The sequence below is a fragment of the Pseudomonas sp. MF09156 genome, assembly GCF_059862305.1.
On record NZ_JCBCUR010000027.1, the window covers coordinates 1 to 40,580 of the forward strand.

Here is a 40,580-nt window from a genome sequence, read left to right on the forward strand (position 1 = left end):
TGCTTTTCGGTCACTTGCTTGACCGCCTGGATTTTGAATTCTTCGGGATAACGCTGGTTGCTCATGGCACCTCCTAATGGGCCTCATTTTAAGGCTTGGAGGTGTCTACGAAACTAGGGGCGATTCAGTTTTATTATTTATAGAACTAAACCAATAAAACTTAATCTTAGAGTCATCTTGTAGAGATCTTTAAGTTAAAAGGCCCCTTTATACTGTGCGATCAGAGATAGGAGGCCCAAACCTATCAAGGGTCTATTCACACGAAGCGCGCAGACAGAATCGCTACAGCGGACCTGATGCTGGTCCCGCAGATCCCGTTAGGGCTGCGCTTGGTGGTCATGACGTCTTGGATATTGGGCTACCTGAAAGAGGTAGCGGTGGTCACTGGACGTACACGCCTTGCCCGCAGAGGGCCACCTTGAGGTGACCTTGCGGCATCTTGAAAGGAAAGCAACGCTGATTTAGCCTGTCCCTCTTTGGGTGAGGGTTTTTAAATCTTCGTCGAACGTGCTGCCAACTTGTTAGTTAAGCCACACGCTACAACTGGCTACGCTGTCTCCGACCACTCCGCCCTGTAAGACGCAGTTCGCTGATCGACGGACTCACCTGCTGCTTCACCCAGCTCCAAATCGCTTCGGACCGTGGTACCGATAAGGAATAGCGCTCAGAGCACAAACTAAATCTAAGCCATCCCGCTATACCGTTTGTAAACTTTTAGCGGACACTGAATTTTTTTGCTCAGCCACTCGAATAGCTCGTTACCTCCAGAAAGCATACCTTCCTCGAACTCATCAAAGCCGAAGAGCTTCGCCGCTTCCGAATCTGACTTAAGTGCCATGCGCACTACGTGATATTGCGCCACCGCCGCGCTTGCATCTTCTTCACCATAGAACACGCAAAAAATAAGCTCCAGCGCATTAAGCTCGAATGGACAGCCTCGACTTTGACTGGCTGCATCATAAAAACCACTTATATAGCCCATCAGCCAAAGATCAATAATCGGTTTTCCGTCGTTGGTCCAGTGAACTAATGGAGGATTTCCTCTATCTTCACCACCGCAGAGTAACTGGTACTGCGCCTTGAGCGCCGAGCACACATCAGCTACAAGGTCTGTCACCGCTGGACTACTCACAGGGTAAACCTTCGGCGCTGGCTCGCTCCGCCTCTTAAAAAAACTCATTAGGCCCATTTGCAATGGATTCCTTTCAACCCGTAATGGCTGAAGGCTACCACATACCCAGCGAATCTCCTGAAGCCCGCACACCATAAGCACCATTGAGGCGCTCGCATTGCCTCCGTACAGATCGAACGCCAGCGACCCTCGAATCAGCCTTCTGATAATGCCTCAATCAGAGCTTCGGCCATTCGTTTTACCTCAACCGCACTCCCAGCCCCGTACAGGTCATAACTGATCGACCCCGAGGCGTGCCCCAAGATGGACTCAGCGGTCCCCACAGGCACCTCAGCGGCCTTCAGGGCACCGGCCAGAGAGTGACGCAACGAGTGGAAGGTCTGGGTCCGATCAGCTTTCAAGCTCAAGACATCCCGTAGCGCCCCATTAAGCACGTTCGAGAACTGACCAGCTCCCAAGGTGAACAGCCGAGAGTCGGCCTTCCTGACAAACTCAAGGAACGCCTGAAGATCAAAACCATAAGCGCCATCAGTCAGAGGCACAACACGGAGAGCATTCTTGGTCTTGACCGTCTTGCCATCGTTCCTATTAATGTCGATGACCCACACGCCGCTGACCTGTTTAACGTCAGCCTTGGTCAACTGCCTAAGCTCCTCAATACGGGTCCCAGTGATCACCCCAAGGGACAACGCCCAGCGCTGCCATGCGTCCACAGGAAGGGACTTAGCGTGAGCCATTAGGGCCTTTACCTGATCCTGAGAGAACGCCTCACGGGAACTGTCAGCGCCTTTCGTTGGCTTCAGACCCTTATCAAAACTCTTGTCGAGGTAGCCGTTATTCACAGCCCAATCCATGACCGTCGATAGCCGGGTCAGCAGCTTCTTAACCGTCGAAGGCTTACGGTCCTCAAGGAGCTTGTTCCGAAGGTTCTTCATGTCCTCCCGTGTGTGGGTCTTCATGTCCAAGTCGCCAAGGATCGTGCCGATAGCCTCACACGATGACTTCACGTCCCGCATGGTGCTGACCTGAATGCTGTCTTTGCGTTCCGCCATGTAGAGCGCGGAGAGGTCCTTGAATGTCAGACCTGAAAGAGCACTTACAGATAAGGGCAGGGAGAGGGCCACAGACGTGCCACAAGATTCGCCATTGAGGTCCTTCACGATCTCGACCAGTTTCCCCGACCGGCCCCGCATACGCTCCTGCGAAGCCTCAAGGATCTCAAGGGCCTTACTCACTGCCCGTTGCTGATTGATGCTCAGGGGCAACTTTGCGGATGCCTTACGCAACGCCAAGTGATGCTCATCGTTGATCATCTCGTAAGCGACCAGTGAGCTGTCACCGTGTGCCATCGTCAGGTTGTACTCAGCGAACTCAATCAAGCGCTCACGGAGTTCGTCCCATGACGCCTCAGGGTTGTCCAAGTGGTAAGCCTTGAGAGTCGAAAGAATGTCGTCGGAGATGGTCATTGCGGTGGCCTTGTCGGTAGTCCTAAGTGACAGCGTGAAGAAGCCCTTAACGGTTCCTTGAGGGCGAAGGCGAAGGTAATAGCGACCAGACCGGCGATAGTGGTACGGCTTGGCGAGCGCAGTTTGTAACAGGTTTGTCCCACTTGGGGAGTGGTGGTTGACGGTCATCGGCTGAAACCCCTGTATCCATTGGGTTTAGCCTCACAGGGTCGAGTTCTACAGCAACTCGATGATGGCTTTGCCGATGGAACCCGCCTGGCTGTAAATGATGTGGTGGATGATCTGCGGATCGAGCTCGAAGGGCAAACGCATGGGGCCTCCTCATGACTTCAGGTCAGAACTGGGATAAATGCGCCGTCCCTGGGGGAGGGTGGACACGCGATCATTGATGCCTGCGATCACCATGCATGTCGAAAGCCAAACCGAACCCCTGTTGCGCCGTATTCAGCGGGAGTGGGCGTGACCGGTCGACGTTTGCGCTATGAAAGGGTGTTTTCAGAAGAGTCGAGCAGGTCGTACGTCAGAGCCGCGACCGTATTGTCACGCATCGCTGACAGCGACCACGGTGGACGTCAGTGGAACAACTTGACATGATTCCGAGATAGGTAGGACGCTATGCAACCGGATGAGCGTCAGTTCAAAAATGACCTGCAATGAGATTGTGATGGCGAAGACGCTGACCGATGCATACCTGGTGCTGCTGTTGGCGGCGACTATTCACGGCACCGATGCAGCCGTGCGTGATACGGCGAAGCGTTGTGCGAAAACGTTGCCCAGAAGCAAACGGGATGTGATGTACCAGATCGTCGACAGTAAGGAACCGCTCAAGCTTGTATTCCATATCGCGGCGAATCTGGACTGATGTGGCAAGCGAGGAGAGTCAGCAAGAGTCGGAAGCCATGGGGCCGTGAATGGAGGCCGTAGATTGGTTTTCCGGGAGCTTCTCCATGTGCCGCGAACTGTGTGTGGATCTCAGTGGAACTCCATGGACGCTGGCTGTTGCCCGGTGAGCGACTGGTGGTTGGCGCAATCGCTCAGCAGGAAAGGTGCACGCAGGGCGGGAATGATCACTCGTTCTCGGCTGGCTCCGCTGCAGCGGGCTTGGCCCCGAGCACGACAGACTCAAGGCGATACGGCAGGATCCCGGCGCGGCGCGCTTCGATCTTGAAGGTCACACGCTCGTTTTCGTCCGCATCCTCCCAATCGTCTTTCACCGCCCGACCTTCGACCAATACGCGCATGCCCTTCTGGTACAGTGTTGCCCAGCGTTCGGCGTCGCGATGCCAGATTTCGACCGGCGCCCAGAATCCCCCACGGTCCTCAAAACCGTCCTTTGTCGGAATAGGGTTGTCAAAGTAGACATTCAGGCGCAGCAGCCTGCGCGGCTCATTGTTGCCGTTCGGAAACTCGCGGAACTCTGGCGCCGAACCGATGTTGCCCTCGCCGTAGAAATGCGTGCTCATGAGTGTGACTCCTTGGGGTTGGTGGCGTGGACACGCCGCTGGTAAGCCTCCTCGGCATGGACCAACTTGCTGGCGCACTCCGAGGTTTGGCGGACGATGCTGTGAGTGAGGCTGATCTGCATGTTCAGCACGATGCGCTGCACCTCGATGGCGTAGAGGTCGTCGATCAGCGATGTCGGTATGCCGGGGCTGGCAAGCAGCTCCTCCCACAGCGCAGTACCCATGCGCGAGCGATCAAGGTTGCGCCAGCGCAGAAAGGTCGTGCCTGCGCCAGTGGTTTGCTGGGCCAGTTGCACGGCAAGCAGGTTGAAGGGGTGGCTGCGGGCCTGCGACAGCACCTTGCGCTGCGCCAGTCCGATTAGATCGTCCCGCAGCGCTTGGCACTGGCTGGCCCAGGTCGCAAGCTCCCCATTACCTTTAAAAGGCTTTAAAAGGCCTTTTAGGTAGGCAGCCTGTTCCAGCCTCTGGAAGTCCGCCTGTTCCAGTGCCAAGAAGCGGTTGGGTGAGGTCATGCTGGGTGGTCCTCGCCGTCCAACGACAGGGAAGAGTCGTCGTCCAGAGGCCCTCCGGCAGATACGGCTGGCTCAGCCGCTTCGGGTTCACCGGCTGGCGCAACGTCGGAGGTTGTTGACCGGGTTGGCGCCGATGCCAAAGGGGCGCGACGGATGAGCGGTGGCGCAAAGCGTGAGCGGCGTGTGCCTTCGAGCACGTCCTGCGGCAGTTCGCCGTATTTCTCCAGGGCGGCACGCGCCGCGGCATTGTTGGCAGCGAAGTCGTCGCGCTGGGTGCCGGAGTAGCGGTACTGCTGCGCCAGGCTGAAAAGGCTGCGCAGCGCATGTGCGCCTTCATTGAGCCAGCGTTCCAGGGTGCTGCGGTCGATCAGGGCGATGTGATGCGCCAGGATCAGACGCCGGGCCAGGTCGTCGTAGTCGGCCAGCAGATAGACCGCCATGAAGCCGAGTTGCGAGGCCACGAACAGCGGCAGCTTCACCGGCTGGACGTTGAGGTTCTCGCCCAGACTGAGTGCCGTCGGTACATCGGCCAGTGCCTGGTCGACTTGTTCGCGTAAGGCCTGAAGCTGTTCTTTTGTGGTGCTGAGCTTGTCCTCAATGCGCAGCATCCACCAGTCGGAGTAGGGATCATCCTGCTCGGCGCCGCGCTTGAGCTTGGTCATGATGGCGACAAAGCCGTTGAGCCCGACAATGCCCGACTTGTCCTCGGAGGGGGCGCGTCCATGCCAGATGCGAGATGCATGATGGGTATGCAGCGTCAGCGACATGGCGCTGCGCAGTGACCCAAGGTTCAACTGCAGGGAAGATTCGGGTTCGGTGGCCATCGTGACGACTCTCGGTGAGGAAACGAGTCGCCAGCATCGGCATTGACCGGAAGGGTGTCAGTCATCAAACCGCACCGCATGAATGCCTGTTTGTGAATTCGCACTGCCGCAGTGGAATCTTGCACCTCCCCGCGGATGAGATGGGGGCGTGAGGCATTCTGCGTCCGTTACCCGCCACCGTTGCCGGAAGGCAGTGTGTTCATCTATACCAGTGGTATAGGCGACCATGGCCTTCGGTGGACTCCTCCATGCCGATGACCCGGAGCAGGAGGTGATGCGTTGCAGGGAAGGCAGTCTGTTCAACTATACCAGTGGTATAGGCGACGGTGGCCTTCGGTGGACTCCTCCATGCCGATGACCCGGAGCAGGAGATGATGCGTTACAGGGAAGGCAGTGTGTTCATCTATACCAGTGGTATAGGCGACAGTGGCTTTCGGTGGACTCTTCCTGCGAACGACGGCGGGACTGGAGGTAATGCGTTGCAGGGAAGGCAGTGTGTTCAGCTATACCAGTGGTATAGGCGACCCTGGCACTCGGTGGACGCACGCGCAGGCCGCCGCAGTGCATGGACAGATCGAGCCATGGCATGCTCGTCATCTAGAAAATTTGCGACGGCTGCGTTCAAGGCAGGCGCATCAGTGCCCGCAGACGGGCGATATGTTCCTGTGCCACGGCGGGGTCCGCAGGTGGCGGTGATTTCGGGGGGGGCGACTCTGGTGCTGTCGTGACGCTGGGTGTCTTCTGTCCAGCCCAGGCGCGGAACTCGCCACGCATGGCTTTCTGGATGATGCCGAACAAGTACCCCGCGGGATTGCGTACCGTGCTGGCTTGGCAGCGGACATTCCATTCGTCGAGGATGGCCTGGTGCAACTGCGTATCCACGGGCTGTAGGGCGGCGAGCGCGCCTGATTGCTGCTCTGCTTTGAGTGCCAGGAAGCGCTCGGGGAGTCGAAGCATTCCCAACTCGTGCGTGCGCGGTACAGTACGTACTTCTTTTATTTGTTTTTCTTTACGTACAGTACTATCGGTCTTCGGATTCCGAAGTGAGCCGGATTTACTGGGCTTTTCGCCTGCTTCGGATTCCGAAGTCGGACGCGGCTGATTCCGAAGAAGGCTGTCTGGCCCTTCTTCGGAGTTGTGGGCATCCTCAGGCTGTGGATAAGTCGCCGTCTGAACCCAGCCCTGCGTGGCCAAGCGCTGCGACAATACCTGCAACCGGGTGGGAAGCAGTTGGCCCTTGAGCAACGGATCTTCAGTCATCTCTTTCGGCACATTCACACCGACGCGCTGGATGGACTTGCTAGCGTGGGCCAAGGACTGGCTGACCAACCTCAGGTAATCGGCGTCAAGCTGGATGGCTTCATAGGGCGTCAGGGGCTCATCGTGCAACACATAGAGGTTACCCAATATCCGTCCGGTCTTCGGGTCACGCCTGCGACGCACCAGGCTGATCCAGCGCGTCAGCCTTAGCAGCGTCAGCGCGCGAGCGACAGTTTCATGGGATGCGCGCGCCGTACACGGCATTGAGGCCAGCCAGGGAGCGAGCTGGTCATAAGTGGGAAAGGCCGTGACCCCGTCATCATTGAGCAGCAGACGGAAGACTTGCCAGGCGTTTCGTTCAAGCGGGGTCAGTCGATTGTCCAGCAACAACGCACGTGGCACGCTGTCATGACGATTGCCACTGAAGATGAATCCATCAGACGGAACTGGTGGTGCCGGTGCCATGGTCGGGGGAGGCTGCATGTGCTGCAGCGCCTCGTCAAACAACTCCCCCAGCGATACGGGACCGCGTGAATGGCGTGGACTGCCCATCAGGTCAGCCCTTCATCAATCCACCCTCGGATAGCGCTCCAAATGACTGAGATGGGCAGGCCCGTAGACTCCGCAAGATCGGCTGTAATTGCAAGCATTGCCATGTCGTCGGTCAGCGCAGTGCCACGCTCTTTTACGGTTCCAGACCAGCGATGCCAGAGATCGGAATCCTGATCCTCTGTCAGAACCGGATGCCGGCCCTTGCGTTTCGGTAGCCCGATGACGTCGCGCCTGAGGGCGATTTCCTGATGGTTCAGGCCATAAAATTTGCTGATGAGTTCTGTGCTCGCGCCCAGTCGCAGGAACCGGTCGATCTCCTCGATTTCCCGTGAGAGATTGTCTACCTGGCTCAGAAGGCGTCGCAGCACTTCCGGGTTCACGCTCACGGAACACCAAGAGACGGTGGCGTTGGCCAAGAGGCTGGCCATGGCCGGATGCTTGAGTGCATCCAGCGCCGCATCGTCAAATCCCATGGACTTGGCCCGGCGCAACTGGCCATTGCGTAAATCATGGAGCGCTTGCGCGATGACGGCCTGATTGAGCGGATGCGGTTCGGGCATGGTCGGCGCCCTCATGATCCGTTCAGGGCGGCATCGCCATCAGTGATGGCCGCCTCGATGTCCAGCAGTCGCCGAGCGAGTCGCACCAAGCGGAAAAGCTTCACCAGGCTCGTATCGCTCAATCTAGCGGTATGTTGTGATGAAGGGATGTGTTCCAGCCCCAGCAGAAGAGCGCCAAAATCCCCGGGCATCCGTAAAGGCGGAGTCCGATCCGGCTGATAGGGAATGCTCAGGCTATGCAGCAGCAGTAATGCACCACGGAGATTTAAGTGCGTGTTCGCATCGGCAGATATTCCCGCGCATGTGAAGCCGATGCCCTCGTCGCAGGCGACAATGGTCTCTTCCAGACCCGCATCGTTGGCGATCTCACGCGCGAACTGAGCGATGTGGACGCGCAGCCGATCCGGCGTATCGAGGCCGGGATCGATGTACCAGACATCCGAGATGGGGTAGAGACCGCCTGCCTGAACAGGGATGGCCTGCAGCACGCTGGTTTCGAAATCAGGTGGCGTCTCGCCGACATGGTCGGTCACCAATCGTTGGATCGACTGTAGGCGCTCGGTGGTCGCGGCAGGTGAGACGATATGCTCCTGAAGTAAAGCCGAGTGATCGTCCTTAGCATATTGATCGTCATTCACGTCGGCCGGAGGATGTGTCGCAGGCCCCTCTTGAATCGAAAGGGTATCGCTTGCCGGTATCCTGGGTGCCTCTGTTACCCGCGGTGTGGATGATGACGTGGGCGGTGCGACTACGGATGGAGATGTTGGCTTGGTCGTGGAGACCGACCCTGTGGTCTCCGGACCTGGCGGTGTGTTCGGTTCACTAGTAAGCAACTGCCAGCGCTTTTCGGAATCGGTGATTTCGAACATCAGCGTGTCATAGTCCACTCCGAGTAAGTCGGACATCTGGCCGATCAGCTCATCCTGCACCCGCTGCGCCGCAAAGCTCCCTGGTGTGTCGAGCACCATCAGAACCTCCTGGAACAGCGTTGCAAAATCAATGCTTAGACTGTTCGTGGTCACGCGCGCATCCCAGATCCTAGAACCGGCTCTACGCAGGCTGGTCAGTTGCTCGACCTGGGGGCGTCCCAGACCGGCATAGAGCACGTTCGGTATCGCTGGCAGCAGGAACTGGATGGCCTCCTGCATGCGGCTGATGTGGGGCTGAGGCACGGGGTAGCCGTCAGCCCTGAGACGTCGGGCAAGCTCTGACTGTGACAGCGATTTACCATCCTCTTGCTCATAGAGCTCACGGACTTTTTCGACACCCAGAGCTCGTTCGATAAACGACAGGCCACCGTGAAGTTCGTTTTCTGCCAGATGTCCCGTCAGGGCGACGATCTCACCGCGCTCCGGCCATGGCCGAAACAGGCAGCCGATACGGAAGAATCGCTCGTCCTTGCTCTCACTCCACAGATCGCGCAGTATCGCCAGGCGGGTGTTCCCACCGTTACGAATGATGTAGTGATCGGCACCGGGGCGCCGGGTGATAGGCGGCGGGGCATCCAGCCCACGCTGGCGGATGGACGCTTTGATTTCCTCGTACAGCGGGTTTCGCGTCAGCCGCGGGTCGAGCTCGTAGGGGCGCAACTGATCCAGCGTCACCACCATTGAAGTATCAGCGATCGGATCTGTCAGGGCATTTGCAACAGGGCCAGAGCGTCCAAAACCGTCGCTCATCAGCTTGTTGGCCATCTCTTGCGGGGAGACATCAGTCATAGTCGGCTCCCTCTTGATCGGGGTGCTCGACCACCGCGGCGTGTCGTTGTGCGCGACGCAGCATGGCGCGTGCATTGCGTTCTGCCCGGTGATCGCTGGCTGTCGCGCTGGTATAAATCGGTGGTAAGCCCGGCTTGACGAATTTGAGGTGCCCGCCAGGTGTCCGGGAGACATTCCAACCCTCGCTCAGGGCATGTTCAATCAGCGGAAGCAGTCGCTTGTGGCCACGGACCAGTTCATGGGCGTTTGACATGAGAGTGTCTCCCCTCAAACTTCCCGGTGACCCGGGTGAACTGTTCCTGCCATTGCGGACACAGTTCGTTGGCCAACCCGCGCACAATGTCTAGTGCGGCTGCAGCGACTCGGCCAGTGGGCCGTCGGTGCTCAACCCGATGGACCGGCAAACCACGCGTTGCCGCTCGAGGAAATGCCTCTATTGCGGGGATTTCGGTACGCAGGACGTGAACCCCTTCCTGCTCTCGGAAGATCAAACGCAGTGTCTGCTGGATCAGCTTTGCATTGGCTGACACTGCGGGTACGCGGTTGAGCAGGAGATGAAGGTGTGGCGGGTTAATGCCCAGATGCTTATAGGGAGCGATGTCTTCGATCAGTTGTAAAGTCCCCCGGCGCATTTCACGCGCAGCGAGGATCTCGGGTGTTACCGGCGAGACCGCCTGCTCGGAGGCAAGCACGGCCATCTCCAGCAGCACACTGCGAGCGCCTTGAGTATCGAGTAGCACCAGATCGTAATGGGGTTGGAACACTGGCAGTAGATGACGCAGTCGAAGGCGTCCGTCCGGTGCGTGCAGCAACAGGGTATTCAGTTGCCGATGCTGGTCATTGGACAAAATGACATCCAGGCCGCCAATGACCGTGCGTGAGACCAGTCGCGCAATGTCGCGTTCGTTGCATGCCAGCAGCTCATAGATCCCGCACGGCGCGCGATGGGTAAGCTCGTAGTACGAGGACAATGTGGGCTGCATGTCCAGGTCGAGCAGCAGGACCCTCAGGCCGGCATCAGCAATGAAACCGCCAAGGTTGGCGGCGACCGTGGTTTTGCCTACGCCGCCTTTGGTCGAGATAACAGAAATTACCTGCATGGCTTGCTCCTCTTCGGCAAGGAATGGGGAGCTAAGTCAGACGCGTTCTTTAAGACGGTCAGTGATCCACTGGTCGATCTCTGCGGAGTCCCAGCCAACGGCGCGGATGCCAAGTTTTATGGCTTTGGGGAATTGGCCCGCCTTCATGAGGCTGTAAAGATAGGCGCGCTTGAAGCCTGTCTTGGCCTCAACTTCCGGGCGGCGAAGGATGCGTCGCTCCGGGGCCGGAGCAGGGTTCTGTTCAGACATAGCGGTCACTCCTTAATGCTCAGTGGCACTTCTCGGGTTGACCCGTATTGAATCGCTGCCACCCCTGAAGCACTTCAAACAATAGGACGGTACTGACCACCGTATTGATGTTCCGTCATTCGGCTGCGAGGCAAAGCATTGCGGCCAACTCTATCCGTGGAACTGACACTGTTAAAAGGTTCGGCGTCTTGATAAATAGTCCGTCTGGCGGACGCTCGCTGTTTAATCTATGCGCGAGTGAGCGCGGCATTTTTTGTCATGCGGGCGACAAAAAATGTCCGTCAGTAACGGTAGGTTGCGATTGACAAGCGCTACAAGCTAGCGCGCTTGTGCATGAGCCGGTGCACACCAACTGAATTCAAAGGCTATCCCCTTTATCTCGCGACGATGAAGGGGATATTTGGGTCGTGCTCCAGACAAAAATGTATGGAACTTAATGTGAGAGTCCAGAACTGAGGATGGGGTGATCATTCTTGCTCACGCATCGGTCATGCTTCCCCGATTTGTTGCGCTCTTTTAATGAAGCGCTCCAGTTCTGCTGAAATTGGCCTCTCCGGTACAACGATGAATGTTGCCGTGTCGGGGATATCGTCGATAACCGGCCGAACAATTACGTCAGGGTGGTTGTAAATGGAAAGCTGCGATTCCAACCCTATTCCAATGCCATAGCCAGCGGCCACCAGCATCATCATGGGCTCATGACCAGAAACATGTTCAGCAATGTTGGGAGAGGGCAGAGAGTTGTCCTCAAACCAATGATTAATGACATTGCGTCCTCCGGCGCAACGTTCAGGATGGCAAAGAATCAGGGGGTACCGGAGTGCTTCCCCAAGAGGCACTTTATCCAGGGAAAGCAGCGGATGGTGAGTAGGAATGGCAATAGCAGGGCGTTCGGCCCAAACCCTTAACTTTGTGAAGCCATTGGTGGCTACTGTGCTGTCTACAGTGAAACCCGCATCTATCTCGTCGTGTAGGAGAGCTTTGTGCATCTCGTTGACGGTCATTTCAACGATCCGAATCTCGGTGGCAGGTTCCTCCTCACGGCATCGAGCCAGTAGCTGTGTCAGCCGAGGCTGAGCCAGGCTATCGGCGATGGCGATACGTACCCTGCCGCGATAGCCCTGGGAGGCCGATTGCACTCGTGTCTGGGCTATATCCATGAATGCAAGTACGCGGCGAGCCTCTTCACGGAAAATCTCCCCTGGCCAAGTCAGCTGTATACGCCCCTTGGTGCGATGGAGCAGTCGGACACCGAGATAGGACTCAAGATCTCTTATGGCTCTGGACAACGGGGAAGGTTCGATGTGAACTCTGGCCGCCGCACGAGCAAAGCTTTGTTCTTCAGCGACGATAAGGAAATAGCGCAGGTGACGTATCCTCATGGTGTATCTTCCTTTTTGGTTGTTGACATGCTCTTTGACAGCGGGCAGTGCACTGTTATTAGCGCAGGTATTGGTTTCGGTGAACCGCTGTGTGATGCAATCCACAAGTTTTGACGCAGCCGAAGTTGACATGCACAGGTCGTAATCCTGTGACTGCTTCCTGAAGTGTTGATCTACCGGCGCCGCGTGACCTGCAGTTGCCACAGGTGCTCGATCGGTGGGGCGGGCCGCAGCCCTTGCGTTGGTACAATGCCGTGCGCAGATCGCTGCTGGCAATCGCCGTGATGTTGCATTACGAGCAGCGGAGCTGAGAGGTCTGAAGGTGAGGGCCCTTCCATGTCATGGGGCGCAGCACATGCACTGCCGAGAGACCGTTTTGTTGAAGTAACGAGCGGTCTGTTGTATTCACCACCCTTCCTGATGACTCGCCCGAGCGATGATTTATGCGAGGGCTTTGGAGCGCCAGACCATCATTTTTCCCACCTACATTTCTTTCATTGTGTGCGAAATCCCGCCCGCTCATACAGTGGTCAGCACTCAAAAGCGGTAGTTTGTGCTTAGTTCCAGCGTCCGTGGTGCGCCGGGCGTGATCAGATCCACCGAGCCATGCGCTGATGCGTAATAGTCCTTGTCGAAGACATTGCGCAGACGCAGGGCCATGTCCAACATCGGCCTGGCGGCGATCACCTTGGTGCTGGTGTTGCTGCTGAGCAAAATCGGCAGCTCCACTATCTCGCGCCTGTCGATTTTGCTGGCGATGGTCATCGGTACGCTGATTGCGGTGTTCCTCGGCATGGCGGATTTTTCCACCGTCACCCAGGGGCCGATGTTTGGCTTCCCGACGCCGTTCCATTTCGGCATGCCGACCTTTCACATCGCCGCGATCATTTCCATGTGCATAGTGGTCATGGTGACCCTGGTGGAAACCTCGGCCGACATCCTTGCCGAGGGTGAAATCATCAACACCAAGGTGGATTCCAAGCGCCTGGGCAACGGCTTGCGGGCCGACATGCTGTCGAGCATGTTTGCGTCGATCTTCGGTTCGTTCACCCAGAGCGCCTTCGCCCAAAACGTGGGCCTGGTGGCGGTCACCGGAGTTAAGAGTCGTTTTGTGGTGGCCACGAGTGGGCTGTTCCTGGTGATTCTCGGGCAGCTGCCGTTCATGGGCCGGGTGATTGCCGCAGTGCCGACCTCGGCGCTCGGCGGGGCGGGTATCGTGTTGTTTGGCACGGTGGCGGCGAGTGGTATTCGCACCCTGTCCAAGGTGGATTACCGCAACAACATCAACCTGATCTTCGTCGCCACCTCCATTGGTTTCGGCATGATTCCCATCGCTGCGCCGAGTCTTTACGATCACTGAAGTCGCTTACAGAAGTTGTTCCCACTTGGAGGGAACCACCCGTGTCACCGGGTGAATCTAGAAGGCTGAATCAAGAGCGCCTTTGACAATGTAACGAGGCACCGCAAGGTGCGGGGTACCAATCGCGAGAGGCGTAATGACCCAGGCATGCGGAATACATGGTTTGCAACAGCTGGTCATCAATTGAGCAAGCGTTGTGTGCAGCTGACGTCGCGAGCAGGCCTAGGGGCGCAAAGTCGCAGCCGATGCAGCCGATGCAGCTGATCCAGCAGGCTGGCATGGCCATGTACAAAGCCAAGCAAGCAGGGCGCAACAATTTTCAGTGGTGCACCAGCGATCTTAACCAGCGCGTTTGCGAGCGGATGAGCCTGCGCAACGACCTGCAGAAGGCCATCGAACGCCAGTCGTTCAACCTGCACTATCAGCCGCAGATAGAAGCGCGTACTGGCCGGGTGATCGGGATCGAGGCGCTGCTGCGCTGGGAGCATCCGGAAAAAGGCTATATCTCGCCAGCCGTGTTTGTACCGGTGGCCGAAGACAGCGGCCAGATCATCCCGCTGAGCCTTTGGGTACTCGACACCGCGTGCGCACAACTGCGTCAGCTCGGTGAGCAAGGCATTACGGGCCTGTCGATGGCCGTGAACATTTCACCGATGCATTTCCAGCGTCGCCAGTTCGTTGAGTATATCCAGACAGTGCTGAGCAAGCACGGGCTCAGTGCCGGGCAGTTGGAGCTGGAGATTACCGAGTCGCTCTTGCTGCATAACGTTGAACAGGCGATCGACACGTTGCACCGACTCAAGGCCTTGGGTGTACGCATTGCGCTCGATGATTTCGGCACTGGTTTCTCCAGCTCAGCTACCTCAAGCGGTTGCCCATCCACAAGATCAAGATTGACCGCTTGTTAATACAGGAAATCACCACCGATCATCACGATGCCGCGATCACCCAAGGCATCATTTCCATGGCCCATCCCTGACCGGCAATTCTGTCTGGTCCCAGTCCTGAAAATCAGACGCTAAGGCAAATTTTCAGACCCCAGCGCAGAACTCCCTCTCCCCAGGCAAGGCGCTCCCTGCGCCTTTCTCGCACACTCGGCTCTAACGCTATCGCGCTGCATAACAACAAGAGCCGCGAAAAAAATGACTAGTTTCCAACCTGCTACCGAAAGCCAGACCGGCTACATCGGCGCCCGTCAGACCCGTGTCGAGGACGCCGCATTGTTGCGCGGCCTCGGCTGCTATGCCGATGACGCTGCAATTCCTCCGGGTACGCTGCATGCGGCGATCATCCGTTCACCCCACGCTCATGCGCGGATCACCTCGGTGGACTTTTCCAGAGCGCTGCTGATGAAAGGCGTGCACGGCGTGCTGGTCGGGGAAGACGTCAAACGCTGGGCGCTGCCGTTCCCCGTGGGTGTGCGTCAGCCGATGGAGCACTGGTGCGTCGCCGTGGACAAGGTGCGCTACGTCGGAGAGCCGGTGGCCGTGGTGATCGCTGAGAGCCGCTATCTGGCCGAGGACGCCATCGAAGGCGTGCGCGTTGAATACGAGCCGCTGCCACCGATCATCGATCCCGAACTGGCCACCGCCGAACAGGCGCCGATCCTGCACGAAGCTGTCGGTAGCAACGTGGTCAACGAACGGCATTTTCGTTATGGCGAGCCGGAGCAGGTGTTCGAGCAGGCGCCGCACAAGGTCTCGCTCAAAGTGAAGTTTCCGCGCAGTTCCTGCACACCCATTGAATGCTATGTAGTGCTGGCTCAGTACGAGCGCGCCACCGGCATTTATGATGTGCTTGCCAATTTCCAGGGCCCATATGCGTTGCACACGGTCATGGCCCGTGCACTGAATGTGCCCGGCAACCGCTTGCGTTTGCGCACACCGAAAGATTCCGGCGGCAGCTTTGGCATCAAGCAAGGGGTTTTCCCTTACGTGGTGATGATGGGCCTGGCGTCACGCAAGGTCGGCGCACCGGTGAAGTGGGTCGAGGACCGTTTGGAACATTTGCAGGGGGCTTCTTCGGCGACCAATCGGGTGACCGAAATCGAAGCGGCGGTAGAAACAGACGGCCGCATCACCGCTTTGCGCTATGACCAGATCGACGATTGTGGCGCGTACCTGAGAGCGCCCGAACCTGCGACTTTCTACCGCATGCACGGCAACCTGACGGGTGCCTACGCGATCCGCAATTTGCAAGTGCGCAACCGAGTGGTGCTGACCAACAAAACCCCTTCCGGCCTGAACCGTGGTTTTGGTGGCCCGCAGGTGTATTTCGCCCTGGAGCGGCTGCTGCAACACATCGCCGTGCAGTTGAAGCTTGATCCGTTGGACGTGATCCGCCGCAACCTGGTGCCGGCCGATGCCTTCCCTTATCGCGCGGCCGCCGGTGCGTTGCTCGATTCCGGTAATTACCAGGCCGGCATTGCCTTGGCGGCGGCTGACGGCGGTCTCGACGAGTTGCTCAAACGTCGTGATCAGGCGCGTGCCGAAGGCCGAATCTACGGCATCGGTTATGCCGCAGTCATCGAACCATCGATTTCCAACATGGGTTACATCACCACCGCGATGACGCCCGAAGAGCGGCGCAAGGCCGGGCCGAAAAACGGCGCGGTTGCCACCGCGACTATCAATGTCGGCCCACTGGGTGACGTCAGTGTGCACGTGTCCTCGGCACCGCAAGGGCAGGGCCACCAAACCACCGTCGCTCAGGTCGTCGCCGAAGTGCTTGGGGTCGCGCTGGAATCCATCGTGGTTAACGTCGAACTGGACACTCAGAAAGACGCCTGGTCGATTGCCTCGGGCAACTATTCCAGCCGCTTCGCCGGCGCTGTGGCCGGTGCCGTCTACAAGGCGGCGCTGAAGATCCGAGATCGCCTCGCCGCGATTGCCGCCGAGCAATTGCAGGCCAGTCCCGAAGATATTCGTTTCGCCGGCGGCAAGATTTTTGTGGTCAATGGCGGGGCGGTGGCGCCATTCCATCGGATTGCCGGTGCGACCCACTGGTCGCCGGGCCTGCTACCGGAAGGTGAAAGTGGCGGTCTGCGCGAAACCGCGTTCTGGAGCCCGCCGCAATTGGTGGCCCCGGACGACCAGGACCAGGTCAATAGCTCGCTGTGCTACGGCTTTGTCTTCGACATCTGTGGTCTGGAAATCGACCGCATGACCGGCGAGATCCACATCGATCGCTACGTCACCTGCCATGACGCCGGCCGCCTGCTCAACCCCGCGCTGGTCGACGGCCAGATTCGTGGTGGCTTCACCCAAGGCCTCGGCGCGGCGCTGATGGAAGAATTCGCCTACGGTGAGGACGGCAGCTTCCTCTCCGGGACCTTCGCCGATTATCTGGTGCCAACCGCACCGGAAGTGATCGAACCGGTGATCCTGCACATGGAAACGCCATCGCCCTTCACCCCGCTGGGCGCCAAGGGTGTGGGCGAGGGCAACAACATGAGCACGCCGGTGTGCATCGCCAACGCGGTGGCCGACGCCCTCGGTCGCTCGGACATCCGTCTGCCACTGACACCATCGAAAGTACGCACGCTCATCGGGATCGACGAGCCCCCTCGGCCCGCCGGTATGGAGCCCGACGAAGACCTGGACGCAGCACCTGCCGGTGGACCCGCGTTGCGGGCCAACGACTCGGTGGTGATTCCTGCTTCGCCGCAACAGGTCTTCGATACCTTGCTCGACCCGCAGACGCTGGCGGCGATCATTCCCGGTTGCCACGACCTCGTGCTTGAAGGCGAAAACCGATACCGCGCGGACGTCACCGTCGGCGTCGGCATGATCCGTGCGCGCTTCGAGGCCAAGGTGGCCCTGAGTGATCTGGACCCACCGCATTCGTTGCGTCTGTCCGGTTCCGGCAGCAGCTCGATGGGTTCGGCCCAGGGCCAGGCCAAAGTGCGTTTCGTCGAACTGGAAAATGGCCACACGCGTCTGGAATACCAATACCAGGTGGCGGTCAGCGGCAAAGTCGCCGCGGTCGGCGGCCGAATGTTGCAAGGGGCCTCGAAAGTGATCATCGGACAAATCTTTACTCGCCTGTCGCAACGGGTCAGCGGCCAAGCCATCTCCACCGGCTGGTGGGCGCGACTGCGCGCCTCGCTTGGCGCGCTGTTTGGCAAGGGGGGTGCGCAATGAAACCGGCTGCTTTCGATTACGTTCGGGCTGAAACCCGTCGTCAGGTGGTTGAGTTGCTCGCCGAGTATGGCCAGGAGGCTCGCATCATCGCCGGTGGCCAATCGCTGATGGCGGTGCTGAACATGCGCCTGGCTCAACCCAAGTTGCTGATCGATATCAATCATGTGGCCGAGCTGGCCTATATCGAGCTGCGCAAGGATTGCCTGGCGGTAGGTGCCGGGGTGCGACAGGCGCAGTTGCTGGCGCGTTCGACCCTGATGGACGAGGTGCCTTTATTGGCACTGGCGATGCCCTGGATCGGCCACTTCCAGACGCGTAATCGCGGTACTGTCTGCGGTTCGGTGGCTCACGCCGACCCCAGCGCCGAGTTGCCGCTGTGCCTGGTGACACTGGGCGGCGAGATCGTTCTCGAGTCCAAAAAAGGCAAGCGCATCGTCAAGGCCGCCGACTTCTTCCAAGGCATTCTCACCACCGACAAGCGTGCGGATGAGCTGGTCGTCGAGGTGCGTTTTCCGCTCAAGCGCGAAGGCATCACCTATCGCTTCCGCGAAATCGCCATGCGCCACGGCGACTTTGCAATTGTCTCCCTGGCCGCGGCCATCGGGACGGACCAGGTCGAACTCGGCATCGGCGGGGTCGCCGACCGTCCGCAACGTCGCAGCCTGCCACGGGGTGCGGCGCTGCCTGACGCGCTCAATCAAACCGCCTGGTCGCTCGATGCACAAGACGACGTGCACGCCAGCGCCGCCTATCGCCGCCAACTGGTTCGCGAGCTGGGTCATCAGATGATCGAAGGAGTCTGAACATGCGTGTAACTGCCGACCAAACCTTTCCGATTCGCCTGGAACTCAATGGCCGCTCCCGCGAAGCGCTGGCCGAACCGCGGACCCAACTCTGCGACTTCCTGCGCCACGACCTCGGTGCCACCGGCGTCCATGTCGGTTGCGAACACGGTGTCTGCGGCGCCTGCACGGTGCTGGTGGACGGGGTCGCCATGCGTTCCTGCCTGATGCTCGCGGTTCAGGGGCACGAGCGGCGTATCGAGACCGTCGAGTCCCTGGCCGACGACGACACACTGAGCGACCTGCAACAAGCCTTTCGCCGTCATCACGCCTTGCAGTGCGGCTTTTGCACTGCGGGCATTCTCATGTCCTGCGTGGATTTCCTCGAACGGGTACCCAACCCGGACGAGACCCAGGTACGCGACATGCTTTCGGGGCATCTATGTCGCTGCACGGGCTACACCGGCATCGTCCAGGCCGTGCTCGAAGTCGCTGCCCAGCGCCAAACGAACAAAGGGGTATAACAATAATGTTCGATCTCGGACGCAGTTTTCTCGCTGCCGTTGAACGCCGACCGCACGCCGTGGCGGTCAGTGACGGTGCGTTGAAGAAAACCTATGAAGACTGGTTCGTCGATATCCAGAGCGCAGCGCGGGGCTTGCAACGCCTTGGGCTGCAACGGGGTGACCGACTGCTGGTAGCGATGCAGAACCGCTGGCAGATGGCGACCCTGCATTGGGCCTGTCAGTTTGCGGGCGTGGTCATGACCCCGTTGAACTGGCGTTCGACTGCCGATGAACTGGGCTACTGCATCGAAGATGCGCAAATCCGCGCACTGGCTTACGACGACGCGACCGTGGCCGCGGTGGCCGGTTGCAGCGCCGCCACCAGGCTGCCACGGATCGCCGCCGGTATCCGTGCCGCCGACACCGACCTGAGTTTCGAGGAGCTGTGTTCGCAGACCCCCTCCGACATCATTTTGCAGGCCGACGCCGAAGACTTTTCACTGCTGCTGTACACCTCCGGAACCACCAGCAAGCCCAAGGGCGTGCCCCGTCGGCACCGTAGTGAACGCGCCGCGGCGGTGGCCCACGTAGCGCAAAACCTCTACCGCCAGAGCGAGTGCACGCTGGGTGTCATGCCGCTTTACCACACCATGGGCGTGCGTTCGTTGCTGTCCATGGCGCTGATCGACGGGCATTTCGTCTGTGTGCCGAAGTTCGACGTGGAAGCCACGCTGCAGGCCATCGAGCGGGAAAAGGTCAGCAACCTGTACCTCGTACCGACGCTCTACCACATGCTCATCGAGCACCCGGCCTTCGCCCGCGAGCGAGTAGCCAGTGTGGAGAAAATCGGCTTTGCCGGCGCGCCGATGAGCGACGGCTTGATGCGTCGCGTCGAGCAGGCGTTCCAGCCGCAGTTGTTCGTCAACCATTACGGCAGCTCGGAAATCTACACCTTCACCATCGACCAGCAGGCCAGTCGCAAACCCGGCTCCTCAGGGCGCAGTGCAATGAACCAGCGCGTGCGCGTGGTACCGATCGATGCTGAAACGGTGGACGTGCAGGCCAACCCATTGGAGGAGGGCCAGATCATCGCCGACCTGGCGAGTGACGAGGCGTTCGAAGGCTACCTGAACCGCCCTGAGGCGAACGCCAAGGCGTTGCGTGACGGATGGTATTTCACCGGTGACATCGGCTACTTCGATATGGAAGGCGATCTGTTCGTCACGGGTCGTGTCGATGACTTGATCATCACCGGCGGCGAAAACGTCAGCCCGGCGGAAATCGAAAACATGCTCTCTCTGCACCCGGCAGTGGAAGAAGTGGTGGTGGTCGGTCTGCCTGACGAGCAGTGGGGCAAGATCATTGCAGCGTTTATCAAGCTGCGCGCCGAGGTGTCGGAATGCGACCTCGATGCTCATTGCATCGCTTCGGGCCTGGCCAAATTCAAGCGGCCACGGCGTTACCAGTTCATCGATCAGATTCCCAAATCTCCAGTTGGCAAGGTGCTGCGGCGCGTGCTGCTGGCCCAATTTCAGGAACAGGCCTTGAAGGCCATCAGCTAATCATCCAGAGGACACTCCAATGCAACAACAAGCGATCCAGCAATTTCTCGACACTCAGTTCGATGGCTTCCAGGTTGAAGTCGATGTGTCCCGCGAGCGCGCTGACATCATCCTCAACCGGGCGCCGTTGAACGTCATTTCCATGGGGCAGCGCGATCAACTGCGCCTGGTCTTCGAAGCCCTCGATGCACACAAAGATGTGCGCGTCATCGTGCTGCGCTCGGTGGGTGAACACTTCTCCAGCGGTGGCGACATCAAGGGTTTCCTTGAAGCTTCGCCGGAGCACGTTTCGAAGCTGGCCTGGAACGTTGCGGCACCGGCACGTTGCGAAAAACCGGTAATCGTCGCCAACCGTGGTTACACCTTCGGCGTCGGTTTTGAATTGTCCCTGGCCTGCGATTTCCGCGTTGCTTCGCAAACCACGCGCTACGCCTTGCCGGAGCAGAACCTGGGTCAGATCCCAGGCTCGGGAGGCTCCGCACGCCTGCAGAAAATCATCGGCATCACCCGCACCAAACACATGGTGATGCGCGCCAAGCGCATTACGGGCGACCAGGCCTATGCCTGGGGTATTGCTACCGAGGTCGTGCCAGATACCGAACTGGAAAACACCGTCGATGCGCTGGCTGATGAACTGCGGCGCTTCTCGCCGCTGGCTCAGCGCACGGCGAAAAAACTGATCAACGACAACGAAGATGCGCCGCTGACCGTCGCGATCGAAATGGAAGGTCACTGCTACAGCCGCCTGCGCAGCTCCAAGGACTTCAAGGAAGGCGTCGAAGCGTTTCACAGCAAGCGTCCGGCAGTGTTCACCGGCGAGTAAATGCGTACCGGCGAGCAGGCCCGGGAGCATGTCGGCAACGGCGTGCCTCCCTATGGAGCAGGGCCTGCCGCCCCTTCACTGAAACTGATAGGGCGCATCAATATTCGTTAATAGAAAACCCGTTGCGGGGCTCGTAGGGTGAGATCGGCTGCACCGAAATCCGTCCAATAAATATAAAAATCGGAGTTCCACTTATGGCTTCTAGCTGGCTGGTATTAACCATCGTGGCCGCCTACAGGGTGGTCTTGGCGTTGATCAGTTTCTGGGTTCGACGCTCTACACAAAGCGCGAAAAACTTCACCTCCGGAGGCAAGGAATTCCCGGCGGTGATTCCATCGTTGCAGGCCTTTGCGCAATTTTTCGGGCACATGCACGAATGGATGGCCGGGATCGCCGTTGCAGGACTGGCCGGGGCGCTGTTCGGCACCATGGCCGCGCTAACCATGGGCATCGCCACCTTGTTGCTCAAGGACTTCTATCAGCCGTTCTTTAACCCGCCGCCGGGTGACCGGGCATGCCACCAAAACAATAATGACGAGGTAAGGCCATGCAGCCTGTGACCCTTTCCACCCCCGAAGCCGACATGGCCGGGGACTTGCCAGCAGGCGCCAGCCTGCGTGGCTGGCTCGACCATTTGCAGCGCCAGCAGCGTTTGGCAATGATACGTCCCGGCGTGGACCTGCGTTTCGGCGTTGCAGCGATTGCTAATCGTCTGGACGGCAAGAGCGCTTCACTGTTTCCCCAGCCTGGCGGCCACTCGATTGCGGTGGTTTCCGGCCTGCTGTCCGACCGGCAGTGGATGGCCGAGGCGATGGGCGTGGAGTCCGCTGAAGTGTTGGCGCGTTTCGAGGCGGCCAGCCTCAATCCGCTGCCGTGGCGGGAAGTCAGCGATGCAGCTTGTCAGCAAGTGGTGCATCGCGAGATCGACCTGAACAAACTGCTACCAATTCCCACCCACAACGAGTACGACAGCGGCCCTTACATCACCGCTGGCCTGCTGATTACCCGCAACCCGCGCACCGGGGTGCAGAACGTTTCGATTCACCGCTTGCAGGTGAGCAGCCCAAATCGACTGGGTGCATTGCTGCTGCCACGCCATGCGCTGGCCTTCTTTCAGGAAGTCGAGGCGCTGGGTGAGGATCTGGACGTGGCGGTGGTAATTGGTGCTGATCCGCTGACCTTGCTGGCGTCCCAGGCCATCGTGCCGATCGATCACGACGAACTGGAAATCGCCGGCGCTCTGCATGGCCGTCCGCTGGCGGTAACGCGCTGCGTGACCCATCAGATTCGCGTGCCTGCCGACGCCGAGATCGTCATCGAGGGCCGGTTGCTGGCCAAGGCGCGGGAGATGGAAGGGCCGTTCGGCGAGTTTCCGCAGTACTACGGCGAACGCGCCGAGCGACATGTGATCGAAGTCGACGCCGTAACCCATCGTCACAACCCGATCTTTCACACCATCGTCGGCGGCGGCCTGGAACACTTGCTGCTCGGCGGCATCCCGCGCGAAGCGACCATGCTCGCGCACTTGCGCCGCAGTTTTCCGTGCGTGCGTGACGTGCACCTGAGCAAGGGCGGAGTGTGTCGTTATCACCTTTATGTGCAGATCGACAAACGCTCCGAAGGCGAGGGCAAGAACGTCATCCTCGGCGCGCTGGGCGGTCACTACGACATCAAGCATGTCACCGTGGTGGATCTGGATGTGGACATTCATGACCCCACCGAAGTCGAGTGGGCGATTGCCACCCGTTTCCAGGCCGACCGCGACCTGGTGCTGATCCACGAATCCCAGGGCTCGAAACTCGACCCGTCCACCCGTGACGGTGTCGGCTCGAAGATGGGCTATGACGCCACGGTGCCGCTGTCGGCACCGACCATGCGCTTCAAACGAATCCAGGTGCCGGGCCAACAGGAAGTCGAACTCGACAAGCTAGCGCACGCGGCGCCGCAAGACTGGCAACGCGTGCTCCAGACGCACGATTGAACCCGGCGGCCGTTGGTGTTCAGCGGCCTGTTTCCGATAGTTCCAACCAACTCAAGACACGTCTTGCGTGAGGCAACCATGACCACGACAACAACAACAACAACAACTGCATCGCCAACCAGCGCCGCTATCGATACACCGCAGATTCCACCGGGCAAGGCCTTACTGGCGGCATTTGCCTCGACATTCGGCTGGGCGCTGGATTTGTTTGACCTGTTCATTCTGCTCTACGTGGCGCCGATCATCGGCCGCATGTTTTTCCCCTCGGACACCCCGACACTGTCGCTGGCCGCGGTATACGCCTCATTCGCCGTGGCCCTGCTGGTGCGCCCCCTTGGTTCGGCAATCTTCGGCGCGTATGCCGACAAGCACGGCCGCAAGCGAGCGTTGATGGTGTCGATGGTCGGCGTCGGTATTTCCACGGCACTGTTTGGCGCGCTGCCGACCATTCATCAGGCCGGCATATTGGCCCCGATACTGTTTCTGCTATTGCGGGTGATTCAGGGCATTTTCGTTGGCGGCATCGTGGCCTCCACTCACACCATCGGCACCGAATCCATCTCGCCGCGCTATCGCGGCCTGATGTCCGGGTTGATCGGTGGTGCCGGTGCCGGCATGGGCGCGCTGTTGGCGTCGTTCACTTACCTGGTGTTGTCGGAAATTTTCCCCGGGGATGAATTTGACGTCTGGGGCTGGCGCTTCATGTTCTTCTGCGGGCTGCTCAGCACGTTTTTCGGGCTGGTGATGTTCCGCTATCTGGAAGAAACCCCGGTCTGGCAGCAACTGCAACAAGCGCGCAAGACCAAGGGGCCGGCGGTAGTGGTCGTGTCGCCGCTCAAGCGTCTGTTTGGTCGCGAGTACCGCAGCGTGATGCTGGTCAATCTGCTGATTACATTCGGCGGCGGAGCAACGTATTACCTGGCCTGCGGTTATCTGCCGACCTTGCTCAACGTGGTCGCCAAAGTGCCCCATACGCAAACTTCGCAGATGCTCATGTACGGGTCGGTGGCAACCATTGTCGGAGCACTGGCCTTCGGTTACCTGAGTGACCTGATCGGTCGCAAGAAGACCTTCATGCTACTGGGTGTGATTAACCTGGTGAGCTTGCCGATGATGTTCCTCGGTGTCGCCGAGCCGGGTTCGCTGACCCGCACTGCGCTGTATTGCGTGGGCATCGCCTTCATGGGCGGGGCGATCATCGCGCCGATCCTGATCTTCCTCAACGAACGCTTCAGCACCGAGTTGCGCGCCAGCGGCACAGGATTGTCCTGGAACATCGGTTTCGCCCTCGGTGGAACCATGCCGACCTTTGTGTCCCTGTTCAGCAGCAGCCCCGCGCAGATCCCCATGGTACTGGCGATTTTCGCCGCCGGCCTGTCGGTGATCTACCTGATCGGCAGCGTGGTGATTCCGGAAACCCAAGGCAACTTCAAGTGAAGGAGATGGCAATGAACAGATTGACCGGCAAGGTCGCTATCGTCACCGGCGCGGCCCAAGGTATCGGCGCCACCTACGCCAAGGCGCTGGCGGCCGAGGGCGCGAAGGTGGTGCTCTGCGATTTGAAGGCGCCTGACGAAACCGCTGCCGCGATCCGCAACAAGGGCGGTACGGCCCTGGCAATCGCTTGCGACGTGACCGACGGTGCCGCGGTGCAAGCCATGGTCGAGGAAGCCGTGGCGCAGTTCAGCGGTGTGCACGTGCTGATCAACAACGCGGCGTTGTTCGCCACCCTGGAACTCAAACCTTTCGAGCAGACCAGCTCGGCGGAATGGGACCGGATCATGGCAGTCAACGTGCGCGGTTCCTTCGAGTGCGCGAAGGCGGTAATGCCGGTGATGCGCCGTCAGGGCTACGGCAAGATCGTCAATATTGCCTCGGCAACGGCTTTCAAAGGCGCGCCGATGATGGCGGCGTATGTCGCGTCGAAGGGCGCGGTGATTGCCCTGACACGCTCGATAGCGCGCGAAGTCGGCGACGCCGGCATCCGCTGCAACTGCCTGGCCCCCGGCCTGACCATGAGCGCCAACGTCCAGGCCAACGCCGCCTGGGCCGGCGACATCGTGCGCAACAACATCGCCAGCCGCTGCATCAAGCGCGAGGCGGTACCGGAAGACCTGGTCGGCGCGCTGCTGTTTCTGGCCAGCGCCGACAGCGATTTCATGAGCGGCCAGACTGTGGTGGTCGACGGCGGCTCGGTGACCCACTGATAGGGGGAGTCCATGCGCAGCCGATATTTCATTGAAAGGGTAAACCGTTATGAATCGTGAACAACAAATCGTTGAGCGTTCGCACGCATACCGCGAGAGCTATCGTGCGTCCACACCCAGCTGGTATCGCGGCGAAATGCACCTGGCTTTCACCCTGCTGTTCACCGGCGGGGTGCTCTGGTACTGCGCCAGCCAGATTGTCGATGCGAGCTGGCAGGAGTGGTTGCTGGTGGTAGTGCCGATGTTCCTGTTCGGCAATTGGGCCGAATGGGCGGGCCACCGTTATTTGCTACACAGCCCGAGGAGCTGGCTCAAGCCGGCCTACAAGCGGCATGTCGCCACCCACCATCAGTTCTTCTCGCACAAGACGCTGGACTATCACGGCCATCAGGATTGGCGCGCTCTGCTGTTTCCCCCATTCGCTCCGGTGTTGTTCGTGATGGCCGCGCTGCCGCTGGCCCTGCTGCTGGGCACGTTATGGACGGCCAACGCCGGCTATATCGCAATGTTGACGATGGCGGCCTACTTCCTGATGTACGAAGGCCTGCACACGCTGTCGCACCTCGAGCATCCGCTGCTCGATGCCATGCCGCTGGTCAACACGGTGCGCCGCATGCATGTCCTGCATCACAACCCGGACTTCATGCACACGCGCAATTTCAACCTGACCTTTCCGATCTGCGATGCACTGTTTGGCACCAGCGACTTGAACAAGGGCGTGCTGGGCACGCTGTTCAATGGCATGTCGGATGCGGCGCGCAAACCCGAGGACCAGGCTCGCGTTGATGCGCAGCAGGTCGAGCGCGCGTCCAAAGCGGCTACCGAACACCAGCTCTGACAGCGACTCAATGAGCGGTCGGTTCTGGTGGTCGACCGCTGCTCGCTGACCCACGGAATACCGGAGGACTCATGCAAAGCAGACATTTCATCGATGGGCAATGGACCGACGCGGGACATTGGGCGGACAGCTTCGACCCGGCCAGCTGCGAGTTGATCGGCCGCTTCGCCGATGGCGGCGAAGCCGAGGCGCAAGCGGCTGTCTCCGCCGCCGCGCGCGCCTTCGCCAACCCGCAGTGGTCACAGAATCCGCGCCTGCGTCAGCAATTGCTGCTGGACTGGGCCGCAGGCCTCAAGGCACGCCAGGAGGAACTGGCGCAGCTGCTCACCCGCGAGAATGGCAAGGCCCTGGTGCAATCGCGCGGCGAGATAGCCGGGGCGATTTCCGAGATTGTCTATTATGCCGGTCTGGCCCGACACAACCCCGGCCATGTGATGGAGGTGGCGCCTGGCGAGTTCTCCAACATGCTGCGTGAACCGGCCGGGGTCGCGGGGCTGATCATTCCATGGAATGCCCCGGCGGTGCTGCTGGTGCGCGCCCTCGCCCCGGCATTGGCGGCCGGCTGCACCGCGGTGATCAAGCCGGCGCCGCAGACCGCGCTATTCAACGCGGCCATGCTCGAGCCGCTATTCGCCCTACCGGGCCTACCGGCCGGCGCGGTCAACCTGTTCGCTGAAACTGGGCATGTCGGCGCGGCGTACCTGGTGGCTTCGCCGCTGGTAGATGTGCTCAGCTTTACTGGCTCCACCGCAACCGGCCAGCGCATCATGCAAGACGCCGCAGCGACCATGAAGAAGCTGTCCCTTGAACTCGGCGGCAAATCCTGTTGCCTGGTCTTCGAGGATACCGACGTCGAGGCTATCGCACCGAAACTGGCGGCAGCAGCAACCATCATTTCCGGCCAACAGTGCACCGCCGCACGGCGCGTGCTGGTGCAGGCCAGCCGTTTTGCCGAGATGAAACGTGCGCTCAGTGCCGCGCTCGGCGAAATCCGCCTGGGCCACGGTTTGGAGGCGGCGACGCAAATGGGCCCGCTGATCGACTGGCAGTCGCGCGACAAGGTCGAGAGGCGCATCGCCGAGGCGCTGGACTGTTGCGACGAGGTGCTGCTGGCCGGCGGCCGCCCGGATGGCGCGCTGAGTCAGGGCGCCTTCCTCGCCCCTGCACTGATCGCCCACCGCGACAGCGGCGCGTTCTTCTGCCAGGAGGAAATCTTCGGCCCGTTGCTGGTGCTGGAGTCCTTCGAAGATGAAGCCGAGGCAGTAGCGCGCGCCAACCATACCGAGTTCGGTCTGTCGGCGAGTGTCTGGACCGGGCAGGGCGCTCGCGCCTGGCGTGTCGCTCGGGCACTGCGCAACGGTACGGTGTGGCTGAACGACCACAACAAATTGTTCGCCGAAGCGGAAACCGGTGGCTACCGCAAGAGCGGCCTGGGGCGCTTGCATGGCGTCGATGCGCTGCTGGATTTCAGCGAGCTCAAACACATTTATCAGAACGTCGGCACGCTCGGTTGAGCGCGCACGCGAGGGTGACCATGGAGCTGCGCCATCTGAAGTATTTTACCTGCCTTTATGAGGAAGGCTCCGTCACCCGGGCTGCGCAGCGCTTGAATATCGTGCAACCGGCGTTGTCGATGCAGATCGCCAGGCTTGAGGAAGAACTCGGGCAGACGTTGTTCGAGCGCAGCTCCAAGGGCATGGCGCCGACCGAGGCCGGCGATCAGGCTTATCGTTTGTTCATGCCGATTCTTGGCCAGCTGCTGGCGGCGCGTCAGGCCCTGATCGACCGTAGCGGCCAGATCGGCGGACGCATCAGTGCCGGGCTGATCGCGTCTGCCGCCAACAACGCGTTGGCCAGCACCCTGGCGCATTTCGTCGAGCATCAGCCACAGGTTGAATTGAGCGTCACCTCGGGCTACAGCCAGGAGTTGATCGCGAAGGTCCTGACCGGCGTGCTGGATTTCGCGGTCATCAACCAAAGCTTTCAGCATGAGCACCTGATCGGCCACGACATTTTCGATGAGGAGCTACTGGTCGCCACCGGTGCAGCCAATCGCCTTAACGGAGCGTTGCCCTTGCCGTTGGCCAGTCTGGCGGGATTCAAACTGGTGCTGCCCTCGCGTCGTCACGGGCTGCGTATGGTCATCGACCAACACCTTGCCGCCCAGGGCATTGAAGTCACCCCGCAGTTGGAGGTGGACGATCTGGCGGTCATTGAGGACTTCTTGCGTCGCAGCGACTGGGTCAGCGTGCTGCCGGCAACCGTCTTGCATCGCGGATTGCACGAAGGCGCGTTGCGCGCCTATCCGCTGGCCGCGCCGGGGATCAGCCGGCGCATGGTCTGTGTGCACGACGCCCGTCGACCACTGACCCCGGCGGCAATGCTGTTCATCGAGATGATCGGCAAAACCATGACCACCGCACTCGACGCCATCCATTTCTACAAAGAAGGCCCGATAGAGGAAGGCGACCATGAGCGTTCCCAGTAATAGCCGGCCGCAGCGGCTGATCGTAGGAATTTCCGGTGCCTCCGGCGCCGTTTATGGCGTACGTCTACTGGAGCTGTTGCGCGACACGCCGATTGAAACCCATCTGGTGGTCAGCAAGTCGGCGCTGATTACTTTGGCCCATGAAACCGAGATGTCCTGGTCTCAGATCAAGACCCTTGCTGACGTTAGCTACATCAATCAGGACATCGGCGCGGCAATTGCCAGTGGCTCGTTCAAAACCATGGGCATGATCATCGCGCCGTGTTCGATACGCAGCCTGTCAGAAATTGCCAGCGGCGTGACCTCAACGCTGCTGACCCGCGCCGCCGACGTGGTGCTCAAGGAGCGCCGGCGCCTGGTGCTGATGGTTCGCGAGACGCCACTGCACCGCAATCACCTGCGCAGCATGACCGAGTTGGCTGAACTCGGTGCGGTGATCGCGCCGCCAGTGCCTGCGTTCTATGCCAAGCCGACCAGCCTGGATGACATGATCGATCACACTGTAGGAAGGGTGCTGGATATGTTCGATATCGAACTGGGTGTCGTCCGTCGCTGGCGCGAACGACCGGAGCGCGTAGCAACGCTGGATGAGGTGATCGATGGTTGAGTCACATTCGGGGCATTCAGACGGGGAGGCGCTCCAGGAATTCGCAGATCAGCTGCAAGGTCCGCTCGGTCGCTTCGGTCTGGGGAAAGTGCCGGCAGTTATCCAGCAACACACAGCGGCACGGCCCAGGCACCTGTCGCTGGATGACCATCAGTTGCTCGGGCGTGGCGTAGTGGTCTTCGCGACCCTGAATGACCAGCAGCGGCCTTTCGATATAAGCCAACTGCGCTTCGAGATCGTCCAAGGAAAAGTCCGGGTGCAACCAGCTGTCGCTCCAACCGTGAAAGGCGCCGTCGACATTGGTCCCATGGTGGCGTGCCAGGCGTTCGCGCAATTCGCCCTGATGCCAAACCTCGGTGGTATGGCGAATGCCATCGAGGCTCTCGGTCTCGACAATCACGTGAGGCGCCAGTGCAATGCTGCCCAATACGCGGGGATCATTGGCGGCGGCATAGGCGAGGACAATGGAGGCGCCGTCACTGTGACCGAGCAAAACCACTTGCGGCAGTTGCAAGGCATCGAGCAATTGCCGCAGTTCACGAGGGCCGTCGCTGCTCAGGTAGTTCAGCGGACGCGGCAGGGTTACCGGGCTCGATTGCCCATAACCCTGACGACTGTAGGTGACCACACCGCAACCGCTGGCCTGGGCCAGGCGCTGGGGGAAGTCTTTCCATTGATCGGCGCTGCCGAGGCCTTCGTGCAACAGCACAAGCGTCGGTCGCGATGGGTCAGCCGCAGGAATTTGGCGATATTCCAGGCGCAGCGGCCCAAGTTGCAGAAATTGTTGTGGCGACATGTTGAATCAACGATTGAACAAGGTTGCTCGCAGGTTACCGTAAACGTAACCCTGTCTGCAGCACCACGCTTTGCTTGAGGTACAGAAAACATGCGTCATCTCGATGTTCAGGTGATCGACCAGGCACTGCAATGGGCTCGCGCCGGGCAGGCCCAGTGGCTGTGTACGGTGCTCTCCACCTATGGCTCGGCGCCGCGTGCGCCGGGGGCGATGCTGGTGACCAATGGCTCGGGCGAACACGTCGGCTCGCTGTCGGGTGGCTGCGTCGAGGAGGAGTTTCTCGAAAGCCTGACGCGCGGTGAATTACGCGAACCGGCGCAGATCGTCAGTTATGGCGACAGCGTCGAGCAACGCCACCGTCTGCGATTACCCTGTGGTGGCGTGCTGATCGTGCTGGTCGAGCACCGCGCTGCGAGTCTCGAATGGATCGAGCACCTGGAGAGTCTGCAAGCGGCGTTACTGGGTCAGCGGCGTCTGCTGCGCCATGTCGAGTTGAGCAGCGGAGCCTTGCGCCTGGACGCAGACATCGGACACGGCAGCGAGCGGGTGCAAGTCGTCGACGAGACGGTGCGCATCAGTGTTGGCCCTGCGTTGCGACTGATTCTGGCCGGGCTGTCGCCGGTCGCTGAAGTTTGCGCCAGTTTCGCCCGCGCCATCGGCTGCGAAGTCATCGCCTGCGACCCCCGGGATGAGATGCAGCATGTGCAGCTCGAAGGCGTGGAGATGCAACGCGTGCTGCCCTCGATGTACATCGCCGCTGGTGGTTGCCATGCGGCGACTGCGGTGGTGGCGCTGACTCACGATCCTCGAATCGATGATCTGGCGCTGATGGAAGCGGTTCACACCCCGGCGTTTTACATCGGTGCCATGGGTTCTCAGGCAACCTCGGCCAAGCGCGCCGAGCGGCTCAAGCGCATCGGTGGTCTGACGGATGAACAGATTGCCCGTTTGCACATGCCCATCGGCCTCGATCTGGGCAGCAAGGCCCCGGCGGAGATCGCTCTGGCGGTGGTGGCCGATATCCTGCGCGTTTATCACGGGAAAGAGCGCCATGCCTTGTAAGCCGGTTTTTCCGACGAGTGTGGGGGCTGCGAAAGTCGAGGTAGACGCTCGGTCATTCGCGCGCGATAGTGGTCAGCCAAGTGTTGCTGAACCATAGAGCGATCGCCGGGGTTGAGAAATAGATAGACGCCCCGATGATATGCATTGTGGTCGGTAACAATATCGCTTTTAGCGAGCGGAGGAATCTGATGTCGATTGCCCAACGGGTTTTCCACGGCAAGTTTGGCCGGGTCGCCTTGCTGAATATGGATCGTTCGCTGGTCACCCACACCCATTCCGAATGCCATGTGCTGGTCAAAGTATCTGGCGAAGACACTTACTTCAACGTCAACGGTCGGCGGGTTCCGCTCAGCGATCGCACGGCGGTGCTGGTCAACGCCTGGGAGCCGCATTTCTACGATCCGCAGCCGGGTGCCGCTGCCACCGTAATCCTGGCGCTCTACATAGAGCCCGCCTGGCTGGCCACTGCCCAGCAGTCGCTGGCGCTCAGCGGTCGGCCGGACTTTTTTGTCCAGTCGTGCATCGAGCTGTCGAGCCGTAATCGCACCTTGGCCGACATCCTGGTCGCCGAAGCCCATGGCTGCGGGATCGTGCCGAAAGAACGCATGGAGTTCATGCTGTTCGACTTCCTGATCGAACTGATCGAGGACTTTTCCAGCTGGCGGCATTTGTCGTTATTGGGGGCGCCGAGTTCAGGTGAGTTCCGGGACGCGCGCGTGCGCCGTGGCACCGCCTGGTTGCTTGAGCACCTCGATGATCCGAACCCGATCGACAACGCCGCGCGGGCTTGTGGTCTGTCCCGGGCGCACTTCTTTGCGCTGTTCAAGAAAGATACCGGCATGACGCCGACCTTGTTGCTCAACGACGCGCGCATGCGCCGCGCTTTTGCCTGGCTGGAGCGTGAGCGCAGTGGCACGTTGGGCCTGTTGTCTGAGAACCTCGGGTTCTCCGAGCAAGGTCATTTCACACGGTTTTTCCGTCAGCACATCGGCGCTTCCCCCAGCCAGTATCGGCGTGTGGTTGATAGTTATACGGCGGTTTGAACCGAGAGGAGGGCGGGAGTATTGAGTAATGCTCCCGCCGATGAAGTTAGTCTTTCATCTTGAAACTCTGAGCTTTTAAAGGTTACGAAATTTGTAGCGTCTATTAATTGTCCATAAAGTCATAAATCTCTTTCATGCGTTCTTCGCGCATCAATTCAAGTTCTTCCTTGGTTTCGGCCGCCCACTGCAGGATGAAGTCCCAGCAATCGCAGCCGTGCGCGTCGGCTTCTGCTTCAAATGCTTCTTTCAGAAATTTAAGGCGATATTCTTCTGGCGAGAGCCCGCAGTTTTCAGCGAGGCTGTAATTCAGCTCGCTGAGTTCAAGCTGAATCCATAGATTGGCGTCCAGGAATTTCTTCAGGGCAAGTTCGGCTCTAAGTTCTTTTGCGATCATGAATGCTCTCTTGTGGCATGCAATAAGTAGCTGGTTGTTCAAGGTCGGCCCAGCGCTGAATTGGACTATGTCAATTTCCTGCCATCATCCATCCTCGAACGCCATGACTTTCACTCAGCTCTTTCACGACTCGAGCCGCGTCCTGCTTATGTTTATATGGGCCTATGACGACAAAATTGTTTTCTTTACGCGCTACCGGCAACTCCAGTTGCTGAATGGCTTTTAGTGCGCGATGGCGGCTGGGCGTATTCAATGCGGGCGTGAATTCGTCGGGAAGATTTGTACTGATTTCTGTCGCAACTTTATTAGCGATGTCGTCAAATTCGTGCTCGAAGTCTGTCACTTTTTGCTGGATGTATGAATTGTCGACGTTATTTTCACAAGTTGGTCCTGTGGACGTGTAGGTCCATAGTAGAGCTGATAGTTGACCTGAAACGCCAGTTACCAGTAAGCCCAAGCCAAGCTTTCGCACGGCGCCCTCTCCAAATCAAGTGAATAGTTATTTGTGCCATTTCTTTTTATAAAGAAAGGTTTTATTTCTGATCCTGAGATGGTCTGAGTTCTCGAGCGCGTCAGTGTGCCCAAGCGGCCAAAATTAGTTGGCTGCTTTTTGTTGTTTTAAAGAACATCGGGCGTGCACTTTATAGACTACTGATTCACGAAAAAGGCTCAGATAGTCGAAAAAAACCATATCAGAATGGGAGAGGTTAATCCTATGAAATACTTGTATTTAAGATGAATATCGTGGCCAAAGTGCCTTGTGGAAAACCGCGAAGGATCTGCATTCGCCACTTATGTGATGAACACTCAAAATTCAAAAGTTATAGAGCCCGGTCGCTATCTTAAAGTCATCGAAGTCGTCGAACATGACCGGAATTGTGTCGGGTCCCAGCCCCTTAAATCAGACGCAAAGATAAATTTCCAGACTTCGGCGCAAAACTCCATCTCCCCAGGCAAGGCGCTCCCTGCGCCTTTCACACACACTTGGCTCTAGCGCTCTCGCGCTGTAAAACAACAAGAGCCACGAAAAATGACCAGATTCCCACCTGCTATCGAAAGGCAGACCTGCCATATCGGCGCCCTCCGGGTACGCTACATGCGACGATCATCCGTTCACCTCATGCTCATGTGCAGATCACCTCGGTGGTTTTTTCCAACGCGCTGCCATGGAGCAGAATGTTCAGAAGAATAAGATGGCGTGCCAATTATCGGGCTAGTTGAAATTGACTAAGTACCGGTCCTTCGTGTGCGTTGCGTTGACCTCTAAGATTTTGCGTTGCTTCTATTACTTTAAAATAACAAAGGGAGCGCTATACAATTGAATAGGAAAAAAATTGCTGCAAGTTCGGTGTTTCTTGGTATCACCCTGAGTGCACAGGCGCATGCTGACTTTCTAAGTGATAGCAAGGCCACCTTGGGGATGAGGAACTTCTACTTCAATAACGACAACCGCGATGGCACTGCCGCCCCTTCCAAAACCGAAGAATGGGCGCAGGGTTTCATGTTGGACTTCAAATCGGGTTATACCGATGGCATGGTTGGCTTTGGTGTCGATGGCCTGGGATTGCTGGGGGTTACCCTGGACAGCGGCAAAGGACGGCATGTCGGCAGCACCATGATGCCTTCTGACAGTGACAACCGTGCCGTCGACGACTGGAGCCGGGTGGGGCTGACCGGAAAAGTCAAAATGTCGAAAACTGAACTTCGCTACGGCACCTTGATTCCGAAACTCCCAATTCTGGTTGCCAACGATGGGCGCGTACTTCCACAAACCTTCGAGGGCGGTCAAATCACCTCGAGCGAGTTCAAGGGGCTGACCTTGACTGGAGGTCGGATCGAACATGCGACAGGGCGTGGTTCAAGCGATCAGACGGGGTTGGCCGTTGCTGGTGGTACGCGTGAGAGCAATCAGTTTGACTTCGCCGGGGGCGATTGGAGTGTCACCAAGGATCTGACAGCTCAGTACTACTACGCAAACCTCGATAACTACTATACGCAGCATTTTTTTGGATTGATTCACACCCTTGCGCTCTCGGACAATCAGTCCCTTAAAACCGACCTGCGCTACTTCAAAACTGACTCGTCAGGTGCAAATAGCTCCGGTACGTCAGGCTACAGAATTAATGGCTACACCAAAAACGGTGATGGAGAGATCGACAACCGTACCTGGAGTGCCGCGTTGATTTACACGCTGGGTGGCCACGCGATTACTGCGGGGTACCAAAGTGTGTCGGATGGCAGCAACTTCACTCAACTCAATCAGGGCAGCCTGATAGACAAGGGCGCCGGTGGAGCAAGCCTGTATCTGTATACAGACCGCCTGATCCAAACGTTCACCCGCGCAGGCGAGCGCACAGCTTTCGGTCAGTATGCTTACGACTTTGCCGCTCTGGGAGTTCCTGGCCTGAAAGGCTCGGTCATGTACCTCTCCGGCGATAATATTAAAACTACGTCCGGCGACAACCAAAAGGAATGGGAAAGAGACATTAGCCTGGACTACGTCCTTCAGTCCGGAGCGCTTAAAGGTGTCGGGTTCGGCTGGCGTAACGGCAAGTCCAACAGCGAAGCGGCTCGTAACGTAGATCAGAACCGAGTTTTTGTAAGCTATAGCATTCCGCTTCTCTAACGAGTGTCATCAGGACGAATAGCCGCTTTCAGTCCGGCTACGCTGAGGAAGGCACCCGATAACACGGGTGCTTCTGTGCAGGATTATCCGCCCGACGCTCAGGACATTAGGCAGGTGGTGCAGCCGGTTTGATTTATTTTGTCTACGCCCTCTTAGAAGCCTTCCAGCACGATCTTGCCCTTCGCCTTGCCGCTTTCCAGCAGAGCATGGGCTCGACGAAGATTTTCTACGCTGATGCGCCCGTAGTTGTCGCCAACGGTGGTGCGCAAGTCGCCCCTATCAACGCGCCGCGCAATTTCGTTGAGGATGTTGTGCTGCTCCTGCATGTCCTCTGTCTCGTAAAGCGAGCGGGTGTACATCAGCTCCCAGTGCAACGACAGGCTCTTGCGCTTCATCGGTACGACGTCAAGCGTGGCCGGGTCATCGATCAGGCCCAGCCTGCCCTGAGGTTTCAGTGACTCGATAATTTGCTCGAAGTGCTGATCGGTCTGGGTCAGGCTGGCGACATAGCTGACTTGTGCGATACCGAAGCGTTTGAGCTCCTCGCTGAGTGGCTTGGTATGGTCAATGACATGATGCGCACCAAGCTCGGTGACCCAGGCCTGCGTTTCAGGGCGCGAAGCCGTACCAATGATCGTCAACCCGGTTAGCTGACGAGCCAGCTGAGTCAGGATTGAACCCACCCCGCCTGCAGCGCCGATGATCAGCAGCGTTTCGCCTCGGTCGGTGGTATCGCGTGCAACACCCAGGCGATCAAAAAGTAATTCCCAGGCGGTCAGGGAAGTCAGCGGCAATGCCGCAGCCTGGCTGAAATCCAGCGACTGGGGCATTGAGCCGACGATGCGTTCGTCCACCAGTTGCAGCTCACTGTTGCTGCCCGGGCGGATCAGCGATCCGGCGTACCAGACCTTGTCACCGGGCTTGAATAGCGTCACGTCGCTGCCGACCGACTTGACCACGCCGGTAGCGTCCCAACCGAGGATACGCGGCTGGCTTTCGTCCTCGTGCGGTACGTATCCCTGCCGCACCTTGGTATCGACAGGATTGACCGATACGGCCTTTATCTCTACGAGCAAGTCGCGCGGCCCCGGCACTGGCTCGGGTATATCGATCTCCACCAAGGCGTCGGGATGTTCAATAGGCAGGCATTTGAAGTGTGCAATGGCTTTCATTCGAAGATCCTCAGGAGATGCGATACATTTTCGTGATGGTGAGCTTTTCAGCAGCACGTTCGATGAAAGGGAGCGCTGTCTGAAAATGCGGTGTCGCTTCGTGAGCAGTCAGCGCCGCTTCGTCCCGCCACTGCTCGATCATGTGGAAAGTGCGAGCCTGCTCGGCATCACGGTGGAAATCGTACTGGATGCAGTCCGCTTCGCTTCGGCTTGGGCCTTGCAGGCCCTGCAGCGTCTGCTCGAGCTCGACTTCGAAGCCGGCCTTGGCGACCAAGGTGGCAATCAGTGTCAGAGGGGTGGTCATCAAACCTCCTGTCTGTGTGCGATATGAAGAGGGAGCATTGGCTGGCACGGGTGTATCGAAGATGTCCATGCCGGCCATGCGGCCAAAAACCTGAATCCGGGTGAGAGCGCGACAACAATCTTGCCAACTTGGGCATTCGACCAAGTTGATAGCCCTAAGGCCACGCGAGCGCTCTCGCTCCGGCGGGATCACCTGTAGCGTTCAAGCCAATGGGCATAGGGAGCGGGCAAGGTCCAGGCAGCACGCTCTACACCCAGCGCCTGGGCGGCTGAATAGGACCAGTTAGGATTGCCCAGGTGCGCCCGGCCAATCATCGCCAGGTCCAGTTGACCACTTCTCACCGCTTCTTCGGCGACGCTCGGCGTACCGAAGCCCCATGCCGAGGCCACCGCAATCCCCGCCTCGCGCCTTACGCGCTGAGTAACTTCGCCCATGAATCCGGGGGCCCAAGGAATGTTGGATTCAGGGATGGTGAACCCGATACTGACGCTGAGCAAGTCCAATCCACCGTCCTTGAAACGACGTGTCAGTTCGATAGCCTCTGACAAGGTCTGCTCGTCCCGGCCGTCGTATTCGATGACACCCAGGCGAGCGGTGAGCGGCAAGTGCTCTGGCCATACTTCGCGAACCGCCGCCAGTGTTTCCAGCAGAAAGCGGCTACGGTTATCGAAGTTTCCGCCGTAGGCGTCGTCACGAAGGTTGGAGTGTTCAGAGAGGAATGACTGGGCCAGATAGCCATGGGCGAAATGCAGCTCCAGCCACTCGAAGCCGGCCTCACGTGCACGGCGAGCGGCTGAGACAAAATCCTCGCGCACCCGGGCGATATCCTCCAGCGTCATGGCTTTGGGCAGCTTGGCGAGATGAGCGCCAAAGGCAACAGCCGACGGGGCGATGGTCTGCCAGCCACGCGCATCATCCTCGCCGATATGATCGTCACCTTCCCAAGGGCGGTTCGCACTGGCCTTGCGCCCCGCGTGGGCAATCTGGATACCTGGCACTGCGCCGGCAGCCTTGATCGATTGCACCACCGGCACGAAGGCGCGGGCGAGCTCATCATTCCAGATACCAGCGCAGCCAGGCGTGATCCGTCCTTCGGGGGACACGGCGGTCGCCTCGACGACCACCAGTCCCGCCCCGCCCCGCGCGAGGGTGGCATAGTGCACAGTGTGCCAGTCGTTGATCAGGCCATCATCAGCCGAGTACATGCACATGGGGGGAATCGCGATCCGGTTGCGAAGGGAAATATCCTTGAGCGTGAAAGGTTGGAACAGCGCAGACATCAGGTTTTTCTCCGAAGTTTATATTTCCGTTGTTCGATAATATTCGAACTATTGGCATAGAGCAAACCCGTGTATGATTCGCTCATGCGCCCCTTCAAACACCTTCCTCTCAGCGAATTCGTTCTTGAGCGTCTGTTTTACGCCTTGAGCGACCCTGTGCGCCTGGAGATTGTCCGGCGTCTCGCCGAGCTGGGAGAGGCCAGCTGTGGCGAGCTGGACGGTGGCCGTGCGAAGTCCACCATGTCCCACCATTTCCGGGTGCTGCGAGATGCCGGACTGGTTCAAACCCAGACCATCGGCACGACCCACATGAACTCGTTGCGTAGGGAAGACTTGAGTCACCGTTTTCCGGGCCTGCTGGAAACGATCCTGTCCCAGTACGACGAAAAAGGAAGATGAGGCTCACGGGTGTTTTTCCACCCACCTCTTTCAGCGCGCGCTCTGCGCAAAAACACGCGGATCTGAGAAGCAGTTGACCAGGTGGTCGTACACCAGCCTCACTCTCGGTGCCACGGGCCCTGATTGCGGGCGATACATGATCAATTCGGAAGGCGGCGGGGCATCGTGTTGCATGACCTCGACCAGTCGCCCTTCAGACAGATAGGGTTCTGCCAGATAACCGGGCATTTGCCCAAAGGCGATTCCCGCCAGAACAATCTCTCGCTCGGTTTCTGGATCGTCGCAGGTAAATGCCGGGGAGGCAGGCAGGAACGCTTGCCCCTCGGCAAGCACCCACGGCCAGGGGCGACCGTTGTTGCGATCGATCAGCATCGACAAGGGCAAGCGTTTCAGATCCTCGATGTTGCCAGGACGTTGCACGGTGTTGAGGAGTGACGGCGCTGCAACGATTTTCAGGGCGACATGGGCCACCGTTCTGGCGATATAGCGCCGATCCCGCACAGCTCCGACACGAATACCGATGTCAATCTTGTTGGCCACCGCGTCGGTGAGCTGGTCATCCAGGCTCAGGTCGATGCTCAGGCCGGGATTCTCCCGCATCAGCGGTTTCAGAAACTCAATCAGATACAGCTTGCCAATGGCGTGGGGGGCCGTGATGCCGACGACGCCTTTTGCCTCCTGTTTACTGTTGGCGATAAACAACTGATCCACCCGTTCCAGGGTTTCCCGGGCTTGCAAGGCGAGTTTGGCACCAAAAGCGGTGACGTGAACCTGCCGCGTGCTGCGGTGGAACAACAGCTCCCCAAGCGTGCGCTCCAGTTCTTTGATGGCGCGTGTCACGGTCTGCGGAGAGGTGCCGAGGCGGGTGGCTGCATCGCGAAACGTGGTCGATTGCGCCGCCACCGAAAAGATCCGAATCAGCTCCATGCGATTGAGCATTGACGTCAACTCCCGTTCCAGAAAATGGAATTCTCAAATCCGAACTCTTCCATTTTCTGACGAATAAAACCAGCGCAGACTGCACTCATCAACCCAAACAGGTCTCAACAGGAGCGCTGAACATGAGTAAAAACATCCAGGGTAAAGTGGTCGTTATCACCGGCGCGAGTAGCGGTCTGGGCGAAGCAACGGCGCGTCATCTGGCAGCGCTCGGCGCCCATGTAGTGCTTGGCGCCCGTCGCCAGGATCGTCTGGACGCGATTGTCCGGGAGATCGCCGCAGCAGGCGGCAAGGCGATTGCCCATCCGATCGATGTCACAAACAAAGAGGACTTGTCTGCGCTGGTCGCCAAGGCTGTCGAGGCATTCGGTCGCATCGATGTGATGATCAACAATGCAGGGCTGATGGCGATCTCTCCGATTTCGCAGCTGCGCGTCGAAGAGTGGGATCGCATGATCGACATCAACATCAAGGGCGTGTTGTATGGCATCGCGGCCGCGTTGCCGCTTTTCGAACAACAGGCCAGCGGTCACTTCATCAACATCTCGTCGGTTGCCGGCATCAAGGTGTTCAGCCCCGGTGGATCGGTGTACAGCGGTACCAAATTTGCGGTGCGCGCTATTTCCGATGGCCTGCGTCATGAAGTCGGCGGGAATATTCGCACGACGACCATCGAGCCGGGCGCGGTGGATTCCGAGCTCAAGTTCGGCAGCGGGCACCAGCCGAGCGCCGAGGTCGTTGGCGAGTTTTACAAGAAGGCCATCCCGGCTGATTCGGTTGCACGGGCCATCGCTTACGCGATCGAGCAACCTGCCGATGTCGATATCAACGAGATTGTTCTGCGTCCGACGGCGCAAGACTTCTGATAGTTAACCTGTGCCGTTTGTGCCCTTGCGCAAAGGCACGGGCGCGAGCGACTAAGCTTTAGGGATGCTCCGATCAACTTGCCGCGCAGCGATGGCAGGCCGTAATTCACCAGGCAATCAGCGCTATTCCCTGAAAACGGCCTAATACAGTGTGCAGCGGAGCGTTTTCCGCCCGGTTCTCCGTG

39 protein-coding genes and 2 pseudogenes are annotated in these 40,580 nt (G+C 59.0%); 21 read left to right on the forward strand and 20 right to left on the reverse strand.

The genetic code is table 11. The features are described from left to right. Positions 1–682: 682 nt before the first annotated feature. Both AC19YY_RS29365 and AC19YY_RS29370 read right to left on the reverse strand, forming a co-directional pair. Positions 683–1,132 carry a hypothetical protein gene (locus AC19YY_RS29365; protein WP_131672185.1) on the reverse strand — a complete coding sequence of 150 codons (450 nt, stop codon included), beginning with the start codon at positions 1,130–1,132 and terminating at the stop codon, positions 683–685. Between the two features lie 194 nt (positions 1,133–1,326). Then, complete coding sequence (locus tag AC19YY_RS29370; protein ID WP_020301029.1) at positions 1,327–2,766, reverse strand: tyrosine-type recombinase/integrase; 1,440 nt, start codon at positions 2,764–2,766, stop codon at positions 1,327–1,329. A 496-nt stretch (positions 2,767–3,262) separates the two neighbouring features. Between AC19YY_RS29370 and AC19YY_RS29375 the strand changes: the two genes are divergently transcribed. Continuing rightward, positions 3,263–3,460 carry a DUF7740 domain-containing protein gene (locus AC19YY_RS29375; RefSeq protein ID WP_500605212.1) on the forward strand — a complete coding sequence of 66 codons (198 nt, stop codon included), beginning with the start codon at positions 3,263–3,265 and terminating at the stop codon, positions 3,458–3,460. Positions 3,461–3,665: 205 nt separating this feature from the next. Here AC19YY_RS29375 and AC19YY_RS29380 read toward each other — a convergent pair whose 3' ends face one another. The 11 genes from AC19YY_RS29380 to AC19YY_RS29430 form a co-directional block, all read right to left on the reverse strand. After that, the gene (locus tag AC19YY_RS29380; protein ID WP_133077488.1) at positions 3,666–4,061 is read right to left on the reverse strand and encodes a single-stranded DNA-binding protein; all 396 of its coding nucleotides are present in this window, start codon (positions 4,059–4,061) and stop codon (positions 3,666–3,668) included. Further along, on the reverse strand, positions 4,058–4,573 hold the full coding sequence (locus tag AC19YY_RS29385; RefSeq protein ID WP_133077489.1) for a DUF3158 family protein: 516 nt from the start codon (positions 4,571–4,573) through the stop codon (positions 4,058–4,060). Before AC19YY_RS29385 ends, AC19YY_RS29380 begins: the two co-directional genes overlap by 4 nt. Continuing rightward, positions 4,570–5,397 carry a PFL_4669 family integrating conjugative element protein gene (locus AC19YY_RS29390; RefSeq protein WP_133077490.1) on the reverse strand — a complete coding sequence of 276 codons (828 nt, stop codon included), beginning with the start codon at positions 5,395–5,397 and terminating at the stop codon, positions 4,570–4,572. Before AC19YY_RS29390 ends, AC19YY_RS29385 begins: the two co-directional genes overlap by 4 nt. A gap of 621 nt (positions 5,398–6,018) precedes the next feature. Then, on the reverse strand, positions 6,019–7,209 hold the full coding sequence (locus AC19YY_RS29395; RefSeq protein WP_133077491.1) for an STY4528 family pathogenicity island replication protein: 1,191 nt from the start codon (positions 7,207–7,209) through the stop codon (positions 6,019–6,021). After that, complete coding sequence (locus AC19YY_RS29400) at positions 7,209–7,769, reverse strand: STY4526/YPO1902 family pathogenicity island replication protein (protein WP_133077492.1); 561 nt, start codon at positions 7,767–7,769, stop codon at positions 7,209–7,211. The genes AC19YY_RS29395 and AC19YY_RS29400 overlap by 1 nt, the downstream gene beginning before the upstream one ends. 11 nt (positions 7,770–7,780) lie before the next feature. Continuing rightward, on the reverse strand, positions 7,781–9,487 hold the full coding sequence (locus AC19YY_RS29405) for a ParB family protein (RefSeq protein ID WP_133077493.1): 1,707 nt from the start codon (positions 9,485–9,487) through the stop codon (positions 7,781–7,783). After that, positions 9,480–9,740 (reverse strand): type II toxin-antitoxin system HicA family toxin, encoded by a 261-nt coding sequence (locus tag AC19YY_RS29410; protein WP_133077494.1) that lies wholly within the window; start codon positions 9,738–9,740, stop codon positions 9,480–9,482. The genes AC19YY_RS29405 and AC19YY_RS29410 overlap by 8 nt, the downstream gene beginning before the upstream one ends. Beyond that, the gene (locus tag AC19YY_RS29415; RefSeq protein ID WP_133077495.1) at positions 9,724–10,587 is read right to left on the reverse strand and encodes an AAA family ATPase; all 864 of its coding nucleotides are present in this window, start codon (positions 10,585–10,587) and stop codon (positions 9,724–9,726) included. The genes AC19YY_RS29410 and AC19YY_RS29415 overlap by 17 nt, the downstream gene beginning before the upstream one ends. Positions 10,588–10,623: 36 nt before the next feature. Further along, positions 10,624–10,836, reverse strand: coding sequence for an AlpA family transcriptional regulator (locus tag AC19YY_RS29420; RefSeq protein WP_028621257.1), 213 nt, complete (start codon positions 10,834–10,836; stop codon positions 10,624–10,626). Positions 10,837–11,324: 488 nt separating this feature from the next. Then, the gene (locus tag AC19YY_RS29425; protein ID WP_500605213.1) at positions 11,325–12,350 is read right to left on the reverse strand and encodes a LysR family transcriptional regulator; all 1,026 of its coding nucleotides are present in this window, start codon (positions 12,348–12,350) and stop codon (positions 11,325–11,327) included. 405 nt (positions 12,351–12,755) lie between these two features. After that, entirely contained in the window at positions 12,756–12,878 is a 123-nt protein-coding gene (locus AC19YY_RS29430; RefSeq protein ID WP_500605214.1) for a hypothetical protein, read from the reverse strand. Here AC19YY_RS29430 and AC19YY_RS29435 point away from each other — a divergent pair. The 15 genes and pseudogenes from AC19YY_RS29435 to AC19YY_RS29505 all read left to right on the forward strand — a co-directional run. Further along, positions 12,874–13,575, forward strand: a pseudogene (locus tag AC19YY_RS29435) (solute carrier family 23 protein); the annotation flags it as partial. The gene AC19YY_RS29430 and the pseudogene AC19YY_RS29435 sit on opposite strands and share 5 nt — an antisense overlap. A 251-nt stretch (positions 13,576–13,826) precedes the next feature. Further along, positions 13,827–14,551: pseudogene (locus tag AC19YY_RS29440) on the forward strand (putative bifunctional diguanylate cyclase/phosphodiesterase); the annotation flags it as partial. Between the two features lie 169 nt (positions 14,552–14,720). Continuing rightward, a complete protein-coding gene (locus tag AC19YY_RS29445) occupies positions 14,721–17,720 on the forward strand; it encodes a molybdopterin cofactor-binding domain-containing protein (RefSeq protein WP_133077497.1) in 3,000 nt (999 codons plus the stop codon). Beyond that, positions 17,717–18,523 carry an FAD binding domain-containing protein gene (locus AC19YY_RS29450; RefSeq protein WP_017737798.1) on the forward strand — a complete coding sequence of 269 codons (807 nt, stop codon included), beginning with the start codon at positions 17,717–17,719 and terminating at the stop codon, positions 18,521–18,523. The genes AC19YY_RS29445 and AC19YY_RS29450 overlap by 4 nt, the downstream gene beginning before the upstream one ends. Before the next feature lie 2 nt (positions 18,524–18,525). Next, the gene (locus AC19YY_RS29455) at positions 18,526–19,026 is read left to right on the forward strand and encodes a (2Fe-2S)-binding protein (protein WP_008060977.1); all 501 of its coding nucleotides are present in this window, start codon (positions 18,526–18,528) and stop codon (positions 19,024–19,026) included. A 5-nt stretch (positions 19,027–19,031) separates the two neighbouring features. Further along, positions 19,032–20,570, forward strand: a complete 1,539-nt coding sequence (locus tag AC19YY_RS29460; protein ID WP_133077498.1) for an AMP-binding protein — start codon at positions 19,032–19,034, stop codon at positions 20,568–20,570. Between the two features lie 19 nt (positions 20,571–20,589). Continuing rightward, a complete protein-coding gene (locus tag AC19YY_RS29465; protein ID WP_052229556.1) occupies positions 20,590–21,393 on the forward strand; it encodes an enoyl-CoA hydratase/isomerase family protein in 804 nt (267 codons plus the stop codon). 194 nt (positions 21,394–21,587) lie between these two features. Continuing rightward, the gene (locus AC19YY_RS29470; RefSeq protein ID WP_017737795.1) at positions 21,588–21,953 is read left to right on the forward strand and encodes a hypothetical protein; all 366 of its coding nucleotides are present in this window, start codon (positions 21,588–21,590) and stop codon (positions 21,951–21,953) included. Next, positions 21,941–23,374, forward strand: a complete 1,434-nt coding sequence (locus tag AC19YY_RS29475; RefSeq protein ID WP_017737794.1) for a UbiD family decarboxylase — start codon at positions 21,941–21,943, stop codon at positions 23,372–23,374. Before AC19YY_RS29470 ends, AC19YY_RS29475 begins: the two co-directional genes overlap by 13 nt. Before the next feature lie 78 nt (positions 23,375–23,452). Further along, positions 23,453–24,811: an MFS transporter gene (locus AC19YY_RS29480; RefSeq protein ID WP_133077499.1), complete on the forward strand. Its 1,359-nt coding sequence runs from the start codon at positions 23,453–23,455 to the stop codon at positions 24,809–24,811. 11 nt (positions 24,812–24,822) lie between these two features. After that, positions 24,823–25,581 carry an SDR family NAD(P)-dependent oxidoreductase gene (locus tag AC19YY_RS29485; protein ID WP_017737792.1) on the forward strand — a complete coding sequence of 253 codons (759 nt, stop codon included), beginning with the start codon at positions 24,823–24,825 and terminating at the stop codon, positions 25,579–25,581. Positions 25,582–25,630: 49 nt separating this feature from the next. Next, positions 25,631–26,419 carry a sterol desaturase family protein gene (locus AC19YY_RS29490; protein WP_017737791.1) on the forward strand — a complete coding sequence of 263 codons (789 nt, stop codon included), beginning with the start codon at positions 25,631–25,633 and terminating at the stop codon, positions 26,417–26,419. A 71-nt stretch (positions 26,420–26,490) separates the two neighbouring features. Beyond that, positions 26,491–27,933: an aldehyde dehydrogenase family protein gene (locus tag AC19YY_RS29495; protein WP_017737790.1), complete on the forward strand. Its 1,443-nt coding sequence runs from the start codon at positions 26,491–26,493 to the stop codon at positions 27,931–27,933. 20 nt (positions 27,934–27,953) lie between these two features. Next, positions 27,954–28,907, forward strand: a complete 954-nt coding sequence (locus AC19YY_RS29500) for a LysR family transcriptional regulator (RefSeq protein WP_017737789.1) — start codon at positions 27,954–27,956, stop codon at positions 28,905–28,907. Then, positions 28,891–29,514 (forward strand): UbiX family flavin prenyltransferase, encoded by a 624-nt coding sequence (locus AC19YY_RS29505; RefSeq protein WP_026136920.1) that lies wholly within the window; start codon positions 28,891–28,893, stop codon positions 29,512–29,514. Before AC19YY_RS29500 ends, AC19YY_RS29505 begins: the two co-directional genes overlap by 17 nt. A 16-nt stretch (positions 29,515–29,530) precedes the next feature. Here AC19YY_RS29505 and AC19YY_RS29510 read toward each other — a convergent pair whose 3' ends face one another. After that, complete coding sequence (locus AC19YY_RS29510) at positions 29,531–30,310, reverse strand: alpha/beta fold hydrolase (RefSeq protein ID WP_133077500.1); 780 nt, start codon at positions 30,308–30,310, stop codon at positions 29,531–29,533. 90 nt (positions 30,311–30,400) lie between these two features. On the opposite strand from AC19YY_RS29510, the gene AC19YY_RS29515 reads away from it, so the two are divergent. Together AC19YY_RS29515 and AC19YY_RS29520 are read left to right on the forward strand one after the other, a co-directional pair. Continuing rightward, on the forward strand, positions 30,401–31,372 hold the full coding sequence (locus tag AC19YY_RS29515; RefSeq protein WP_017737786.1) for an XdhC family protein: 972 nt from the start codon (positions 30,401–30,403) through the stop codon (positions 31,370–31,372). 188 nt (positions 31,373–31,560) lie between these two features. Continuing rightward, the gene (locus AC19YY_RS29520) at positions 31,561–32,415 is read left to right on the forward strand and encodes a helix-turn-helix domain-containing protein (RefSeq protein ID WP_133077501.1); all 855 of its coding nucleotides are present in this window, start codon (positions 31,561–31,563) and stop codon (positions 32,413–32,415) included. A 103-nt stretch (positions 32,416–32,518) separates the two neighbouring features. Here AC19YY_RS29520 and AC19YY_RS29525 read toward each other — a convergent pair whose 3' ends face one another. Beyond that, positions 32,519–32,809: a DUF6388 family protein gene (locus AC19YY_RS29525; RefSeq protein WP_017737784.1), complete on the reverse strand. Its 291-nt coding sequence runs from the start codon at positions 32,807–32,809 to the stop codon at positions 32,519–32,521. A gap of 70 nt (positions 32,810–32,879) precedes the next feature. After that, a complete protein-coding gene (locus AC19YY_RS29530) occupies positions 32,880–33,281 on the reverse strand; it encodes an SPOR domain-containing protein (protein ID WP_133077502.1) in 402 nt (133 codons plus the stop codon). Positions 33,282–34,127: 846 nt separating this feature from the next. Here AC19YY_RS29530 and AC19YY_RS29535 point away from each other — a divergent pair. After that, positions 34,128–35,435, forward strand: a complete 1,308-nt coding sequence (locus tag AC19YY_RS29535) for an OprD family outer membrane porin (protein ID WP_133077503.1) — start codon at positions 34,128–34,130, stop codon at positions 35,433–35,435. A gap of 152 nt (positions 35,436–35,587) precedes the next feature. On the opposite strand, the gene AC19YY_RS29540 is transcribed toward AC19YY_RS29535, so the two are convergent. From AC19YY_RS29540 to AC19YY_RS29550, 3 genes are all read right to left on the reverse strand, one after another. Continuing rightward, positions 35,588–36,607, reverse strand: coding sequence for a zinc-binding alcohol dehydrogenase family protein (locus AC19YY_RS29540; RefSeq protein ID WP_133077504.1), 1,020 nt, complete (start codon positions 36,605–36,607; stop codon positions 35,588–35,590). 10 nt (positions 36,608–36,617) lie between these two features. Continuing rightward, entirely contained in the window at positions 36,618–36,911 is a 294-nt protein-coding gene (locus AC19YY_RS29545) for a putative quinol monooxygenase (RefSeq protein ID WP_103406111.1), read from the reverse strand. Positions 36,912–37,099: 188 nt separating this feature from the next. Beyond that, complete coding sequence (locus tag AC19YY_RS29550; RefSeq protein WP_133077505.1) at positions 37,100–38,191, reverse strand: NADH:flavin oxidoreductase/NADH oxidase; 1,092 nt, start codon at positions 38,189–38,191, stop codon at positions 37,100–37,102. Positions 38,192–38,275: 84 nt separating this feature from the next. Between AC19YY_RS29550 and AC19YY_RS29555 the strand changes: the two genes are divergently transcribed. Further along, positions 38,276–38,590 carry an ArsR/SmtB family transcription factor gene (locus AC19YY_RS29555; protein WP_017737778.1) on the forward strand — a complete coding sequence of 105 codons (315 nt, stop codon included), beginning with the start codon at positions 38,276–38,278 and terminating at the stop codon, positions 38,588–38,590. A gap of 30 nt (positions 38,591–38,620) precedes the next feature. Here AC19YY_RS29555 and AC19YY_RS29560 read toward each other — a convergent pair whose 3' ends face one another. After that, entirely contained in the window at positions 38,621–39,529 is a 909-nt protein-coding gene (locus AC19YY_RS29560) for a LysR family transcriptional regulator (RefSeq protein WP_103406109.1), read from the reverse strand. 122 nt (positions 39,530–39,651) lie between these two features. Here AC19YY_RS29560 and AC19YY_RS29565 point away from each other — a divergent pair, with 122 nt between their 5' ends. Beyond that, on the forward strand, positions 39,652–40,395 hold the full coding sequence (locus AC19YY_RS29565; RefSeq protein WP_017737776.1) for an SDR family oxidoreductase: 744 nt from the start codon (positions 39,652–39,654) through the stop codon (positions 40,393–40,395). Positions 40,396–40,580: the final 185 nt, after the last annotated feature.

Coding starts and splice junctions, on each gene's coding strand:
- AC19YY_RS29415 (WP_133077495.1), bottom strand. CDS start 10,587: ATGCAGGTAATTTCTGTTATCTCGACCAAAGGCGGCGTAGGCAAAACC.
- AC19YY_RS29510 (WP_133077500.1), bottom strand. CDS start 30,310: ATGTCGCCACAACAATTTCTGCAACTTGGGCCGCTGCGCCTGGAATAT.
- AC19YY_RS29380 (WP_133077488.1), bottom strand. CDS start 4,061: ATGAGCACGCATTTCTACGGCGAGGGCAACATCGGTTCGGCGCCAGAG.
- AC19YY_RS29405 (WP_133077493.1), bottom strand. CDS start 9,487: ATGACTGATGTCTCCCCGCAAGAGATGGCCAACAAGCTGATGAGCGAC.
- AC19YY_RS29515 (WP_017737786.1), top strand. CDS start 30,401: ATGCGTCATCTCGATGTTCAGGTGATCGACCAGGCACTGCAATGGGCT.
- AC19YY_RS29400 (WP_133077492.1), bottom strand. CDS start 7,769: ATGCCCGAACCGCATCCGCTCAATCAGGCCGTCATCGCGCAAGCGCTC.
- AC19YY_RS29450 (WP_017737798.1), top strand. CDS start 17,717: ATGAAACCGGCTGCTTTCGATTACGTTCGGGCTGAAACCCGTCGTCAG.
- AC19YY_RS29465 (WP_052229556.1), top strand. CDS start 20,590: ATGCAACAACAAGCGATCCAGCAATTTCTCGACACTCAGTTCGATGGC.
- AC19YY_RS29470 (WP_017737795.1), top strand. CDS start 21,588: ATGGCTTCTAGCTGGCTGGTATTAACCATCGTGGCCGCCTACAGGGTG.
- AC19YY_RS29525 (WP_017737784.1), bottom strand. CDS start 32,809: ATGATCGCAAAAGAACTTAGAGCCGAACTTGCCCTGAAGAAATTCCTG.
- AC19YY_RS29395 (WP_133077491.1), bottom strand. CDS start 7,209: ATGGGCAGTCCACGCCATTCACGCGGTCCCGTATCGCTGGGGGAGTTG.
- AC19YY_RS29540 (WP_133077504.1), bottom strand. CDS start 36,607: ATGAAAGCCATTGCACACTTCAAATGCCTGCCTATTGAACATCCCGAC.
- AC19YY_RS29565 (WP_017737776.1), top strand. CDS start 39,652: ATGAGTAAAAACATCCAGGGTAAAGTGGTCGTTATCACCGGCGCGAGT.
- AC19YY_RS29445 (WP_133077497.1), top strand. CDS start 14,721: ATGACTAGTTTCCAACCTGCTACCGAAAGCCAGACCGGCTACATCGGC.
- AC19YY_RS29390 (WP_133077490.1), bottom strand. CDS start 5,397: ATGGCCACCGAACCCGAATCTTCCCTGCAGTTGAACCTTGGGTCACTG.
- AC19YY_RS29410 (WP_133077494.1), bottom strand. CDS start 9,740: ATGTCAAACGCCCATGAACTGGTCCGTGGCCACAAGCGACTGCTTCCG.
- AC19YY_RS29385 (WP_133077489.1), bottom strand. CDS start 4,573: ATGACCTCACCCAACCGCTTCTTGGCACTGGAACAGGCGGACTTCCAG.
- AC19YY_RS29520 (WP_133077501.1), top strand. CDS start 31,561: ATGTCGATTGCCCAACGGGTTTTCCACGGCAAGTTTGGCCGGGTCGCC.
- AC19YY_RS29495 (WP_017737790.1), top strand. CDS start 26,491: ATGCAAAGCAGACATTTCATCGATGGGCAATGGACCGACGCGGGACAT.
- AC19YY_RS29420 (WP_028621257.1), bottom strand. CDS start 10,836: ATGTCTGAACAGAACCCTGCTCCGGCCCCGGAGCGACGCATCCTTCGC.
- AC19YY_RS29430 (WP_500605214.1), bottom strand. CDS start 12,878: ATGGCCCTGCGTCTGCGCAATGTCTTCGACAAGGACTATTACGCATCA.
- AC19YY_RS29475 (WP_017737794.1), top strand. CDS start 21,941: ATGCAGCCTGTGACCCTTTCCACCCCCGAAGCCGACATGGCCGGGGAC.
- AC19YY_RS29375 (WP_500605212.1), top strand. CDS start 3,263: ATGGCGAAGACGCTGACCGATGCATACCTGGTGCTGCTGTTGGCGGCG.
- AC19YY_RS29425 (WP_500605213.1), bottom strand. CDS start 12,350: ATGTCAACTTCGGCTGCGTCAAAACTTGTGGATTGCATCACACAGCGG.
- AC19YY_RS29505 (WP_026136920.1), top strand. CDS start 28,891: ATGAGCGTTCCCAGTAATAGCCGGCCGCAGCGGCTGATCGTAGGAATT.
- AC19YY_RS29370 (WP_020301029.1), bottom strand. CDS start 2,766: ATGACCGTCAACCACCACTCCCCAAGTGGGACAAACCTGTTACAAACT.
- AC19YY_RS29455 (WP_008060977.1), top strand. CDS start 18,526: ATGCGTGTAACTGCCGACCAAACCTTTCCGATTCGCCTGGAACTCAAT.
- AC19YY_RS29550 (WP_133077505.1), bottom strand. CDS start 38,191: ATGTCTGCGCTGTTCCAACCTTTCACGCTCAAGGATATTTCCCTTCGC.
- AC19YY_RS29560 (WP_103406109.1), bottom strand. CDS start 39,529: ATGCTCAATCGCATGGAGCTGATTCGGATCTTTTCGGTGGCGGCGCAA.
- AC19YY_RS29460 (WP_133077498.1), top strand. CDS start 19,032: ATGTTCGATCTCGGACGCAGTTTTCTCGCTGCCGTTGAACGCCGACCG.
- AC19YY_RS29480 (WP_133077499.1), top strand. CDS start 23,453: ATGACCACGACAACAACAACAACAACAACTGCATCGCCAACCAGCGCC.
- AC19YY_RS29490 (WP_017737791.1), top strand. CDS start 25,631: ATGAATCGTGAACAACAAATCGTTGAGCGTTCGCACGCATACCGCGAG.
- AC19YY_RS29545 (WP_103406111.1), bottom strand. CDS start 36,911: ATGACCACCCCTCTGACACTGATTGCCACCTTGGTCGCCAAGGCCGGC.
- AC19YY_RS29485 (WP_017737792.1), top strand. CDS start 24,823: ATGAACAGATTGACCGGCAAGGTCGCTATCGTCACCGGCGCGGCCCAA.
- AC19YY_RS29500 (WP_017737789.1), top strand. CDS start 27,954: ATGGAGCTGCGCCATCTGAAGTATTTTACCTGCCTTTATGAGGAAGGC.
- AC19YY_RS29555 (WP_017737778.1), top strand. CDS start 38,276: ATGCGCCCCTTCAAACACCTTCCTCTCAGCGAATTCGTTCTTGAGCGT.